The organism is Occultella gossypii (assembly GCF_019947135.1).
Classification (GTDB): domain Bacteria; phylum Actinomycetota; class Actinomycetes; order Actinomycetales; family Beutenbergiaceae; genus Occultella; species Occultella gossypii.
Window position 1 is genome coordinate 169,513 of the sequence record NZ_JAGSHT010000021.1, and the last position, 46,969, is coordinate 216,481.

50 protein-coding genes, 1 tRNA gene and 1 riboswitch (1 of these 52 cut by a window edge) are annotated in these 46,969 nt (G+C 71.3%); of the genes, 32 read left to right on the forward strand and 19 right to left on the reverse strand.

The window, feature by feature from the left end; all coding sequences use genetic code 11:
• Positions 1-262: the 5' portion of a DoxX family protein gene (locus KCQ71_RS21780; protein ID WP_223410191.1), read on the reverse strand. Its footprint begins 119 nt before the window's first position; only the first 262 of its 381 coding nucleotides appear in the window; it begins with the start codon at positions 260-262; its stop codon lies beyond the left edge, outside the window.
• A gap of 81 nt (positions 263-343) precedes the next feature.
• Between KCQ71_RS21780 and KCQ71_RS21785 the strand changes: the two genes are divergently transcribed.
• The 4 genes from KCQ71_RS21785 to pgi all read left to right on the forward strand — a co-directional run bounded on the left by KCQ71_RS21785 (position 344) and on the right by pgi (position 4,244).
• On the forward strand, positions 344-1,222 hold the full coding sequence (locus KCQ71_RS21785; protein WP_223410194.1) for a sigma-70 family RNA polymerase sigma factor: 879 nt from the start codon (positions 344-346) through the stop codon (positions 1,220-1,222).
• A gap of 260 nt (positions 1,223-1,482) precedes the next feature.
• Entirely contained in the window at positions 1,483-1,818 is a 336-nt protein-coding gene (locus KCQ71_RS21790; protein ID WP_223410197.1) for an ArsR/SmtB family transcription factor, read from the forward strand.
• On the forward strand, positions 1,818-2,549 hold the full coding sequence (locus KCQ71_RS21795) for a cation efflux transmembrane domain-containing protein (RefSeq protein ID WP_223410199.1): 732 nt from the start codon (positions 1,818-1,820) through the stop codon (positions 2,547-2,549). Before KCQ71_RS21790 ends, KCQ71_RS21795 begins: the two co-directional genes overlap by 1 nt.
• Positions 2,550-2,561: 12 nt before the next feature.
• On the forward strand, positions 2,562-4,244 hold the full coding sequence (gene pgi, locus KCQ71_RS21800; protein ID WP_223410201.1) for a glucose-6-phosphate isomerase: 1,683 nt from the start codon (positions 2,562-2,564) through the stop codon (positions 4,242-4,244).
• A gap of 21 nt (positions 4,245-4,265) precedes the next feature.
• Here pgi and KCQ71_RS21805 read toward each other — a convergent pair whose 3' ends face one another.
• Positions 4,266-5,885: a S49 family peptidase gene (locus KCQ71_RS21805; protein ID WP_223410203.1), complete on the reverse strand. Its 1,620-nt coding sequence runs from the start codon at positions 5,883-5,885 to the stop codon at positions 4,266-4,268.
• A 222-nt stretch (positions 5,886-6,107) separates the two neighbouring features.
• Between KCQ71_RS21805 and KCQ71_RS21810 the strand changes: the two genes are divergently transcribed.
• Positions 6,108-7,256 (forward strand): YihY/virulence factor BrkB family protein, encoded by a 1,149-nt coding sequence (locus KCQ71_RS21810; protein WP_223410205.1) that lies wholly within the window; start codon positions 6,108-6,110, stop codon positions 7,254-7,256.
• A gap of 129 nt (positions 7,257-7,385) precedes the next feature.
• On the opposite strand, the gene KCQ71_RS21815 is transcribed toward KCQ71_RS21810, so the two are convergent.
• Positions 7,386-7,456, reverse strand: a tRNA-Gly gene (locus KCQ71_RS21815).
• 82 nt (positions 7,457-7,538) lie between these two features.
• Here KCQ71_RS21815 and dcd point away from each other — a divergent pair.
• The 8 genes from dcd (at position 7,539) to mnhG (ending at position 15,710) form a co-directional block, all read left to right on the forward strand.
• Complete coding sequence (gene dcd / locus KCQ71_RS21820; protein WP_223410207.1) at positions 7,539-8,120, forward strand: dCTP deaminase; 582 nt, start codon at positions 7,539-7,541, stop codon at positions 8,118-8,120.
• A 4-nt stretch (positions 8,121-8,124) separates the two neighbouring features.
• Positions 8,125-9,108 (forward strand): hypothetical protein, encoded by a 984-nt coding sequence (locus KCQ71_RS21825; protein ID WP_223410209.1) that lies wholly within the window; start codon positions 8,125-8,127, stop codon positions 9,106-9,108.
• 238 nt (positions 9,109-9,346) lie between these two features.
• Positions 9,347-12,325, forward strand: coding sequence for a Na+/H+ antiporter subunit A (locus tag KCQ71_RS21830; protein ID WP_223410211.1), 2,979 nt, complete (start codon positions 9,347-9,349; stop codon positions 12,323-12,325).
• A 5-nt stretch (positions 12,326-12,330) separates the two neighbouring features.
• The gene (locus KCQ71_RS21835; RefSeq protein WP_223410214.1) at positions 12,331-12,843 is read left to right on the forward strand and encodes a Na(+)/H(+) antiporter subunit C; all 513 of its coding nucleotides are present in this window, start codon (positions 12,331-12,333) and stop codon (positions 12,841-12,843) included.
• A complete protein-coding gene (locus tag KCQ71_RS21840) occupies positions 12,840-14,378 on the forward strand; it encodes a Na+/H+ antiporter subunit D (protein WP_223410216.1) in 1,539 nt (512 codons plus the stop codon). Before KCQ71_RS21835 ends, KCQ71_RS21840 begins: the two co-directional genes overlap by 4 nt.
• Positions 14,375-15,010, forward strand: a complete 636-nt coding sequence (locus tag KCQ71_RS21845) for a Na+/H+ antiporter subunit E (protein ID WP_223410219.1) — start codon at positions 14,375-14,377, stop codon at positions 15,008-15,010. The genes KCQ71_RS21840 and KCQ71_RS21845 overlap by 4 nt, the downstream gene beginning before the upstream one ends.
• The gene (locus KCQ71_RS21850) at positions 15,007-15,348 is read left to right on the forward strand and encodes an MrpF/PhaF family protein (RefSeq protein WP_223410222.1); all 342 of its coding nucleotides are present in this window, start codon (positions 15,007-15,009) and stop codon (positions 15,346-15,348) included. The genes KCQ71_RS21845 and KCQ71_RS21850 overlap by 4 nt, the downstream gene beginning before the upstream one ends.
• Complete coding sequence (gene mnhG, locus KCQ71_RS21855; RefSeq protein ID WP_372454082.1) at positions 15,345-15,710, forward strand: monovalent cation/H(+) antiporter subunit G; 366 nt, start codon at positions 15,345-15,347, stop codon at positions 15,708-15,710. Before KCQ71_RS21850 ends, mnhG begins: the two co-directional genes overlap by 4 nt.
• A 45-nt stretch (positions 15,711-15,755) precedes the next feature.
• Here the strand turns inward: mnhG and KCQ71_RS21860 are convergent, their stop codons facing one another.
• A complete protein-coding gene (locus KCQ71_RS21860; RefSeq protein ID WP_223410225.1) occupies positions 15,756-16,010 on the reverse strand; it encodes a DUF4235 domain-containing protein in 255 nt (84 codons plus the stop codon).
• A gap of 117 nt (positions 16,011-16,127) precedes the next feature.
• A riboswitch (TPP riboswitch) is annotated at positions 16,128-16,231 on the forward strand.
• Between the two features lie 56 nt (positions 16,232-16,287).
• Between KCQ71_RS21860 and KCQ71_RS21865 the strand changes: the two genes are divergently transcribed.
• The 4 genes from KCQ71_RS21865 (at position 16,288) to KCQ71_RS21880 (ending at position 21,481) form a co-directional block, all read left to right on the forward strand.
• Positions 16,288-17,406 carry a thiamine ABC transporter substrate-binding protein gene (locus KCQ71_RS21865; RefSeq protein ID WP_223410227.1) on the forward strand — a complete coding sequence of 373 codons (1,119 nt, stop codon included), beginning with the start codon at positions 16,288-16,290 and terminating at the stop codon, positions 17,404-17,406.
• An 11-nt stretch (positions 17,407-17,417) separates the two neighbouring features.
• Entirely contained in the window at positions 17,418-19,169 is a 1,752-nt protein-coding gene (locus tag KCQ71_RS21870) for an ABC transporter permease (protein ID WP_223410229.1), read from the forward strand.
• Positions 19,169-20,308: an ABC transporter ATP-binding protein gene (locus KCQ71_RS21875; RefSeq protein WP_223410231.1), complete on the forward strand. Its 1,140-nt coding sequence runs from the start codon at positions 19,169-19,171 to the stop codon at positions 20,306-20,308. Before KCQ71_RS21870 ends, KCQ71_RS21875 begins: the two co-directional genes overlap by 1 nt.
• A 291-nt stretch (positions 20,309-20,599) precedes the next feature.
• Positions 20,600-21,481, forward strand: coding sequence for a VOC family protein (locus tag KCQ71_RS21880; RefSeq protein ID WP_223410233.1), 882 nt, complete (start codon positions 20,600-20,602; stop codon positions 21,479-21,481).
• A gap of 154 nt (positions 21,482-21,635) precedes the next feature.
• Here the strand turns inward: KCQ71_RS21880 and KCQ71_RS21885 are convergent, their stop codons facing one another.
• Positions 21,636-22,754, reverse strand: a complete 1,119-nt coding sequence (locus tag KCQ71_RS21885) for a GNAT family N-acetyltransferase (RefSeq protein WP_223410235.1) — start codon at positions 22,752-22,754, stop codon at positions 21,636-21,638.
• A gap of 184 nt (positions 22,755-22,938) precedes the next feature.
• Here KCQ71_RS21885 and KCQ71_RS21890 point away from each other — a divergent pair, with 184 nt between their 5' ends.
• Positions 22,939-23,637: a type III secretion system chaperone family protein gene (locus KCQ71_RS21890; protein ID WP_223410248.1), complete on the forward strand. Its 699-nt coding sequence runs from the start codon at positions 22,939-22,941 to the stop codon at positions 23,635-23,637.
• A 48-nt stretch (positions 23,638-23,685) separates the two neighbouring features.
• Positions 23,686-24,396, forward strand: a complete 711-nt coding sequence (locus KCQ71_RS21895) for a type III secretion system chaperone family protein (RefSeq protein ID WP_223410251.1) — start codon at positions 23,686-23,688, stop codon at positions 24,394-24,396.
• Here the strand turns inward: KCQ71_RS21895 and KCQ71_RS21900 are convergent, their stop codons facing one another.
• Positions 24,397-25,038, reverse strand: a complete 642-nt coding sequence (locus KCQ71_RS21900; RefSeq protein ID WP_223410254.1) for a response regulator — start codon at positions 25,036-25,038, stop codon at positions 24,397-24,399. It lies immediately after the preceding gene.
• A complete protein-coding gene (locus KCQ71_RS21905; RefSeq protein ID WP_223410256.1) occupies positions 25,035-26,336 on the reverse strand; it encodes a sensor histidine kinase in 1,302 nt (433 codons plus the stop codon). The genes KCQ71_RS21900 and KCQ71_RS21905 overlap by 4 nt, the downstream gene beginning before the upstream one ends.
• A 266-nt stretch (positions 26,337-26,602) precedes the next feature.
• On the opposite strand from KCQ71_RS21905, the gene KCQ71_RS21910 reads away from it, so the two are divergent.
• Positions 26,603-27,613 carry an ABC transporter permease gene (locus KCQ71_RS21910; RefSeq protein WP_223410259.1) on the forward strand — a complete coding sequence of 337 codons (1,011 nt, stop codon included), beginning with the start codon at positions 26,603-26,605 and terminating at the stop codon, positions 27,611-27,613.
• Between the two features lie 76 nt (positions 27,614-27,689).
• Complete coding sequence (locus tag KCQ71_RS21915) at positions 27,690-28,370, forward strand: ABC transporter ATP-binding protein (RefSeq protein ID WP_223410275.1); 681 nt, start codon at positions 27,690-27,692, stop codon at positions 28,368-28,370.
• 134 nt (positions 28,371-28,504) lie between these two features.
• Here the strand turns inward: KCQ71_RS21915 and KCQ71_RS21920 are convergent, their stop codons facing one another.
• Positions 28,505-28,921 carry a VOC family protein gene (locus KCQ71_RS21920; RefSeq protein ID WP_223410283.1) on the reverse strand — a complete coding sequence of 139 codons (417 nt, stop codon included), beginning with the start codon at positions 28,919-28,921 and terminating at the stop codon, positions 28,505-28,507.
• A gap of 177 nt (positions 28,922-29,098) precedes the next feature.
• Here KCQ71_RS21920 and KCQ71_RS21925 point away from each other — a divergent pair, with 177 nt between their 5' ends.
• Positions 29,099-29,707: a hypothetical protein gene (locus KCQ71_RS21925; RefSeq protein WP_223410286.1), complete on the forward strand. Its 609-nt coding sequence runs from the start codon at positions 29,099-29,101 to the stop codon at positions 29,705-29,707.
• Positions 29,700-30,371, forward strand: a complete 672-nt coding sequence (locus tag KCQ71_RS21930) for a PspA/IM30 family protein (protein WP_223410289.1) — start codon at positions 29,700-29,702, stop codon at positions 30,369-30,371. Before KCQ71_RS21925 ends, KCQ71_RS21930 begins: the two co-directional genes overlap by 8 nt.
• A 15-nt stretch (positions 30,372-30,386) precedes the next feature.
• Here KCQ71_RS21930 and KCQ71_RS21935 read toward each other — a convergent pair whose 3' ends face one another.
• Both KCQ71_RS21935 and KCQ71_RS21940 read right to left on the reverse strand, forming a co-directional pair.
• Positions 30,387-31,355, reverse strand: coding sequence for an epimerase (locus KCQ71_RS21935; protein WP_223410291.1), 969 nt, complete (start codon positions 31,353-31,355; stop codon positions 30,387-30,389).
• A 42-nt stretch (positions 31,356-31,397) separates the two neighbouring features.
• Complete coding sequence (locus tag KCQ71_RS21940; protein ID WP_223410295.1) at positions 31,398-32,297, reverse strand: DUF4349 domain-containing protein; 900 nt, start codon at positions 32,295-32,297, stop codon at positions 31,398-31,400.
• 151 nt (positions 32,298-32,448) lie between these two features.
• Here KCQ71_RS21940 and KCQ71_RS21945 point away from each other — a divergent pair, with 151 nt between their 5' ends.
• Complete coding sequence (locus KCQ71_RS21945; RefSeq protein ID WP_223410297.1) at positions 32,449-33,204, forward strand: class I SAM-dependent methyltransferase; 756 nt, start codon at positions 32,449-32,451, stop codon at positions 33,202-33,204.
• 57 nt (positions 33,205-33,261) lie between these two features.
• Positions 33,262-33,876, forward strand: coding sequence for a GNAT family N-acetyltransferase (locus tag KCQ71_RS21950; RefSeq protein ID WP_223410299.1), 615 nt, complete (start codon positions 33,262-33,264; stop codon positions 33,874-33,876).
• 2 nt (positions 33,877-33,878) lie between these two features.
• Here the strand turns inward: KCQ71_RS21950 and KCQ71_RS21955 are convergent, their stop codons facing one another.
• Entirely contained in the window at positions 33,879-34,673 is a 795-nt protein-coding gene (locus KCQ71_RS21955) for an SDR family oxidoreductase (protein ID WP_223410302.1), read from the reverse strand.
• A gap of 95 nt (positions 34,674-34,768) precedes the next feature.
• On the opposite strand from KCQ71_RS21955, the gene KCQ71_RS21960 reads away from it, so the two are divergent.
• Complete coding sequence (locus KCQ71_RS21960; RefSeq protein WP_223410305.1) at positions 34,769-35,659, forward strand: sigma-70 family RNA polymerase sigma factor; 891 nt, start codon at positions 34,769-34,771, stop codon at positions 35,657-35,659.
• Positions 35,660-35,674: 15 nt separating this feature from the next.
• On the opposite strand, the gene KCQ71_RS21965 is transcribed toward KCQ71_RS21960, so the two are convergent.
• The 6 genes from KCQ71_RS21965 to KCQ71_RS21990 form a co-directional block, all read right to left on the reverse strand.
• Complete coding sequence (locus KCQ71_RS21965; RefSeq protein ID WP_223410313.1) at positions 35,675-36,535, reverse strand: phosphotransferase family protein; 861 nt, start codon at positions 36,533-36,535, stop codon at positions 35,675-35,677.
• A 120-nt stretch (positions 36,536-36,655) separates the two neighbouring features.
• Entirely contained in the window at positions 36,656-37,894 is a 1,239-nt protein-coding gene (locus tag KCQ71_RS21970; protein ID WP_223410317.1) for an RNA polymerase sigma factor, read from the reverse strand.
• Positions 37,891-38,268 (reverse strand): YciI family protein, encoded by a 378-nt coding sequence (locus KCQ71_RS21975; protein ID WP_223410320.1) that lies wholly within the window; start codon positions 38,266-38,268, stop codon positions 37,891-37,893. The genes KCQ71_RS21970 and KCQ71_RS21975 overlap by 4 nt, the downstream gene beginning before the upstream one ends.
• Positions 38,269-38,348: 80 nt before the next feature.
• Positions 38,349-38,729: a RidA family protein gene (locus KCQ71_RS21980; protein ID WP_223410322.1), complete on the reverse strand. Its 381-nt coding sequence runs from the start codon at positions 38,727-38,729 to the stop codon at positions 38,349-38,351.
• Between the two features lie 130 nt (positions 38,730-38,859).
• Positions 38,860-39,159, reverse strand: coding sequence for a DUF1540 domain-containing protein (locus tag KCQ71_RS21985; protein ID WP_154796147.1), 300 nt, complete (start codon positions 39,157-39,159; stop codon positions 38,860-38,862).
• Between the two features lie 170 nt (positions 39,160-39,329).
• On the reverse strand, positions 39,330-40,040 hold the full coding sequence (locus KCQ71_RS21990; RefSeq protein ID WP_223410325.1) for a TetR/AcrR family transcriptional regulator: 711 nt from the start codon (positions 40,038-40,040) through the stop codon (positions 39,330-39,332).
• Positions 40,041-40,132: 92 nt separating this feature from the next.
• Between KCQ71_RS21990 and KCQ71_RS21995 the strand changes: the two genes are divergently transcribed.
• The 4 genes from KCQ71_RS21995 (at position 40,133) to mgtE (ending at position 44,250) form a co-directional block, all read left to right on the forward strand.
• Positions 40,133-41,131, forward strand: coding sequence for an ABC transporter ATP-binding protein (locus KCQ71_RS21995; RefSeq protein ID WP_223410328.1), 999 nt, complete (start codon positions 40,133-40,135; stop codon positions 41,129-41,131).
• Complete coding sequence (locus KCQ71_RS22000; protein WP_223410331.1) at positions 41,124-41,918, forward strand: ABC transporter permease; 795 nt, start codon at positions 41,124-41,126, stop codon at positions 41,916-41,918. The genes KCQ71_RS21995 and KCQ71_RS22000 overlap by 8 nt, the downstream gene beginning before the upstream one ends.
• A gap of 64 nt (positions 41,919-41,982) precedes the next feature.
• Positions 41,983-42,519, forward strand: coding sequence for an AAA family ATPase (locus KCQ71_RS22005; RefSeq protein WP_223410347.1), 537 nt, complete (start codon positions 41,983-41,985; stop codon positions 42,517-42,519).
• A gap of 372 nt (positions 42,520-42,891) precedes the next feature.
• Positions 42,892-44,250 carry a magnesium transporter gene (gene mgtE, locus KCQ71_RS22010; protein ID WP_223410358.1) on the forward strand — a complete coding sequence of 453 codons (1,359 nt, stop codon included), beginning with the start codon at positions 42,892-42,894 and terminating at the stop codon, positions 44,248-44,250.
• Between the two features lie 59 nt (positions 44,251-44,309).
• Here the strand turns inward: mgtE and KCQ71_RS22015 are convergent, their stop codons facing one another.
• On the reverse strand, positions 44,310-44,834 hold the full coding sequence (locus tag KCQ71_RS22015; protein ID WP_223410360.1) for a CGNR zinc finger domain-containing protein: 525 nt from the start codon (positions 44,832-44,834) through the stop codon (positions 44,310-44,312).
• Positions 44,835-44,848: 14 nt separating this feature from the next.
• Here KCQ71_RS22015 and KCQ71_RS22020 point away from each other — a divergent pair, with 14 nt between their 5' ends.
• On the forward strand, positions 44,849-45,085 hold the full coding sequence (locus KCQ71_RS22020) for a hypothetical protein (RefSeq protein ID WP_223410362.1): 237 nt from the start codon (positions 44,849-44,851) through the stop codon (positions 45,083-45,085).
• Positions 45,086-45,140: 55 nt separating this feature from the next.
• Positions 45,141-45,911: a hypothetical protein gene (locus KCQ71_RS22025; RefSeq protein WP_223410364.1), complete on the forward strand. Its 771-nt coding sequence runs from the start codon at positions 45,141-45,143 to the stop codon at positions 45,909-45,911.
• Here the strand turns inward: KCQ71_RS22025 and KCQ71_RS27780 are convergent.
• Positions 45,874-46,668 (reverse strand): GNAT family N-acetyltransferase, encoded by a 795-nt coding sequence (locus tag KCQ71_RS27780; RefSeq protein ID WP_223410367.1) that lies wholly within the window; start codon positions 46,666-46,668, stop codon positions 45,874-45,876. The two genes, KCQ71_RS22025 and KCQ71_RS27780, sit on opposite strands and share 38 nt — an antisense overlap.
• Positions 46,669-46,969 lie beyond the last annotated feature (301 nt).

A 46,969-nucleotide genomic window follows, 5' to 3' on the forward strand; every position in this document is an offset into this window, starting at 1 on the left:
CGACCATGATCAGACCCAAGCCAACGGCCGCCACCGGCACCAGCGCGGGCGCGATGTCGAGCACTGCGGGCAGGATCAGGCCGATGCCGCAGAGCATCTCGACGGCTCCGAGAGCCTTGATGAAGCCGGCACTGAAGTCGTTGACCCATCCCGCGGCCGGAGCCTTGGCCAGCTTCTCCTTGGGGGTGAGTAGCTTCCCGGCGCCGGAGAAGAAGAAGACTGCTGACAACAGACCCGTGATGATCCACAGAGCGAGGTTCATGTATTTTCTCCCGATCGGTTACGTCGGCCCGCTCGGGCCCGTCATCACCCATGACGGGACTTGCGGGAGGAAGGTAACAACATGAGCCGATCAGGTTCGGGAGAGGCACTGGCGGACGCTTTCGATGCACAGCGCGGCCGCCTCGTCGCGGTGGCGTATCGGATGCTCGGCTCGCGCGCGGACGCCGAGGACGCCGTCCAAGAGGCATGGCTGCGGTTGGCGCACCAAGACCCCGCATCGATCGACAACCTCGCCGGCTGGCTGACCACGGTGGTGGGCCGGGTGTCCATCGACGTGCTGCGCTCGCGCCGAGTCAGGCCCGAGCAGCCCACGGACCCGCTGCCGGAACTCGTCGTGACGGAAGACGGCGACTCGCCAACCGAGGAGAACGTGCTGCTCGCCGAATCGGTTGGGCTGGCACTGCTCGTGGTCCTCGACACCCTCCGCCCGGCCGAACGGTTGGCATTCGTGCTGCATGACATGTTCGCCGTGCCGTTCGAGGAGATCGGGCAGATCCTCGGGAGGTCCGCGGATGCGACCAAGATGCTCGCCAGCCGTGCCCGGCGGAAGGTGCAGGGGACGCCGCAACCTGCCGACGAACGGCAGCAGCAGCGCGCGGTGGTCGATGCGTTCCTCGCGGCCGCGCGGGACGGCGATTTCGAAGGGCTGCTGCGCGTACTCGATCCGGACGTGACGTGGCGCAGCCAGAATGCGCACGGCGTCGCCGTCAAACTCGGTGCGACCGAGGTGGCCATTGCGGCCGAGCGCGGCGCCAGGGCCGAGGCAACGGCGTGGCCCGTCCTGGTCAACGGTGAGCCCGGGATCGTGGCATGGACCGCGAGCGGCAAGCCGATGGGCGTGATGGCATGCACCGTGGTCGATGGTCGGATCGTCGAGATCCTGTCGCTACGGGATCCGAAGCGCCTCGCGGAGATGGACCTCCCGGGACGTCCCCAGTAGCCCGTGTTGCTCAAGGCTCTGGAGTCAGCGGAGCGTCGCGCTCCACTCGGCTGGGCTCGCCCTGGTGGCAACCCACCACCGCGATCGTGTAGTGGGGGCTGGTTCAACTCTTCGCTGACGGCCCACGGCCAGGAGGTGGCCAAGTGCATCGCATTGAAGCTTCGCCGGTATGTGCCACCAGCCGAAGCGGTGCGCATCTACACCTCAGATCTGCTGCGCACGGCTTCTATCAATTCAGGCATTGCTGTACTGTCCCGCTCATGACCACGGGCACTGCAACGCTGACCCACACCGCCGCGCTCGCGCGCCTGGGCCACGCACTCTCCGACCCGACCCGCGCCGGCATCCTGCTCGCGCTCCGGGAGGCGCCCGCCTATCCCTCGGACCTGGCGGACGCGCTGGAGGTGTCCCGGCAGGTGATGTCGAACCACCTCGCCTGCCTGCGCGGCTGTGGCCTGGTCGAGGCGATGCCGGAGGGGCGGCGCACCTGGTACCGCCTCGCTGACTCGCACCTCGCCCCCGCGCTCGACCACCTGCTCGGGGTGGTGCTGTTCGTCGAGCCCGACTGCTGTGACGGAGAGGGGTGCGCCTGCTGATGAGCGTCCCGACCCTCACCGAGCAGCGGCGTGAGCTCCTACACCGACGGATCCGGCTCATCGTGGCGATCACGATCGGCTACAACCTCATCGAGGCCGTCATCGCGATCGCGGCCGGCGCCGCGGCGTCGTCGACGGCGCTGATCGGCTTCGGGCTGGATTCCACGATCGAGGTGCTCTCCGCCGCCGTCGTCGCCTGGCAGTTCACCCGGCGGGATCCGCAGCGCTGGGAGAAGCCGGCGTTGCGGGTCATCGCGATCGCCTTCTTCGCGCTCGCGGCGTATGTCGGCGTGGCCTCGGTCCTCGCCCTGGCCGGTGGCGGCGAGGTCCGGCACTCCACGGTCGGCATCGTCCTCGCCGCCGTGAGCGTCGTCGTGATGCCGTTCCTGTCCTACGCCGAGCGCCGCGCCGGTCGCGAGGTCGGCTCGGCCACCGCCGTCGCGGACTCCAAGCAGACCCTGATCTGCACGTACCTCTCGGCCGCGGTGCTACTCGGCCTCGTGGCGAACAGCCTGTTCGGCTGGTGGTGGGCCGACGCGATCGCCGGACTCGTCATCGCCGCGTTCGCGCTCCGGGAGGGCGTCGAGGCGTGGCAGGGCGACACGTGCGCCACGAGCGTCGGCATGATCCTCGATGCCCACCAGCCAGACCCCGCTGCACCGCCGGGCCCGGCGCAATACGGTTACCCCAGAGGCGGGGGTGACCCCCGCCGTCGTCCACCGAGCCCGTAGTGAGGAAGACCTGTGAGCACCGCACCGATCGACGCCACCACCACCAGCGCCTGGGCGGAGCTGACCGGCCACGCCGCCGCCCAGACGCCGGATCTGCGCGCCTGGTTCGACGCTGATCCCGGCCGGGCCGAGCGGTTCACGTTCGATGCCGCGGACCTGCACGTCGACCTGTCCAAGAACCTGATCACCGACGAGACCCTGGCCCTGCTGTTGCGCCTGGCCGACGAGGTCGGTCTCTCCGGCCGGATCGAGGCGATGTTCACCGGCGAGCACATCAACGTCACCGAGGACCGAGCCGTGCTGCACACTGCGCTGCGCCGCCCGGCCGGCGCGAGCCCCGCGCTCGTGGTCGACGGGCAGGACGTGGACGCGGATGTGCACGCCGAGCTGGCGCGGGTCTACGCGTTCGCCGAGCAGGTCCGCTCCGGCGCGTGGACCGGGGTGACCGGCAAGCGGGTCGCCACCGTGGTCAACATCGGCATCGGAGGCTCCGACCTCGGCCCGGTGATGGCGTACGAGGCGCTCGCCCCGTACGTCCAGGACGGTCTCGAGGTCCGGTTCATCTCCAACATCGACCCGAGCGACGTCGCCGAGACCACCGCCGGGCTGGACCCGGAGACCACCTTGTTCATCGTCGCGTCGAAGACGTTCGGCACCCTGGAGACGCTCACCAACGCCCGGCTCGCCCGGGAGTGGCTCTGGACGAACCTGGAGTCCGCGGGTGCTGTCGATGGCTCCGAGGCCTCCCGCACCGACGCCGTTGCCAAGCACTTCGTGGCCGTCTCCACGGCGCTGGACAAGGTCGCCGCGTTCGGCATCGACCCGGCGAACGCGTTCGGGTTCTGGGACTGGGTCGGCGGCCGGTACTCGGTGGACTCCGCGATCGGCACCTCGCTCGCGATCGCGATCGGGCCGGAGGCGTTCGCAGAATTCCTGGACGGCTTCCACGCCATCGACCAGCACCTGCGCTCGACCCCGTTCGCGCAGAACGTGCCGGTCCTGATGGGGCTGCTGAACGTCTGGTACGTCAATTTCCTCGACGCGCACACGCACGCGGTGCTGCCCTACGCGCAGTACCTGCACCGGTTCCCCGCGTACCTGCAGCAGCTCACCATGGAGTCCAACGGCAAGGGCGTGCGCTGGGACGGCAGCCCCGTCACCACCCAGACCGGCGAGGTGTTCTGGGGCGAGCCCGGCACGAACGGCCAGCACGCGTTCTACCAGCTCATCCACCAGGGCACCAGGACCATCCCGGCCGACTTCATCGCCGTCGCCAACCCCGCGCGGCCGTTGCGCGACGGTGACACCGACGTGCACGGCCTGTTCCTCGCGAACTTCTTCGCCCAGACGAAGGCCCTCGCGTTCGGCAAGACCGCGGACGAGGTCCGCGCCGAGGGCACCGCCGAGGCGATCGTCCCCGCACGCGTGTTCACCGGGAACCGGCCGACCACCTCGATCCTCGCCCCGGCGCTCACGCCGTCGGTGCTCGGGCAGCTGATCGCGCTCTACGAGCACATCACGTTCGTGCAGGGCGTGGTCTGGGGCATCGACAGCTTCGACCAGTGGGGCGTGGAGCTCGGCAAGCAGCTCGCTACCCAGATCGCCCCTGCGGTCACCGGGGATGCCGACGCGCTCGCCGCGCAGGACACGTCCACCCAGGCGCTGATCCGGCACTACCTGGCGCAGCGGGACTGAGCGGGAGCGGGTCGACCGAACTCAGCGGATCCGGACCGGGTCCATCCAGGCCAGCACGTGCTCGGTGCCGAACGGCCACAGTGCCTCCAGCGCGGCGGCCGGGTCGGTGCCGAGTGCCGGTAGTCCGGGCAGCGTGGGTCTGGTGTGCACCGGCCGGGCCGGTGCGTCCGTCGGTAGCCCGGCCAGGCGCCGGGCGTAGGCGAGTCCGTCGTGCAGGTCGCCGAGGGCGTCCGCGAGACCGAGCCCGACGGCGTCGCGTCCGCTCCAGATCCGGCCTCGCCCGAGCTCGTCGACCCGTTCCGTACTGAGTCCCCGGCCGGTCGCCACCCGGTCCACGAACCTTCCGTAGACCTCGTCCATCACCTTGCGGAACCGCTCGCGCTGGGCGTCGGTGAACGGCCGCGCGGCGCTCAGGGCAAGCGCGTCCTCGCGGCCCACCGGTTCGGGATGGAAGCCGTGCCGGTCCGCGAACTCGGTCAGCACCGGCTTGCCGATGACCACTCCGATGCTGCCGGTCAGGGTGAACGGGCTGGCCAGCACGTGGTTGGCGCCGGCGAGCACGTAGTAGCCGCCGGACCCGGCCACCGAGCCCATCACCGCCACCACGGGCTTCCGGCACGCGACCACCGCCCGGTGGATCAGGTCCGAGGCGAGCGCCGACCCGCCGCCGGAGTCCACGTACAGCACGATCGCCTTCGTGTGCTCCTCGCGCTCGGCCCGCCGCAGTGCCGCCACCACCGTGTCCGACCCGGCCCGTGGGCCGCCCAGCACCGGCACGGGCGGGCCGCCCGCACTCGGCCCGGAGACGATGGCGCCGACCACGGGGACGACAGCGACGCCGTCGGGCTGGCCGCGCAGCGGCGTTCGGCGCCCGCCGCCGGCGCGTTGGGGTCGCAGCAGGTCGAGGGTGCGAGCCAGCGACGTGTCGGCCACGGTGACGATCTCGTCGTCGTACGCGATCCGGGTGATCAGACCGGCCTCGAGGAGTTCCGTGGCCGAGGTCAGCCCGGCGTCGAGCCAGGCGCCGGCCACCTCCTGCGAGACGCCGCGCGCGCTCGCCAGTGCCTTCACCCAGGAGGCCTCGACCGACTCGAGGTAGGCACCGAGCTGCTCGCGCTGAGCATCGTCCATGTGGTCCTGGCTGAACGGGGTGAGCGCGGACTTGTACTCGCCGATCCGCAGGTTCTCGAACCCGATGCCGTGGCTGCGCAGGAATGCGCCCAGGTAGACCTGCTCGCCGGCGAACCCGGGCACGGACACGTCCGCGGATTCCGGCGCGACGACGTCCGGGACCGGCGCGGTGGCCAACAGTCCGGTCATCGTGACCTGCTCGAGGTAGGCGGTCACGTGCTTGCGCTCGGCCAGGCGCGCGAGCATCCCGGCGATCGCATCGGCCGTGGCCAGGTCGGCGGTGAACCCGCGCACCCGCACCACGACGGCGCTCACCCAGTCGGCGTCGCCGATCCGGTCCAGCCGGCCGGACAATGCCTCGAGGGTCGTGGTGCGCTGCAACAGGCCGCCGAGGCCGGGTCGGCGCTGCGCGGGGTACGGGCCGGAGAGGTCGAGGATCACCCGGTCCGGTTCGGCCGCCGAGCCGGGACGGCGTCCGAGCAGCGGGGCCAGGGTGGGGAGTGCGCGCATGGTTCGAGGCTAACCCGCCACCTGGCCCGCGGCGGCTCGGGCGTTCGTTCGTCAGGCGCCGTCCTCGTCGTGCGCCGCGGCGAAGTCGAGGACCGCGCCCGCGCGGTACGGACTCGTATTCGCCCACGGACGCCCCGATAGGATGCGGCTCGCCAGGCCTTTTCAGGGCGCCGCGAGTCCGGGGCCCGCGACCGAACGCCGGAACGAGGTGAGGGGCAGCGCATGTCCGGCACCTTGAGAGACCGCGCCGCCGTGCCGGCTCGCCGCGTGGTCGCCGCCGCCGAGCGCGTGCAGGGCCTGTTCCCGGCGCGCGTCTGGCGCCACTTCACCCGCAAGGGCGGGTTCGTGCTCGCCGCGGGGGTGAGCTACCAGGCGCTGTTCGCGATCTTCGCCACCCTCTACATCGCATTCGCGTGGGTCGGGCTGTGGCTCGGTGGGAGCACCCCGGCGATCGAGGCCCTCATCGCCCTCGTGGACACCTATCTGCCCGGGCTGATCGGTGAGAACGGGGTCCTCACCGAGGACCAGGTGTTCGCAATCGCCCGCGATGCGTCCGCGTTGCTGAGCATCACCGGCCTGATCGCCGTGATCGTGTTCGTGTGGACGGCGATCGGCTGGATCTCCTACTCGAGGCTCGCCGTGCGGGCGATCTTCGGTCTGCCGCCGGATACGCGTCAGTACGTGCGGCTCAAGGCACGCGACTTCGTGGTGGCCGTGTTCTTCAGCCTGATGCTGCTCATCGGCGGGGTGCTGAGCGGTGCCGGGTCCTGGTTCCTCGGCGAGGTCTTCGATGCCCTGGGGTGGAGCACGACGTCGAACGCTTTCAACGCGCTGATCAGGCTGGCCACGGTGCTCGTGGCATTCGTCGTCGATGCGCTCACCCTCACCGCGATCTTCAAGTTCCTCGGTGGTGCGAGCGTGCCCTGGCGCCGGATCCTGCCCGGCGCCGCCCTCGGTGGGGCGGCGATCGTGGTGCTGCAGCTCGGGGCCGGCTACCTCCTGTCCAGCTCACCCGCGAACCCGCTGCTGGCGACGTTCGCCGTCTTCATCGGGCTGCTGCTGTGGTGCCGCCTCGCCGGGGTGGTCATGCTCGTCTCGGCGGCCTGGGTCGCGGTGTCCGTCGCCGATGCCGGCCTCTCGCTCGCGCCGGAGTCGGATGCGCCCGCCGAGGAGGACCCGGACACCCGGCTCGCGCAACTGCTCGCCGTCTGCGAGGAGATCCGCGACGCGGCGGCCGCGCACCGGGACGCGCCGTTCTACCGGCGCCGGGCGGCACGGCGGCGTGAGGAGGCAGCGATCGAGGAACTCGACGAGTTGTTGCGCGGGGATCTTGCCGCGGACGTGTCCGGATCGGCCGGCGTCGTGACGTGATGGAGCGGGTGACGAGAGCCGTCGTCGCGACCGACTCGTTCCTCGCCGGGCGCTCCTCCTCCCGATACTCGGCACCACGCTCGCATGAGAATGGCCGCCTCGACTTCGTCGGGCGGCCATCTCATTGCGAGCGGGTGACGAGAATCGAACTCGCGCTATCAGCTTGGGAAGCTGAAGTTCTACCACTGAACTACACCCGCATGCGTGCGGCTGACCCGAACGCGCGGCCCAGCATACCCGGTGCTGGGGCTGGGCTTCACCCGGGCGCGCTAACGTGGGCGCGTGCTGCTCTCCGATCGTGACATCCGCGCCGAACTGACCACCGGGCGGATCGGCCTGGATCCGTACGACGAGTCGATGATCCAACCCTCCAGCGTCGACGTCCGCCTGGACCGCTACTTCCGGCTCTTCGACAACCACAAGTATCCGGTCATCGACCCCGCCCAGGACCAGCCCGAGCTCACCCGGATGGTCGAGGCCGCCCCCGGGGACCCGTTCGTGCTGCACCCCGGGGAGTTCGTGCTCGGCTCCACGTACGAGCTGATCAGCCTGCCCGACGACGTCGCGGCCCGCCTGGAGGGCAAGTCCAGCCTCGGCCGGCTCGGACTGCTCACGCACTCCACCGCCGGGTTCATCGACCCCGGGTTCTCCGGCCACGTCACCCTCGAGCTCTCGAACGTGGCGACCCTGCCGATCACGCTCTGGCCCGGCATGAAGATCGGGCAGATGTGCTACTTCCGGCTGTCCAGCCCGGCGGAGCACCCGTACGGGTCCGGTGCCCAGGGCTCGCGCTACCAGGGCCAACGGGGCCCGACGGCGTCCCGTTCGCACCTGAACTTCCACCGCACCGACGTGGGGCAGTAGCGCAGTGCCCGACGGCGGAGCTCGAGTTCTCGACGCCGGCCTCGCCCGGTCGAAGCACCTGTTGCTGCTCGGTGCGGACGTCACCGACGACGAGGTCGAGGCCCTCGTGCTGAGCCGGTTCCCCGAGGCCGGCCGCGTGAACGCGACCGTGCTCGCGCTCACCCCGCAGTCAGCCCTCGAGGGCCCCTGGGCCGTGCCGGAGCCGGCCGCCCTCGGCGCCGGTCCCGAGGTCACCCAGGCGTACGCGATCGCGGTCCCCGCCGAGCGGGGCGACCCGGTGCCCGAGGACCTGCGCGGCCTCGGCGGGATCCTGGATGCGTTCGCCGACGGGCCGCCCGTGGGGCACGAACTCGCGATCATCGAGTTCGCGCAGGCGGCCGCGCGGCGACTCGGCGGAGCGGTGCGGGTTGCCGGAACCGGCGCCCTGATCACCCCCGAACCGGGCGTGGACCTGGCCGTGCACTCCGAGGTGTGGCTGCACCCCGAGGCGCTGGTGCACGTGCTCACGCCTGCGTTGCCGGGGGTGGCCCTCCATCTGGGCCCGGTCGCAGACCCGGGAGCGCAGCCGCCCACGGCGCCGGCGCCCCGACCCGCCGGCACCGAGGACCTGGACGAGGGCGAGCGGGCCTGGATCCAAGCCGAGGCGGACGCGTTCGACGCGCACGCGCTCGCGGCGGAGCCCGCCACCGAGGCCTACGGCGCCGTCTGCGCGCTGCCCGACGGCGGCACGGTCGCCGTCGAGGTGGAGGCCGAGGTGTCCGTGCCGCTCGTGCTGGAGGGCCTGGACTGGGCTCGCTCCGGCGTGATCCGCTACGACCTGCGGTGGTTCCCGGCGGATCCGGAGGCCTACCATTCCGCACCGCTCGACGCCCCCACCCTGGTGGCCCGCGAGCGCGCCACGGCGCTCGTGGAGGGTGCCGCGCGTGCCCTGCTGGACGCCATCGGCGGCGAGACGACCGACGACGACGGGTTCCTCGTCGACCCGTGAGCAGAGCGGGTCCGGCCGTTCCCCAGATCGTGGACGCGGCACGGAACGGGTCCGTCGCCTTGGTAGTATCCGAACGGTTCCCACCCACCCATCACGCCGCTCGAATCAGAGGCGGTGTGCGTGGCCGTACCTTCTTTGTCCTACCTAAACGCACACATCAGTTCACCTGAGGCGACCCGTCGCCGCGACCCCGTGCTCGACCTGACAATCTGACCACGCCCACTGATCAGGAGCGGACGTGCTGCAGCTACTCGCTTTGCACCTTCTCGCCGCCGTGGCTGCGCCTGCCATCATGCGGCGGTTCGGTCGCAAGGGGTTCCTGCCGCTGGCGTTGGTGCCCGGGTCGGCGGCGGTGTGGGCGGTGGCCAACACGGGAGCCGTGCTGGACGGGCGGGGTCCGACGCTGGACGTCTCATGGATCCCGGCGCTGGACATGTCGCTGGCCTTCCGGCTGGACGTCCTCTCCTGGCTGATGGTGATCCTCGTCGGCGGCGTCGGCGCGATCGTGCTCGGCTACTGCGCCTGGTACTTCGCGTCCGGGGCGAAGTTCCTGGGCCGGTTCGCCGGGGTGTTCGTCGCGTTCGCCGGGGCCATGCTCGGGCTCGTCACCACGGACAACACGCTCGTCCTGTACGTGTTCTGGGAGCTCACCACGGTGTTCTCCTACCTGCTGATCGGTCACTACTTCGACCGCAAGGGTGCTCGCCGGGCGGCGATGCAGGCGATCATCGTGACGACCCTCGGCGGCCTCGCGATGCTGTTCGGCTTCCTCATCCTCGGTGCGGCCGAGGGCGGCTCCTACGTGATCTCCGAGCTGATCGCGAATCCGCCGCTCGATGGCAGCGCGCTGGTGACCGCCGGGATCGTGATGGTCCTGGTCGGTGCGATCAGCAAGTCGGCGCTCGTACCGTTCCACTTCTGGCTCCCCGGTGCGATGGCCGCACCCACCCCGGTGAGCGCCTACCTGCACGCCGCGGCGATGGTGAAGGCCGGTGTGTACCTGGTGGCCCGGTTCGCCCCCGGATTCGCCGAGGTCGGCTTGTGGCAGTGGATGATCCTGCTCACCGGTGGCGCGACGATGATCCTCGGCGGCTACCGTGCGCTGCGGCAGCACGACCTGAAGCTGCTGCTCGCGTTCGGCACCGTCAGCCAGCTCGGCTTCCTGATCCTCCTGGTCGGGCAGGCCGACCGGGCCATCGCGCTCGCCGGGCTCGCCCTCATCGGGGCGCACGCCATGTTCAAGGCGACCCTGTTCCTGACCGTCGGCGTCATCGATGCCGCCGCCGGCACCCGTGACCTGCGCCAGCTCTCCGGGCTCGCCAAACACCTGCCCTGGGCCACCGTGCCCGGCGTGCTCGCCACGTTCTCGATGGTGGGCCTGCCACCGTTCGCCGGGTACGTCGGCAAGGAGGCCGCCCTCGAGGCCCTCGTCCACAGCGACGATCCGATGACCTTCGCGCTGCTCGTGATCGTCGTGATCGGGTCGATCCTCACGTTCGCCTACGGGATGCGTTTCCTCTGGGGCGCGTTCGCCCGGAAGAAGGGCGTCGAGGACACCCCGGTGGACAAGGAGGCGGCTGGCCTCTACATCGCGCCCAATGTGCTCGCCTTCGCCGGCCTCGTCGCAGGCCTGTTCCCGGTGGCCGGCGAGACGTTGCTGGCGCCGTACGCGGACACCTACCCGGTGGGCGAACCCGGGCACCTGACCCTGTGGGGCGGATTCGGGACCCCGCTGTTGCTGACCGGGGTGATCATCGTCGGCGGGGTGCTGCTGATGCTGGCCCGGCGCGGGGTCGAGCGGGTCCAGGAAGTGGTCTCGGTCGGACCGGACGCGGACCGGACCTACCGGGGCACGATGCGCCGGCTGGACAGCGTGTCCGTTGCGGTGACCTCGATCACCCAGCGTGGTTCGCTGCCCGTGTACCTGGCGCTGATCCTGCTCACCACCGTGGTGATGATCTGGACGTCCGTCTATGCAGGGGGCCTGCGCATCGGCGCGGTGAAGCCCTGGGACTACCCGGTCCAGGCGGGCGTCGCCATCGTGGTCGCGGTCGCGGCCTTCCTCACCGCCCGGGCCCGCCGCCGGCTGAAGGCCGTGGTGCTGCTCGGCATCACCGGCTACGGCGTGGTCCTGCTGTTCGCGCTGCACGGCGCACCCGACCTGGCCCTGACACAGGCCCTCGTGGAGACCATCACCCTGGTGGTGTTCATCCTGGTGCTGCGGCGCCTGCCGGCCTACTACTCGAACCGGCCACTGAAGGCGAGCCGGTGGTGGCGCGCCATCCTGGCGATCGCGGTCGGGCTGACCGTCACGTTCGTGGCGCTGGTGATCCCGAATGCGCGGGTCACCGACAGCATCGCCGAACTGTTCCCCGAGGAGGCCTACAACTACGGCTACGGCAGGAACATCGTCAACGTCACCCTCGTCGACATCCGCGCCTGGGACACCATGGGTGAGATCTCGGTGCTGCTGGTGGCGGCGACCGGCGTCGCGTCCCTGGTCTTCCTGCGGGCCCGCGCCGGCCGCGTCGAGCGGATCCGTGACCATGACATGGACCGCGGCTCGGTGTGGGCCAGCGACGCCCCGGGTGACGACGCGCTGGTGCGGCAGGGGCGGACCATCCCGGTGCGCAGCACCCGCAACCGGCGCTGGATCAGCGCCGGCGTCGCCCTCGCGCCGCACCGCCGGTCGGTGATCTTCGAGGTCGCCACCCGGCTGATCTTCCACACCATGCTCGTGTTCGCGATCTACCTGCTGTTCGCCGGGCACAACTCCCCCGGCGGCGGGTTCGTGGCCGGCCTGGTGGCCGGCATCGCGCTCACGGTGCGCTACCTGGCCGGCGGCCGGTACGAGCTCGGTGAGGCTGCACCGGTGCTGCCCGGTCTGCTCCTGGGCAGCGGCCTGTTCCTGTCCGCCGGCGCCGGGGCGGTGCCACTCGCCTTCGGCGGCGTCGTGCTGCAGTCCGTGGTCATCGACATCCCCCTCGGCTACCTCGGTGACGTGCACCTGGTCACCACGCTGTTCTTCGACATCGGCGTGTTCCTCGTGGTCGTCGGCCTGATGCTGGACATCCTGCGCTCGCTCGGCGCCGAGGTGGACCGCCAGGGCGAGGCGGAGGGCAGGGCGGTGCCGGACGTCGCCCACGACTCCCCACGATCCACCGCCGACGATGCCCAGCCACTCGAGGACGCCCTCACCGGGGGAGGTGCACCGTGATCGACATGACGCCCAACGTCACGCTCGCGATCGTGGTCGGCGTACTGGTCGGCACCGGGGTGTACCTGCTCCTGGAACGCAGCCTGTCCCGCGTGATCATCGGGGTGACCCTGATCAGCAACGGCGTCAACGTGCTGATGCTGATCGCCGGGGGAGCGGCCGGCGGGCCACCGCTCATCGGCAGCGGCCCCCCTGAGGACATGGCCGACCCGTTGCCGCAGGCGATGGTCCTCACCGCGATCGTGATCAACCTCGGTCTGACCTCGTTCGTGCTCGCGATGGCCTATCGCAGCTGGCAGCTGCACGGCCATGACGAGGTGCAGGACGACCTCGAGGACCGCCGGATCGCGCGCCGCGCCGAGCGTGGCGCGGTGGACAAGCGGGACGACGACGTCGGCACCAACCTGGCCATCGAGGCCGCCGAGGCGCGCGACGAGACCGAGGAGGTCCCCCTGGTCACCGGCCACGGGCCCCAGCTCGGCGCCGAGGACGACGACGTGACGGGACGACGATCATGAACTGGCTCGTTCCGTTGCCCGTGGTGATCCCGCTGATCGCGGCGGGCCTGGCCCTGGCCATGTCCCGCCGGCCACGGGTGCAGGGTGCGATCTCCGTCGCCGCCCTGAGCCTGGTCCTCGCCGTGGCCGTCGGCCTCATCTTCGTCACTCACACCCAGGGTCCGCAGGTGGTCAACGTCGGCGGCTGGTCCGCCCCGGTCGGAATCGCCCTCGTCGGCGACCGGCTGTCCGCCCTGATGCTGCTCGTCTCGGCCATCGTGCTGCTCTGCGTGCTCCTGTACTCGCTCGCCCAGGGCATCGCCGACGGCAACGAGGGCGCCCCGGTCGCCATCTATCACCCGACGTATCTCGTCCTCGCCGCCGGGGTCGCCAACGCGTTCCTGTCCGGGGACCTGTTCAACCTCTACGTCGGCTTCGAGATCCTCCTCGCGGCCTCGTTCGTGCTGCTCACCCTCGGCGGCACCGGCGAACGGATCCGGGCCGGGTCGATCTACGTGATCGTCTCGCTGCTGTCCTCGATCCTGTTCCTGATCGCAATCGCGATGATCTACGCGGCCACCGGAACGCTGAACCTCGCCCAGTTGTCCGAGCGGCTGCTCGACATCGACCCCGGGGTCCGCCTGGTCCTGCAGGTGATGCTGCTGATGGGCTTCGCGATCAAGGCCGCGGTGTTCCCGCTCTCGGCCTGGCTGCCTGACTCCTACCCGACGGCGCCGGCCCCGGTCACGGCGGTGTTCGCCGGGTTGCTGACCAAGGTCGGCGTGTACGCGATCATCCGGATGCAGACCCTGCTGTTCACCGATGGCGCCCTGGACACAGTGCTCATGTGGGCGGCCCTGCTGACCATGCTGGTGGGCATCATCGGCGCGGTGGCCCAGGACGACATCAAGCGGTTGTTGTCCTTCACCCTGGTCAGTCACATCGGCTACATGATCTTCGGGATCTCACTGGCGAACCAGACCGGGCTGTCCTCCGCCATCTTCTACGTCGCCCACCACATCACCGTGCAGACAGCGCTGTTCCTGGTCGCGGGCCTCATCGAGCGCCGCGGTGGCACCACCTCGCTGGAGAAACTCGGCAGCCTGGGCAAACTCGCCCCGGCGCTCGCGATCCTGTTCTTCGTGCCCGCCATGAACCTCGCCGGGATCCCGCCGATGTCCGGCTTCCTCGGCAAGGTCGGCCTGCTCCAGGCGGGCCTGGAACTCGGGTCGTCGCTGGCCCTCGCGACCGTTGCCGCCGGCCTGCTCACGTCTCTGCTGACCCTGTACGCGGTGGTCAAGGCCTGGAACAAGGCGTTCTGGCAGGATGCCCCCGAGAAGTTGCCCAACGAGAGCACGCCGCGCTCGATGTTCGGGCCCACCGCCGTCCTGGCCACCCTCGGTGTGCTGTTCGCCGTGATCGGAGGCCCGTTGTACAACTACACCGATGCCGCCGCCCGGGACCTGCAGGCGCAGACCCCCTACATCGATGCGGTCCTGGTCCATGGTGACCGCGGCGAGGGCGACTCCGACGCGGCCGGGGGTGACGACGGATGAGGGCGGGCGGACCGCGCACGTGGCTCGAGAAGTTCCCGATGGTGTTGTGGCTGACGGCATTGTGGGTGCTGTTCTGGGGCGAGCTGAGCCTGGCGAACGTGCTCGTGGGTGTGCTCATCGGGCTGTTCGTCATGACGGTCATGCCGATGCCCCGGATCGGCTTCGAGGGCCGGGTTTCCGTCATCGGCACCGCGATCCTGCTGGGGAAGTTCGCCGTGGACGTCGCGATGGCGTCCGTGCAGGTGGCAGGGCAGGCCCTGCGGTTCGGGCGAGACCCGCACGGCGCCGTGATCCGGGTGCCACTGCGCGGGCACTCCGACCTGTTCCTGACCCTGACCGCGGTGCTGTGTTCGCTCGTACCCGGTTCCATCATCGTGGAGGCCCACCGGCTCTCTGGCACCCTGTACGTGCACATCCTGGACGTGCCCACCGTGGGCGGGGTCGAGAAGGCGAAGGCCGACGTGCTCGCCCAGGAGCGGCGCGTGCTCTACGCGCTCGCGACGGACGCCGACATCGCCGAGGCGGGCCTGCCGCCCCGGCCGTGGAAGCGGAGCCGCGGCAACAGACCGAACGCAGCCTCCGCCGTCGACAATGGCCGTCCCACCGACGGCGAAGGGACGGTGACCCGATGAGTGTGGGTGTGCTGATCACGTGTGGGGTGTTGCTCACGGCCGCGGCGATACTTGCCATGAGCCGGGTCGAGCGCGGGCCGAGCATGCTCGACCGGATCGTGGCGATCGACGTGATGGTGGCTGCGATCATCGGATGCCTGGCGATCCTGTCCGCGTGGTCCGGCCGGGTGGACCTGGTGCCCGTCCTCATGGTGCTCGCGCTCGTCGGGTTCGTCGGGTCGGTGACGCTGGCCCGGTTCGCCGCCGCGGAGCCCGACGAGGAGCGCCGCATCCTCACTCCTGAGGAGATCGCCGAGGCCGACGCCAAGGTGCGGGCCGAGCTGGAGGAGGAGTCGTGAACGTCTCGGACATCGCCATGGTCGCCTCCTCGGTGCTCCTTGTCCTGGGCAGCCTGCTCACCCTGATCGCCGCGATCGGGGTGACCCGGTTCCCGGACCTGCTGGCCCGGATGCACGCCGCGACCAAGCCCCAGGTGCTCGGCCTGGTGCTCATGATGGCCGGCCTCGCACTCGCGCTCGGCACCTCACAGGTGACCTGGAAGCTCACCCTCGTGGTGCTGTTCCAACTGATCACCGCGCCCGTGTCGGCGCACATGGTGGGCCGGGCCGGCTACCGCACCGGCAAGGTGCGCTCGGATCTGCTGGTGGTCGACGAACTCACCGATGACCTGCGGGCCGCGCGCGAGGAGGCGGACCGCTGAACGCGGACGGGCCAGCTGGCCGCAGCTGACCCTGACCCGTTCGGCTCAGGCCTTCTCGATGTCCCCGCGTGACATCCACTTGCCGGCGGTCCGGGTGGCGAACGTCCGCGCGAACGCGACCACGGCGCCGCTCACCGCCGCGAACACCACCAGCTCGCCGAGGCTGATCTCGCCGTCGTCCGGGTCGCCCGTGGGCGGCTCGTGCCCGGTGACGCCCTTCCACACCAGGGAGATCAGCTTGTTGGCCGCGAACCCCGCAGCGATGGCGGCGATGGTGGTCACGATCTTCTGTGCGTTCATGCGAGCACTCCTGGTGATTGCGGATCGGCTCCGGCCACCCTATCCGGCGCGGACCGGCCCCCGCCCGGCGAGTGGGCACCCGGGCACCGGTGCCTCGGCCGCGGTGTACCGTTGGCCCCATAACGACAGGGGAGCGCCACCAGCGCTGAGAGTGCGGCCCGCCGCAGACCCTCGAACCTGCTCCGGCTAGCACCGGCGAAGGGAGTCGAGTTCCTCTCCCATGTGGTGTTCACGCACCGCCTGGACCCCTTCTCAATTCCAGTTGAGGAGGACGCACATGTTCCACCATGCACGTAGAACCCAGGGCCCGGCGCCCGTGCCGGCCGGGCGCCGTCGCGCCGCGACGGGGCTGGCCGCCCTCGCCGCGGTCGCGCTCGTCGGCTGCTCCCTCGCCGGTGGCGACGAGGGCGACGGCGGCGCCGACCCGAGCGCGAGCGGCGGCGGTGTCGTACGGGTCGTCACGCACGACTCGTTCAACCTCTCCGAGGACCTGATCACGGCGTTCGAGGCCGACACCGGGTACACCCTCGAGTTCAGCGCCCCCGGCGACGGCGGCGCCCTCGTGAACCAGCTGATCCTCACCAAGGACTCCCCGCTCGGGGACGTCGCGTTCGGCGTCGACAACTCGTTCGCCAGCCGGGCCATCGACGCCGACGTGTTCGAGCCGTACGCACCCGCGGACCTGCCCGCCAGCGCCGAGCAGTACCTCGCCGACGACGCCGGCTCGCTCACCCCGATCGACGTCGGCGACGTCTGCCTGAACGTGGACCACACCTGGTTCACCGAGCACGGCATCGCCGAACCGGTCACGCTCGAGGACCTGCTCGCCCCCGAGTACGAGGGCCTGACCGTCGTGTCCAACCCGGCCACCTCCTCACCCGGGCTCGCGTTCCTGCTCGCCACCGTCGGCGCGTTCGGCGAGGACGGCTGGGTCGACTACTGGGCGGACCTGTCCGCGAACGGGCTCAAGGTCGTCCAGGGCTGGTCGGACGCGTACTCGGTGGACTTCTCCGGTTCCACCGGCGCCGGTGCCTACCCGATCGTGCTCTCCTACTCGACGTCGCCGGCGTTCGAGGTGGCCGAGGGCGAGGACACCGCCCCCACCGGCGCGCTGCTGGACACCTGCTTCCGGCAGGTCGAGTACGCCGGGGTGCTCGCCGGGGCCGAGAACCCCGAGGGGGCCAGGGCGTTCATCGACTTCCTGCTCACCGAGGCGGTGCAGGCCGACATCCCCGGCCAGATGTACGTCTACCCCGTCGACGACACCGTCGAGCTGCCCGAGTCCTGGACCACCTTCGCCCCGCTCGCCCCCGAGCCGTTCGAGGTCGCGCCCGAGGACATCGCCGCGAACCGGGACGCCTGGATCCAGACCTGGACCGACACGGTGATCGGCTGAGGATCGCATCGATGTCCGGCCACGTGAAGGACATGCGGAACACGGCGGGGCGCGCCCGGGGCAGGCCCGGGTCGGCCGGCAGGGTTCCACGGCGCAGCACCATCGCCTGGGTCGTCGCGGGCGCGATCCCGCTCGCGTTCCTCGCCGTGTTCTTCGCCTGGCCGGTCGCGGCACTGGTCGGCCGCGGCTTCACCACCGACGGCGCCCTCGACCTCTCCGGGTTCGCGGAGGTGTTCGCCCGCCCCCGGACCTGGCGGATCATCCGGCTCACCCTGGTCCAGGCCCTGCTCGGCACCACCCTCGCGGTGCTGCTCGGGCTGCCCGGCGCGTACCTGCTGTACCGGCGAACGTTCCGCGGCCGGGCGCTGGTGCGGGCGTTCGTCACGGTGCCGTTCGTGCTGCCGACCGTGGTGGTCGGCGTCGCGTTCCGGTCACTGCTCACCGAGGGCGGCCCACTCGGCTTCCTGCACCTGGACGGCACGTTCACCGCGATCGTCCTGGCGCTCGTGTTCTTCAACTACACGGTGGTGGTGCGCACGGTCGGTGGCCTGTGGGAGCGCCTCGACCCGCGCACCGAGCAGGCCGCCCGCGCCCTCGGCGCTCCACCGTGGCGGGCGTTCCTGACCGTGACCCTGCCCGCGCTGACCCCGGCCATCGCATCCGCCGCGTCCGTGGTGTTCCTGTTCTGCGCCACCGCGTTCGGGGTGGTCATGGTCCTCGGCGGCACCCGGTACGGCACCATCGAGACCGAGATCTGGATCCAGACCACCCAGTTCCTGGACCTGCGCACCGCAGCCGTGCTCTCGGTGGTCCAGCTCGTGGTGGTCGGGGTGTCCCTGGCCCTGTTCTCGCGGGCCCGCGCCCGCCGCGAACGCGCGCTTGACCTGCAGGGCCGGCCCGCCGACGAGCAGACCGCGCAGCGGCTGCGCCTGTGGAACCGGAGCCGTCCTGGAGGCGACCTCCTTCCCACCGTGGTGACCTCCGCCGTCGTCATCGTCCTGCTCGCACTCCCCTTGGGGAACCTGCTCGTCCGCTCCCTGCGCACCCCGGACGGGTGGAGTCTGGGCAACTACGCGGCGCTGGGCACCACCGGTGGGGACAACGCGCTGACCGTGACGGTCTGGGAGGCCGCCGCGAACTCGCTGCGGATCGCCGTGGACGCCACCGTGCTCGCCGTCGTGATGGGCACGCTCGTGGCGCTCGTGGTCTCGCGGCGCCCCCGCAACCCGCTCGGGCGGCGCGCGGTGTGGTGGCTCGACGCCGTGTTCATGCTGCCGCTCGGGGTCTCGGCCGTGACGGTCGGGTTCGGGTTCCTGATCACGTTGAACCACCCGCCGCTGGATCTGCGCAGCTCGGCGGTCCTGATCCCGATCGCGCAGGCCGTGGTGGCCATCCCGCTCGTGGTGCGCACCGTGCTGCCGGTACTGCGTGCCATCGACCCGCATCTGCGGGAGGCCGCCGGCGTGCTCGGTGCGGCGCCGTGGCGGGTGCTGCTCACCGTGGACGGACCGTTCCTGATCCGCTCCCTCGGGCTTGCCATCGGGTTCGCGTTCGCCGTCTCGCTCGGTGAGTTCGGGGCCACGTCCTTCCTGTCCCGCCCGGACCGGCCCACGTTGCCTGTGGTGATCTTCCGGCTGATCGGGCGGCCCGGCCCGGAGAACTACGGGATGGCGCTCGCCGCGTCCGTGGTGCTGGCGGTGCTCACGGCGACCATCATGGGCGTGGCCGAACGGCTGCGTCACGAAGGGGCAGGGGAGTTCTGATGAGCGGTCTGAGCGTCGCCGGGGCCGTGGTCACCTATGCCGGTACGACGGCGGTCGCCGGGGTGGATCTCGACGTGGCGGTCGGCGAGGTGGTCGCCCTGCTCGGGCCGTCCGGGTGCGGCAAGTCCTCACTGCTGCGTGCCGTCGCCGGCCTCGAGCCGCTCACCGCCGGGCGGGTCGCCTGGGACGGGGCCGATCTGCGTGACGTCCCGGTGCACCGGCGGGGGTTCGGGTTGATGTTCCAGGACGGGCAGCTGTTCACGCACCGGGACGTCGCCGGGAACGTCGCCTACGGGCTTGAGATGGCCCGGGTCCCTGCCGCCGAGCGTCGGGACCGGGTCGATGAGCTGTTGGAGCTGGTCGGCCTCGCGGGGTACCAGCGGCGCCCCGTGGTGACGCTGTCCGGTGGCGAGCAGCAGCGGGTCGCGTTGGCCCGCTCGCTCGCGCCCCGGCCGCGGCTGCTGCTCCTGGACGAGCCGCTCTCGGCGCTGGACCGGTCGCTGCGCGAGCGCCTGGCCAGCGACCTGCACGACATCCTCCGCCGCGCCGGGACCACGTCCCTGTATGTCACCCACGACCACGACGAGGCGTTCACCGTCGCCGACCGGGTCGCGGTGATGCGCGCCGGCGAACTCGTGCAGGTGGGCCGTCCCGCCGAGCTGTGGGCCGCGCCCGCGGACGCCGACGTGGCCGCGTTCCTCGGGTACCGGGTGGTGGCCGCCCACGGGGGTGGGCGGCTCGGGCTCGGACCGCGGGCGCTCGAGGTGGTCGGGGTGGTGGCCGGTGACGGCGTGGGCGGCGAGTCGGCGGACGGCTGGGCCGACGCGCTGGGCGGCGGCGCGGGCGCGTCCGCGGAAGCGGCGGGGTCCGGCGGCCACGGCGTGGGTGGCGAGGCTTCGGAAGGTGCGGCGAGGTCGCCGCGCACACCTGCCCCTTCCGCGGAAGCGCCCGGTTCGGGAGGCGACGGCGACCTGACCGGGCGAGTCACCGCCGTCGGGTTCTCGCGCGGGCGCACCACCGTGATGGTGGACCTGCCCGACTGGGGCGAGCAGCGCGCCGTTGCCGCGGGCATCGCCGCGATCGGCACCGGCGACCTGGTGCGGCTGCGCCTGGACCCGGCTGGCGTCGTCGCGCTCTGAGCTCGGCCCCTCCCAGCGGGTTCCAGGTGAGCCGGCGGCGTCGGTCACGGGTCCGTTGATGTAGGTGGTGGCGTAGTCGTCGAGTTAGTCACCTCGCCGTCGAGGTAGCCGGTTGTCCGGAAGGTGTCCACGACTTACTCGACAGCTAGGTGACTAGGTGGGCGTCGCGCCGGTCCGTACGAAGCCGTGCTCCGGCTCACCGGCCGTGGCGTGGCTCACGGGAATACCGGTGGCGCTCCGGCGTTCCCTGGAGTACGATACTTGAAGAGTCAACTAAAAGGAGTCGGAGACATGACCACGATCGCCCACCACGATCAGCTCGCGCAGGACACCGCCATGGGCGTCGTCGACCTCATGGTCCGCGACCTGGACGCGATGATCGCCTACTACTCGACCGGCGTCGGCCTCGACGTGATCACCCACGAGGGCCCCAGCGCCATCCTCGGCCGCGGCACCACGCCGATCATGCACCTGCGCCAGGAGAAGGACCTGCCCGAGTTCAACCGCCGCGACGCGGGCCTGTTCCACACCGCGATCCTGTTCGACTCCCAGGCCGGTCTCGCCGGCTCCGTGAACAGCACCGCCCGGTTCGCCCCGCGCAGCTTCACGGGATCCTCCGACCACCTCGTCTCCGAGGCGTTCTACTTCGACGACCCCGAGGGCAACGGCGTCGAGCTGTACTGGGACCGCCCGCGTGAGGCGTGGACGCGCACCGCCGGTGGCGGCGTGCAGATGGCCACCCTGCCGCTCGACCCGAACTCCTACCTGCGCACGCACCTCACCGACCAGACCCTGGCCAAGCCGGAGCTCGCCGTCGCCAACATCGGCCACGTGCACCTGCAGGTGGGCGACATCGAGGTGGCGGAGCAGTTCTACGTCGGCGTGCTCGGTTTCGACGTGATGGCCCGGTTCGGCGCCCAGGCGCTGTTCGTGTCCGCGGGCGGCTACCACCACCACATCGGCATGAACACCTGGAACAGCGCGGGCGCCGGCCCGCGCGCCGCCTCGCTCGGCCTCGGCCAGGTGAGCATCGAGGTGCCGACCACCGATGACCTGGACGCGCTGGCCGCCCGCCTCGCCGCGCAGGGCATCGACCGCCGCCACGACGGCGCCGTGCTCCGGTTCGACGACCCGTGGAAGACCCTCGTCGAGGTGCGCCCGACCGCGGTCTGAGGCGCCCCGGCAGATCCCACGACGGGCGCGCGGCCGCCGACATCGCACCCGCCACGCCGGGATCGCACCTACGCAAGGTTCGAACTCGACGTAGCGGGTGCTACGTCAACGGGTGCCGGGGAGGCGTGTTTGAGCGGGCGCGTGCGGACGAGGGTCAGAGGGTGAGCTGCCAGGCGGCCCAGACGCTGGCCTGGCGGAAGCCGAGGGCCACGTTGATGTCGAGCATGTAGTTGTTCTCCTGGGCGTTCCAGGTGTGCACCCGGCGCGCGCCCGGGACCTCGCGGGCGATCACCTCGAGGTTCGCGGCCTTGACCAGCATGCCCAGGCGCCTGCCGCGGTGCTCGGCCAGCACCAGCGTGTTCTCCTGGTAGAGCACGTCCGGCTTGCCGGGGGCCGTGTCGATCTCGGTGTAGCCGGCGAGGGTGCCGCTGGGGATGTGCCGGGCGGCCGTGGCGTAGGTCATCTTGCCCATCGCCGCGCGCACCTGGTCGAGGTTGGCGACCCGCTCGGCATCCCACACCTCCTCCTGCAGATCGAGACCGGCGGACGGGGCGTCGGTGCTCATCCGGGTCTGCAGCACGCAGTACTGGTCGACCCACTCCTGCGGCACCGGGCCCTGCCAGGTGACCAGGTCGTAGTCGGGCCCGGCCTTCGCCTGCGATTCCTGCCGGTACCGCACCAGGGTCTCGGGATCGACCGGCAGCTGTACCTGGGAGTGGCGCTCCACCTGTTCCAGCGCGAAGCCGCGGGCCAGCGCGAACCGTGCGCCGGGGGTGCTGCGGTCGAAGCGGCCGGTCCCGGTCGGCGGGACCAGTGCGTCCGGGGACTCGGCGTCGGGCTCGGTCGCAATGCCGGCGTCGCCCATGACCTTGGTGCGACCCGCGCCGCGGGCGATCGCCACGGCGGCGTCCCAGAGCTGGGCGCCGAGGCCGTGCCGTCGCGCCCTGGCGAGGACCTCGACCTCGATGAAGGCCATGTGGGTGTTGTCCTTCAGTGGCAGGTACACCCACGCGGCGCCGAGGACGGAGTCGGGGTCGCCGTCGGGGGCATCGGCGTCGAGGCCGACGAGCAGGTGCTTCTCGGCGGTCTTCTGGTTGGCGCGCGAGGCGGTGACGGTCTCGGCCGTGTCGGCCAGGTCGGTGTTGCCCAGGATCTCGAGCACACTTGCGGCGCTGACGGCGACGGCGCCGCGAACCCGCCAGTCGGGGGTCTCGTCGGAACGGGCGGGCGTCGGTGCCTCGCTGATCCGGAACGTGGTGGCGATGGTGTCCATGACTCGAGGGTGAACCTGCGCCCGCCCGGTGCGCCAGACATTTACGCGCTCCGCCGGTGGCCCGGCTGGGACGCGGCCGCTGGGGAGTTGTGCCCCCGTCCGGGCGCCGGCCGGCAGCACTTTCGTTGTTACGCTGCTGGACGTTTGTCAGCACCGGCCGACGACGCCACCAGGAGGTAACCGGATGTCAGGCGACGCGGGCTTGTTCCAGGGCGGCTTCTGGATCATCTTCGTCGTGATCTTCGTGGTCGTGGCCATCTTCGGCTGGCGCGCGAACAAGAAGCGCCAGGAGGCGCTGCGGGCCTGGGCGGCCGGGCGCGGCTGGACCTACACCGCGACCCTTCCGGCCCTCGTGCACCGATGGCAGAGCCCGCCGTTCCGGCAGGGCAGTTCGCGGCGCGCGAGTGAGGTGCTCACCGGGGTTTTCCAGGGCGAGCAGGCCCTCAGCTTCAACTACACCTACACGACCGGCAGCGGGAAGAGCAGGAGCACCCATCCCTTCCACGTGGTGTCGCTGCACCTGCCGGCGGAGCTGCCCTGGGTGCAGTTGACCCCGGAGGGGGCCGGCGCGGCGATCGCGAAGTTCTTCGGCGGACAGGACATCGAGTTCGAGTCCGCGGCCTTCAACGACGCGTGGCGGGTGAAGGCGGCCTCCTCCCGGTTCGCGTACGACTTCATCCACCCGCGGATGATGGAGCGCCTGCTCCAGGGGGACGCCGTCGGACGGGCGATCACCGTCGAGGGCCAGGACATCTACCTGTGGGCGAACGGCCGGCAGCGGATCGAGTACGTCGACTCCTACCTGAACCTGCTGTACGGGATCGTGCAACTGGTGCCGCGGCACCTTTGGCTCAACGTGGGGCACGATCCGCTGGCCGAGTGAACCGGCCCGGAACTCAAGATCGTCACGACCGGAAGCAGGGGAGACAGTATGGATCTGGGGGCGATCTTCGCCGGCGGGGTCATCTCGCTGCTGTTCTTCGCGGTGCCCGTCGGGGGCATCGTCCTCGTGGTCGTGCTGGTGCGTCGCGCGAACCGGCGCCGGCACGCCGCGAACCACCAGTGGGCCGCCGCACGGGGCTGGCAGTACACGCCGCGGGTGGACGGCCTGGAGCGACGGTGGCAGAGCCCGCCGTTCGGGCGAGGGGGATCCCGACGAGCCACGGAGGTCTTCACCGGCAACTTCCACGGCCGGCAGGCACTGAGTTTCACCTACACCTACGTCACCAGCAGCGGTGATAGCAGCACCACGCACACCCACCATGTGGTCGCGCTGCAGCTCCCGGTCCCGCTGCCCTGGATGCAGCTGAGTCCGGACGGGGCGGGCACCTCGATCGCGAAGTTCTTCGGTGGTCAGGACATCGAGTTCGAATCTGTCGCCTTCAACGAGACTTGGCGGGTCCAGGGCCCGCCGGGCCGGTTCCCGTTCGACCTCATTCATCCCCGGATGATGGAGCGCCTGCTGCAGCCGGACGCCGTCGGCCGCAACATCACGATCGAGGGTCGCGACGTCTTCCTCTGGACCCACGGCTCGCAGAAGTTCCAGAACATCGACCCCTACCTCAATCTGCTCTACGGGTTCATCGAGCAGATTCCGCGACACCTGTGGCTGAACGTCGGGTACGACCCGCTGGCGCAGTGATCACCGCCTGATCAGCCCCAGGCTGCGCGCCGCGGCGGTCGCCGCGGTCCGTGAGTCCACACCGAGCTTGGTGAAGATGTGCACCAGGTGGGACTTCACGGTCGCCTCGGAGATGAACAACTCCCGGGCGATCTGCTGGTTGGAGCGTCCGGCGGCCACCAGGGTGAGGACCTCGGTCTCCCGGCGGGACAGCGACCGGTCCGGTGCCCGCATCCGGTCCATCAGCCGGAGTGCGACGGCAGGTGCGAGCGCCGACTGCCCGGCCGCCGCCGTCCGCACGGCCGCGAGCAGTTCCTCCGGCGGGGCGTCCTTGAGCAGGTAGCCCGACGCCCCCGCCTCGACGGCCGCAAGGATGTCCGCGTCGGTGTCATACGTCGTCAGGATGAGGACCCGGGGTGCCCGGGGCAGCGCCGCGATCCGCGCGGTGGCGTCCACTCCGGCCATCTCCCGGCCGAACTGCAGGTCCATCAGCACCACGTCCAGCCCGGGCGGTTCGGTCGAGGTCAGGTCGACGGCGGCGCGCACCGCCTCGTCCGCCGTGCCGGCCTGCGCCACCACCCGCAGGTCCGGCTCGGTCTCCAGGACCGCTTTGAGGCCGGCGCGCACCACGGGGTGGTCGTCCGCGAGCAGGATCGAGATCACGGGCGCTGCCGTTCGCTCGAGTGGTCGGGGCCAGGCCCGACGGCGGTGGCCGGCTCGGTCCGGTCGATCGCGATCGGGAACGTGACGGCCAGAGCCGTGCCGTGCCCCGCCGTGGACTCGACGGTCAGGGCGCCGCCGAGCTCGACGGCGCGCGAGCGCATCGATGCCAGGCCGAACCCGCCGTCGGGTCCGGGCGCCGGGCGGTCCGCACCGGGCGAGGTGAGGGCCGCGGCGTCGAAACCGACGCCGTCGTCCACCACGTCGAGCGCGACCTGCTGGTCCATCACGGTCAGCGTCACGGCAGCGCGGGTCGCCCCGGCGTGCCGGGTGGTGTTGGCCAGGGCGGACTGGGCGATCCGCAACAGCGCCACCTCGACCGGTGTCGGCAGCGCGACCGGGCCGCCCTCCAGGTGGAACGTGACCGGGAGGCCGGTGCGCTCGGTCGTGGTGGCACACAACCGGCGCAGCGCCCCGATCAGCGAACCGCCCTGCAGCTCGGCCGGGGCGAGCGCCGCGACCAGACGCCGGGCCTCGCCGAGGTTCTCCTGGGCGGTGCTCCGGGCCTGCTCCACGTGTGCGGCCACGTCCGCCAGTTCGGGGTGATCGGCGAGCCGGCGCCCCGACGCGAGCAGCAGCAGCTGGATGCTGGACAAGCCCTGAGCCAGGGTGTCGTGGATCTCCCGCGCCAGGCGCTCGCGCTCGGCGAGGACGCCCTGCTCCCGCTCGGCAGCGGCGAGCTCGGCACGTGTCTGCAGGAGTTCGGCGATCAAGGCCCGGCGCCGCTCGGACTCGGTGCTCAGCTGCTGGAACCCCCACACGGTGGCCACCGCGACCGCAGCGCCGAGGAACGGGCCGATCGCCATCGCCGGCGTGAACGCCGGCTGGTGCCAGGCGAACCCGGCCACGGCAGCGATGGCCGTCAGTGCGACCATGATCAGTCCGGTCCGCCAGGACAGCAGGTGCAACAGCAGGAAGAACCACGCGAACGCCAGCCAGATCGCGTCCGGGGTGAGCCACAACAGCACCAGCCAGGCCGCCAGCAGCCCACCGAGCCAGAGCCCGGCGGCCCGGGTGCCGGGCTGCACGCCCACCATCAGTGGGCCGGCCGCGTACACCAGGCCCACCACGATGGCGACGACCATCACCGCGACCGGTGCTGCGCCGTCGGAGTTGAACGCCCGCACGGCCGCGAGGATCAGCAGCACCGCGACGAGGACGTGCAGGCAAAGCCGGAGCAGCCACGGCACGGGGGTCGCCGCGCCGCTGGCGGAACCGGGGGTGCGGTGAGCGGTCGTCATGGCCATCCCAGCGTACGGAGCCGGGGTGCGTCCGGCATCCATCGAACGTTGGATCGCGCGCTCCGACCTTCGCCGTCCGCGGAGCCATCGGGCGAGCGATGTGGCGCACCGGGCCCGCGAGAGACGCTGATCGAGGTCGCCGACGAGGCGGCCCGGCCGAACCGGATCACCCGGTCGCCGCTCGCCACCATCCAGTCGTACCTTGGAGATTCCCCGTGTTCGTAGCACTCAGAGACTTGAAGTTCGCGAAGGGACGATTCGCCCTGATGGGCACCGTCGTCACCCTCATCACGCTGCTCGTCGTGCTGTTGTCCGGGCTCACCGCCGGCCTCGGCCGCGAGAACATCTCGGCCATCACGGACCTGGACGCCGATCACCTGGTGTTCGCCGCACCGGCCGCGGACCAGGACATCTCGTTCTCCGACTCCGTGATCCCGGCGCAGACCCAGGCGGACTGGGCGGACGTGGCCGGCGTGGCGGCGGTCGAGCCCCTCGCGCTCGGGATGACCCGCGCCGAGTCCGGAGCGCGCACCACGGGCGTGGCGTTCTTCGCCGTCGACGAGGCCTCCGCGCTGCCGCCCGTCGCCGTGCGCAGCGGCGAGGTGGTGCTCGCCGAGCAGGCCGCCGAGGATCTCGGCGTGGCGGCCGGTGGCACCGTCACCGTGGGTGGCGTCGAGCTCGAGGTCGCGGCGGTCGCCGGGTCGGACTCGTACTCGCACGCGCCCGTCGCCTGGATCTCGGACGCCGACCGGCCGATGACCGGGACCGCGCCGGACGCCGCGACCGTGCTCGCGATCCGGGTCGGCACCGCGGACCTCGCCGCCGCCGACGCCGCCCTCGGCACCGAGACCGTCACCGTGGCCGACTCCCTGAACGCGATCGGCTCCTACTCCTCGGAGAACGGGTCCCTGCAGCTCATGCGTGGCCTGCTGCTCGCCATCTCGGCACTCGTGATCGGTGCCTTCTTCACGGTCTGGACCGTCCAGCGCAGCCCCGAGATCGCGATCCTCAAGGCGGTCGGCGCCTCGACCGGGTACCTGGTGCGGGACGCCGTCGGGCAGGCGTTCGTCCTGCTGCTGTTCGGGACCGGGCTCGGTGCGGCGCTCGCCGCGGGCCTCGGGGCGGTCGCCGCCACCGTGGTGCCGTTCGTGCTCGGCCCGGCCACGGTGCTGCTGCCCGCGGCGCTGCTCGTGGTGCTCGGCCTGGTCGGGGCGGCCGCCTCACTGCGCCGGATCGCGACCGTGGACCCGCTCACCGCACTCGGCGCCGCCCGCTGAGCGCCGCCACCCCCGGCGTGATCGCCACCCTCATGAACCTTCGTACATCGTCACCATCGGAACCGGAGCACCTGCCATGACCATGCACCTCAACGACGTCACCCTCACCTACCCCGACGGCGACGGTCGCCTCACCGCACTCGACCACGTCACCCTGCACGCCGAGCCGGGCGAGCTCACCGCCGTCGTCGGCCCGTCCGGGTCCGGCAAGTCCAGCCTGCTTGCGGTCGCCGCCACGCTGATCACCCCCGACTCCGGGCAGGTGCTGCTCGATGGCACCGACCTGGTCGGCCTGAACCGGAAGCAGCGCACCCGGGTGCGCCGGGACCGGATCGGGATCGTGTTCCAGTCGGCGAACCTGCTCGCCTCCCTCACCGCGCTCGAACAGCTCACGGTGATGGCGCACCTGGCCGGCGAGGCGCCCACGGCGGCGGGCGAGCGGGCGCTGGAACTCCTGGACGCCGTCGGGCTCGGCGCCCAGGCCGGCCGCCGCCCGCACCAGCTCTCCGGCGGCCAGCGCCAGCGCGTCACGATCGCGCGCGGGCTGATGAACGAACCATCCGTGCTGCTCGTCGACGAGCCCACCAGCGCGCTGGACTCCGAGCGGGGTGCGGCGATCCTGGACCTGCTCCGCCGGCTCACCACCGAGCGCGGCCTGGCCACCGTGATGGTGACCCACGACCGGGACCATCTCGCCCACGCCGACCGGGTGGTCGAGATCGTCGACGGCCGCGCCCACGCGCTCGCCCCGGCCTGACGCTTCAGCCGCGCTCGCGCCCGCGCCGATGCTGGCGCCGAGTCAGTCGAGCGGACCTCGAATCAGCCGTCGGTACCCGACTGACTCGAGGACCACTCGACGGATTCGCTGCGGGAATCGCGCCGAGCGGGGGGTCACTTGGTCCGGTCGCGCTCGGCGAGCACGTCCAGGTAGTGCTGGTTGAACATGAGCCCGAGGACGTTGCCGAACGGGTCGACGACTGAGGCCGTCACGAAGCCGTCGCCGCGGGTCGTGATGGGATCGTGTGCCGCGGCGCCGAGCTCGATGGCCCGGGCCACGGCGGCGTCGAGGTCATCCACGGCCCAGTACGCGGTGGCGCCGGCGGGCTCGCCGTGCGGGTGTGCGGAGTAGGCGGCGGACATGATCCCGAGCTCGTGGCTGTAGTCGCCGATCCGGAACTCGACGTAGGCCGGGTCGCCGGTCTCGGGCCGGGCGAAGTAGGGCTCCGTGCCGAGCAGTTCCGCGTACCAGCGGGCCGCCGCGGCGACGTCGTCGGCGAGGTAGGTGATCGTCGTGAGTCCGCGCAACATGTCCTGCTCCTTCATCGGTTGGGGTTGTGAGCACAACGCTACGAGTCGAACAGGTCAGATCCTGGCCGCTTCTCGGAACCAGCCGGACGTGGTGGGAACGAATCGGCTTCGGGTCGCCCGCCGCGGCGTCGTAGAGTGGAAACCCCACGCCAGCGGCCGAGATCGAGGTGAGAGCAGATGCCCGCCGAGACGATCACCGCTGCCACCGAGTTCGTGGTGACGACCCTCGCGGTCCTCGCGGGCACCGCCGCCGTCGGCGCCGCGGCCGTGGGGACCGCGTTCTGGCTGGTGGTCCGCCGGGTGCGCCGGTCGAAGGCGCTGCGTCGCGGGGTGGACCGCGGCCTGCTGGGCGCTCGCAGCGTGGTGTCCGACGGCGCAGGTCGCCACGGCGCGCGCCTCCAGTTGACGATCGCGCGGGAGCGGGAGGCGACCACCCGGGCGCTCACGGCCGCCGGGGCGCAGGGTCGCCCGGTCGGGGAACTGCCCGCGATCGCCGAGCACCTGGAGACGGTCGCGGCCGGCCTGGACGAGCGGCTCAGACTCGTCGAGCGCGAGCCGGACCCGGCGCTGCGGGCCCGGCTCACCGAACGGATCGCGGGCGAGGTCGGCGAGTACCAGCGCCTTGCCACCGGGGTGCGGGAGTCCGCGATGGGCAACCACAGCGCGGCAGCCGAGCTGGGTGCCGCCGCCGAGCGCCTGCAGATCGAGGGCGAGGCCCTGCGGACCTGGGACCGACGCGGCGATCGTGACGCCATACCCGATCCGGGGACCGGCGGCCGTGGCTGAGAGCAGGATCCGCACCCGACTCGTGCGCCTGGTGCGGGTGCGCCGCGCGGGTACCCCCAAGGGGGACCCCGCCGAACGGCTCGCCGCTCACCTGTCCGAGCAGCAGGCGCTGCTGGCCACCGCCCGGCGCTCGCTCGTGGACCTGAGCGTGAGCCGGCGGCGGACCGAACTGCAGGCGGGTCGGGCCGAGGACGAGGCCCGGGCCGCGACCGAGCGGGCCCGCCGGGCCGTGGCGGACGGACAGGACGAGATCGGCCGACGGCACCTGACCGACGCCATCGACGCCGAGCGCCGCCGGGACGCGCTGCGCACCCGGTTCGCGGCTCTGGACGGCCAGGTCACCCACCTCGAGCAGCGCCTGGACCTGCTCGAGTCGCAACTGCACCACGCCACCGCACAGCTGCACGACCTGCGCGCCGACCGGGACGCGGCCACCGCTGCCCTGAACATCCAGTCCGCGCTCGGCGCCGCCGGGCCTCAGGCGGACCAGACCGCGCAGGCCCGCGACCAGATGCGCCGGATCCAGGCCGAGGCGGCCGCCCGGGACGAGATCGCCTGGGACGATCCGGACTCCCCGCAGGTGCGGGCCGCGTTCGCGGACCTGGAGCGCACGATCGCAGCGAACCAGCGGCTGATCACGGGGCTGGACCAGCCACCGCGCTGACGGCGACCACCGGGCTCACGTGAGTTCGCGCAGCGCCGCCTCGAGGTCGGTGTGCCGGAACTCGAACCCGGCGGCCAGGAGCTTCTCGGGGGCGACCCACCGGCTCTTGAGCACGAGCTCGGACTCCTGGCGCAGCACGAGCATCCCGATCTCGAGCAGCCACCGCGGCGCCGGCAGCCCCACGCGCGCGCCCACCGCCCGGCGCAGACCCGCCATCAGGGTGGTGTTGTCGCTCGCCTCCGGCACGGCCAGGTTCACCGGACCCTCGAGGTCCTCATGCGTGTCGATGAACTCGACGGCCGCGAGCACGTCCTCGATGTGGATCCAGCTGAACCGCTGCCGCCCGCCGGTGCGGTGGTCGACCCCCTTCGACATGGTGGGGTGCGGCCCGATCCCGCGGTAGCGGCGATGGGGCAGCCACCAGCCGTCGTACTCCGGGCCGCCGAGGCCGAACCGTGCGGCGGTGCGCAGCATCGGCAGCGCACCGTCATCGCCGAGCACGATCGCCATCCGCAACGCCACGCGGCGGGTCCGGGGCAGGTCGCCGTGGCTGAACACCCGCTCCCAGTTGCGGGCCACATCCACCGAGAACCCACCGCCGAGCTCGCCGGCAGCCTCGGTCTGCGGCCGGTCCATCGCATGCCGGTAGATCGTCCCGGTGCTCGCGTTCAGCCACAGCCGGGGCGGTTCCACGGCGCGGTCCACGGCCCGGTGCAGGGCCATCGTGGTCGCGATCCGGGACCGGTAGATCTCATTGCGGTTCCGGTCGTGGTAGCGGCAGCCGACGCTCTTGCCGGCGAGGTTCACGAGCAGATCCGCGCCGTCGACGAGGGCGTCGATCTCGGCCTGATCGCTCCAGCGGGCGTCCGGACCGGACCGCCCGATCCGCTTCACGTCATAGCCGCGGCGGCGCAGGTCGGCGATCAGGGCGGTGCCGATGAAGCCGGAACCGCCGGCGACGACGGCGCGGGGGCGTGCGCTCATGTCGTGACCCAACCACGCCGGTCCGGCCGTGTCACATCGGCGTCAAGTCAGATCGGGGGCGGCCTCGCCGTCGGAGGGCGCCGAGGTCCCAGGGGTGGGCGCAGACGCCCGCCGGCGCCGCCGCCGGGTCACCCAGACGATGGCGGCCACCGGCACGCCGACGACGAGCAGCCACGGCGCGAGCACGCCGAGGAACACCAGCAGTCCGCTCGCGAACGTGACCAGCGCCCGCCAGCCTGTCTCGAGGCCGCCGAGGAAGCCACCGGTCTCGATGGTCGGCTCGTAGTGCGCCTCCAGGTTGACGTCCAGCGTGGACATCGAGACCTGATCGGCCAGATAGGCGCGCTCGGCCTGCAGCGACTCGAGCTCCGCCTGCCGCTCGCTCAGCGCCGACTCGGCCGCGATCAGGTCACCGCTGTCCGCGGCGTCCGCCATGATCTGCAGCAACCGGTCGGTGGAGGCCTGCAGCGCCAGGATCCTGGCGTCCAGATCCACCGCCACCTGGGTGACGTCCTGGGCGCTCTGGCTCAGGTCATGGACCTCGCCGAGTTCGTCCAGCTCGTCGATCAGCGCGTTGACTTCGTCGGCCGGCACCCGGATGGTCAGGTGCGCGCTGCCGAGGGAGTCCGGCCCGTCGGAACCGGCGGCCCGCTCCGAACGCTGATCCACCCGGCCGCCGGCGGTCTCCGCGAGCAGGGCCACCCGGTCCGCGGCCTCGGCCGGGTCCTCGACCACCACGGTCGCGCTCCCGGTGGTGATGATCTGCCGTTGCGTGTCGCCGCTGATGTCTCGGTCGGCTGCCTCCGGCTCGGCCACGCTGCCACCGTCGCCCGACACGTAGCCGGCATCGCCACCCGATACATCGGATCCCGATCCGCCCGAGCACCCGGCCACGAGTACTGTGCCGAGAAGGAATACGAGGCCCCACCGCAGTCGCGTCATGACCGGGACCGTACGTGCCCAACGGGCTGTGCGGAACGGCTGTTGCCAAGTTGAGGCCCAACCGTGCCTCGAGCGTGACCGGCACCCGCCGACGGTGACGTCCTTCGAAAACCGTTGGACGCCGTCGGGCCTTGCGACGAGCATCACGGACATGACCCGTATCGAGGACCTGACCCAGTCCGAGCTCTGGGACGCCACCGCGGCCGCCGGCTACGACACCCCCGGCGAGGGCATGTTCGCCCCGGAGGTGCTCGGCCCCACCGTCGAGCGGCTCGCGGCACTGGCCGACGGCGGACGTGCCCTGGAGTTCGCGATCGGCACCGGCCGGGTCGCGATCCCGCTGGCCCAGCACGTACGGGTCACCGGAATCGAGTTCTCGGAGCCGATGGTCGCGCAGTTGCGCACCAAGGTCGGCGAGGCCGAGATCCCGGTCGTCGTGGGGGACATGGCGACGGCGGAGGCCGGCCTGGGCGAATACGGTCTGGTCTACCTCGTGTTCAACACGATCGCGAACCTGCTCACGCAGGACGAGCAGGTCGCCTGTTTCGCCAATGCGGCCCGCCACCTCCGGCCGGGCGGTGCGTTCGTCATCGAACTGTGGGTGCCCGAACTGCGCAAGCTCCCGCCCGGTGCCCCGGGCACGCTGTGGCGGGCCGATCATGGCTACGTGGGTCTGGACACCTACGACGTGCTGAACCAGCGGGTGGTCTCCCACCACTTCCGGTTCGGGGACGGCCGCGAGGCCACGCTGGGCCGTACCCCGCACCGCTACATCTGGCCCGCCGAGCTGGACCTGATGGCCCGGCTCGCCGGGTTCGCGCTGGAGAGCCGGCACGAGGACTTCGCCGGTGCGGAGTTCACGGCCGAATCCCGGTCCCACGTGTCGGTGTACCGGCTGCCCGCGTAGGCTCGCCGCAAGCGGCCCGGGCGTGCGGGCCGAGTCCCGACGAGGGGGAGCGGTGCGATGGCACGGACCGTCGAGGCGGTCACGGACCTGCGGATCGTCCCCGCGAACGAGGCAACCTGGGCTGACCTGGCGGCGATCTTCGGCACCCGCGGCGAGGGCTCGCGATGCATGTGCCAGCGGTACAAGCTCTCCCGCGGCGAGGCGTTCGCCAACTTCCCGGTCGCCGAGCGCGCCGCCCGGCTGCGGGAGCAGACCGAGTGCGAGAACCCCGGCTCGGACACCACCAGCGGCCTCGTCGGCTACGACGGCGGCGAGCCCGTCGGCTGGTGCGCGGTCGAACCACGCCCGCACTACGACGGGCTCGTCCGGGTCGGCCGGGTCCCGTGGACCGGGCGGGCGGAGGACCGCACCGACGCCGGGATCTGGGCCGTGACCTGCGTCTTCACCCGGGCGGGCCACCGCCGGAGGGGGATCAGCCACGCCCTGGTGCGGGCCGCCGTCGACCATGCGCGTGAGCGCGGCGCCCGCGCCCTCGAGGGATACCCGACCAGGACCGCGGGCACGATCGAGCAGGACCTGCACGTCGGGACCATCGCCGCGTTCGCCGCGGCGGGCTTCACCGCGATCGGCGAGCCGAGCCCGCGGCGGGTCGTCATGCGGATCGACTTCTGACGTCAGGCCGCGACGATCGGTAGCTGCGTCACGGCGTCGGCCCCGACCCGCTCCGCGAGGAAGTCGGCCCAACTGCGCTCGCCGTGCATGACGGGCTCGACCGCGAGGTTGGCGCCGTCGCGGTAGGCGCGGCCGACCTTGCCCGGCAGCCCGAAGGGGAGGACCGGGCGGCGCGAGCCCTGTGCGCGAAGGTAGGTCCGGACTGCATCTGGTGCCTCGTAGACGGCCGGGCCGACGAGGTCGGGCACCAGGCCGGCCGGGGCTGCGAGGGCGAGATCCACCAGCCGGTGGGCGACCTCGTCGGCGTCGACGGACTGGAGCCGCATCCGGGGCGCCGGCACGACCGGCATCTTCGCCAGCGACCGTGCCAGCGTCAGCACGAAGTCATGGAACTGGGCCGCGCGCAGCACCGTCCACGGGACCTCGGCAGCAGCGACGGCGCGCTCCAGCCCGGCCTTCTCGCGGAAGTACCGCAGCGGCATCGCGTCGGCACCGACGACCGAGATCGCCACCAGGTGGCCCACCCCGGCGCGCCGTGCGTGCTCGGCGACCACCTGCGCCGCGGCGGCGTCGCCCTTGGGTCCACCGGCCAGGTGGAGCACCGTGTGGACGCCGTCGAAGGCCGCCTCGAGGCCGTCGCCGGTGGCGACGTCACCGACCGCGTAGGCGACTCCCGGCTCGTCGTGGTGGGGGTGACGGCTGAGCACGCGGGTGTCGATGCCCTCGGCGCGCAGGCGGGCCAGGACGAGGCGGCCGAGGGTGCCGGTGCCGCCGGTGATCAGGATCGGGGAGGTCATGATGGCTCCTGTGGGTCGTGGTGGTTTCGGACCCCGTCACACCGGGCCGGCGTGGCGGGTCACCTCTGTGACACCCACGGACGAAGGGATGTGACATGGACGGCGGCGACGACCCCACCGTGTTGTTCGAACGGGAGCGACCACGAATGCGCGCGGTCGCCTACCGGATGCTCGGCTCGCTCGCGGACGCCGACGACGCGCTGCAGGACGCCTGGCTGCGAGTCGATCGGGCGGGCCTGGCCGGGGTCGAGAACCCGGCGGGCTGGCTGACCACGGTGGTGGTGCGCACCTGCCTGAACCGGCTCCGGGCGCGGACGAACCGTCGCGAGGACGGGCTCGATGACGCCGTCCATGTGCCGGATCCGCTGCTCGGGCCGGCGGCCGGAGCCGACCCGGAGCAGGAGGCGGTGCTGGCCGATTCGGTGGGCCTCGCGCTGATGGTCGTGCTGGACACGCTGCCGCCGGCCGAGCGGCTGGCGTTCGTGCTGCACGACATGTTCGCCGTGCCGTTCGACGAGATCGCCCCGATGCTCGAACGCTCACCCGCCGCGACGCGGCAGCTCGCGAGCCGGGGACGTCGGCGCGTGGCCGCCTCGGCCACCGAGCCCGACCCGGACGTGCGCGCCCAGCGTGCGGTCGTGGACGCCTTCTTCGCCGCGTCCCGTGACGGCGACCTCGACGCTCTGGTCGCGGTGCTGCACCCCGACGTCGTGCTCCGGTCCGACGGCGGCCGGTCCCGTCCGCAGATGTCGATGACGTTGCACGGGCCGGCCGCCGTATCGCGGCAGGCGTTCACTGCGTCGCGGCTCTCGCCGTTCGTACACCCGATGCTCGTCAATGGCGCCGCCGGGGTGGTGGTCGCGCCGCACGGGACGCCGCAGTTCGTGATGGCGTTCACGGTTCGGGACGGGCTGGTCGTCGCCATCGACGTGCTCGCCGACCCGCGCCGGCTCGCCGAGCTCGAGCTGCCGCCGCTCGGCGGGTGAGCCCGGCCGCTCGGCTCAGCCCCAGCGGGCGAGGTGCTGCTCGGCGCGTGCCACGACCCGGGCGAGCTCATCCGCGGGACGGTCGTGCAGCAGCGTGAAGGCGATCTGCTGCAGGCCGACGCTGCGCCGGAACACCTCCGCGCGGGCCACGGTGGCGGCATCGGCCAGTTCGTGGACCAGCGCCCAGCCATGCCACGACGCGAGGCTGGCCAGGTCCTCGGCAGGGTCGTCCAGCGCGGTCAGGTCCCAGTCGAGGACCGCGCTGACCCGGCCGTGCTGCCAGAGCACGTTCGAGCCGGCCAGGTCGCCGTGGTTGACGACCACCGCCGGGGGCTCGAGACCTGCGAGAGCGTCGATGCGCCGTCGGGCCTCGTCCTGCAGGTTCGGGCTCAGCAACTCCACGACGCGTTCGCGCAGCACTGTCTCCCAGTCGGCGCCGCCCATGAACGATCGCGTCTGCGCCAGGTGCGGGCGGAGCGGCCCGGGGTCGAGGGAGTGCACGGCCTCCAGCAGGGCTCGGAGCGGCTCGGGGTCGCCCTCGTGCGGCGGGTGCGGCTCGCCCTCGACCCGCAGCGTCGGGATGGCCTGGAAGCCCTCGATGGTCACGGGTAGGCCGGTGGACTCCGGCACCGCGAACGGCAGAGCCGGCAGGGCGTCCACGAGGGCCTGGGCCCGGCGCAGTTCGCCGGCCACGGACGGCTGGCGCGCGACGCGCAGAGCGGTGCGGCCGGCGAGCACCACGAGGGTGCTCGAGCCGACCTCGATCCAGGTCGCGTCCGGCGGGTGCGGGGCCTCGCCGGCGGCGCGGAGTCCTTCCTCGAGCAGCGTGTCGAGGATCTCCTGCGGCGGCCGGACGTAGCGGGTCTCGGTCGTCATCGGACCACGGTACCGAGCGGGCCCGCCCTGGCTCCGGTGCCCACCGTGCCGGCCGGGTCGGTCTCGATCGCCGAATCGCCGAAGTTTGCCGGAGTTGCCCGAACTGCCGTCTGGGTGTCGTCAGCGCGGATTGCGGAACTTGGCGGCCCGATCGCTGAGATGGCGCCGGGTCGCCGGGTCGACGGTGAGCGCGGCCGCCCGGTCGAACGCCGCCGCGGCCTCCTCGCCGCGCCCGGCTGCGCCGAGCAGGTGCGCGCGGGTGGCCCAGGCGGGCTGGAAGGCGTCGGCGCCCTCGGGCAGCGCGGCGAGGCCGGCGTCGGGGCCGTCCAGTCGGCCGACGGTTGCCGCGAGTGCCACCTGCGCGCCCAGGGTCGGCGCGAGCATGACGAGCGCCGAGTAGAGCGTGCGCAGCGCCTCCCGGTCCGTCACTCCGGTCCGGCGCCGGTCGCAGTGCACGGCCTGGATGGCCGCCTCGAGCTGGAACCGGCCGAGCCGGTCGGCGGCCGCCGCCCGGCGCAAGTACGCCTCACCGTCGGCGATCAGGTCCGCGTCCCAGGTTGCCGGGTCCTGCTCCGCGAGCGGGACGAAGTCCGCCTGCCGAGCCGGCGACCGGGCCAGCGACAGCGAGATCAGCGCGGCCAGGCCGAGCACCTCGGGTTCGTCCGGGAGCAGCGCCGCGAGTGTGACGGCGAGGTACTGGGCCTCGCCGGCCAGGGAGTCCGGTGACCGCAGCGGTGCCTGGTCCGGCCCACCGGTGAGCGTGGCCGCGTAACTGCCGTACACGGCCTCGAGGACGCCTGGCAGCCGCTGCGCCAGGTCAGCGCGTCCCGGAACGACGAACGGGATCCGGGCGTCGGCGATCCGGCGCTTGGCCCGGACCAGCCGCTTGGCCATCGCCGCCGCGCCCACCCCGTACGCCCGCGCGATCCGGGCGGCGTCGAGGCCGAGCACCACCTGCAGCATGAGCGGGGTGCGGGCCGCCGCGTCGATCGTCGGGTGCGCGCACACGAACAGGAGTTCCAAGCGGCGCTCGCCGATGGCGTCGGGATCGAGGGCGTCCAGCGGCAACGTCAGCGGTGCGGTGTCACCCGGGTCGACCGGGAGCGGTGCCCTGGTGCGGTGCGCGGCCGACTTCCACACGTCGCGCTGCCGATTGCGGGCGACAGCAAGGAGCCAGCCGTCCGGGTTGGCCGGCACGCCGTGCTCGGGCCAGGTCTGCAGGGCCCGTTCGAGCGCGTCGGACATGGCGTCCTCGGCGAGCATGAGGTCCCCGGTGGGGGCCGCGAGGATCGCGACCAGCCGACCGTAGGAGGTGCGGGCGGCGCGCTCGGCGGCCGCCCGCGCCTCGGCCGCGCTCACGCGTTCGGTTCCCACCCGCCGTCGCGCACGTAGGTCGCGCCCGGGCGGACCTCGACGGCGCCCCAGGCGACGCCCGGGGCCTGCCGGGCCCACTCGAGCGCGGCGTCGAGATCTGGCACGTCGATGACGAACGTGCCACCGAGCTGGTCCTTCGTGTCGGCGTAAGGGCCGTCCTGGATCCGGAGCTCACCGTCAACGGTGGTCAGCGTCGTGGTGCTGGTGGACGGCTGCAGCACTTCACCGGAGAGTAGGACCCCGGCCTGGTGCAGCGCCTGGGCGTAGGCGGAGAACGCCCGCCGGCCCTCGGCCATGACCTCCTCACCGAGCGTCTCGTCGGTCTCTTCCGTGTAGTGCATCAGGATCGTGTACCGCATTGGTCTCTCGTTTCCTCGTGGGGTGTGACACACCCATGACGATCGAGCATCGGTCCGATGGACAGGTGCAGGCCGAACGCTCACCCGACCGCAATGGCCTCGATCTCGACGAGCAGATCCGGCGCGGCCAGGCCCTGCACGATGAGCAGAGTCGTCGCGGGGGGATCGGGCGGGAGGGTCGGACCGGCGGCCGCCATGAACGGTTCCACGTTCGCGGGATCGGTCAGGTAGATCGTGATCTTGGTGATCGACTCGGGGCCGAGACCCGCCTCGGCGAGTACGGCGCCCAGATTGGCGACCGCCTGGGCTGCCTGAGCGGCGATGCCCCCGGCGGTCCGCCCGTGCGCGTCGACGCCGACCTGGCCGGAGACGAACACCAGTCTCTGTGGCCCGGTGACCTCGATACCCTGCGCGTAGAACGGCGACGCCGGCACGCTCGCCGGGTTGAGTGCTCTCAGCATCGGTCCTCTCCTCGTCCGGCCGCGTGCCTGGGGCAGCGGCTCGGTGCAAGGCTGTCACGCCGGTGTGACAAGTGGGAAGGACGCCGGAGGGCGCGCTGAAGCGCTCAGCCGGGAGGGCCTACCGCTTGCCTCAGGTGCGCGGCTCGAAGGTGAGGCAATCGGCGAGGTCGGTGCCGGCACCGATCCGGACGGCGGGGGCGCTGCACTCGAGGTCGACGTTGTGTACGCAGTCCACGCGTTGGCAGGCGCCGACTGCGGCGAGCACCGTGGACAGCCCACCCTTCGTGGTGAGCGGGATGAAGGTGGCGCACTGCGCGTCGACTCCGGTGCCACCGATCGTCACGGCCGCGGCGTGGCAGCCGTCGTGGTTGTAGGAACAGCCCGCCACCGTGCACTCGGTGACGGAGGGGAGATCGGCGAGCGAGGTCATGACGTTCTCCTTTGGGGCGGGGCTCGAACCAGGAATAACCTCAAGGTAAACCCGGAATGTCGTGGTGTATAGCAAGGCAGTACTGCCTAAGTTCCATTCCTGCATTAACCTCACGGGCGGAATGCGAAAGTCCTACGGTATTAACGTGACGTCGCTAATCCGTAATTCATTCAACGTTCGCGGGGTGCGTCGGGACCGGTGTACCCCGCCCTGATCGCGCCGGCGAACCGTTGCCGCAGCGCGTCGTCGTGCAGCGCCGGTTCGCCAACGCCCGCGGTCGAGTCCTCGACCGGCCCGGGTGTGAGGATTCGGCGCATTCCGATGCGCAGCGCGCGCTGGTCGATCGCGTGGCTGCCGCCGAGGGACAGCAGTGCCGCACCCTCGTCCAGGGCGGCCAGGAGTGCTCCCAGCTCGTTGGGCTGCAACGGATCGCGCTCGGATCGGGACTGCGCCGCGACGGTTGTGTAGCCCTCGACGAGGATCGTCATGCGCTTGCCCATCTCCTCGCTGAGCCGTGCGTCCCGGGCCGCGGTCGCGATGAACTCCAGGGTGGCCAGCGCGAATCCCTCGATCAGTTCCGAGACCTCCTCGCCGTGTGACTCGTCGGCGCCGCCTTCGAATACCTGATGGTGCTCACCGACGGTCCAGCCTCCCTCGGCGAACGCCACCTCGATATTGGCGTCGATGACCGCGAGGAACAGGTCCGCCTTGCCGTCGAAGTTGGAATAGACGGCGCCCTTGGAGAAGCCCGCATCGCGGGCGATCGCCTCGAGGTTCGCGCCGTGATAGCCCTGCTCGGCGAAGGCGCCTCGGGCGGCGACCACGAGCGCGTCCCGGGTCTGCTGCTGCTGCTCGCGGCGGGAGCGGGGAGCGGTGGCCATCGGTCCATGCTAGGCGCGATCCGACCGTTGACGTACTGCCGGTACGCAGATACCGTCAGTATCCCAATACCAACGGTATCCAAGGAGTCGCCATGAACGACGATGTCCTGCGTGTCGACGGCCTCACCCGGCGCTTCGGTGCCGTCGTGGCCAACGACGACGTATCCCTGCGTGTGCGGCCCGGCGCCGTGGTCGGGTTGCTCGGCCACAACGGCGCGGGGAAGACGACGCTCGTGTCCCAGGTGGTCGGCCTCCTGAGGCCCGACGTCGGCAGTATCCGGGTCGGGGGCGTCGATGCGGTGGCCGAGCCCGCGACCGCCCGCCGGTACGTGGCCCTGCAGCCCCAGGGCCAGGCGCCGATCGACGGGCTGACGCCCCGGTCGGCCATCGAGATGTCCGGGCGGATCCGTGGCCTGTCCCCGAGCGCGGCGCGTGTGGCCGCCGAGAGCCTCGCCGAAGAGCTCGACATCGGCGAATGGCTCGACCGCCGCGCGCTGCCGGAGAGCCGAGGGCTGTCCGGCGGGATCCGACGGCTCACCGCCTTCGCGATGGCCGTCGCAGCGCCCACGCCGCTGGTCATCCTCGACGAGCCCACGAACGACATCGACGCCGCACGCCGCCGGCTGTTGTGGCAGGCGGTGCGTCGCCGCGGCGACGCCGGTGCCGGCGTGCTGCTGGTGACCCACAACGTCGCGGAGGCGGAACGGATCGTCGACGACCTCGTCGTCCTGCACCGGGGCAAGGTCGTCGCCGCGGGCTCGCCCGCACGGTTGCGCGGCACGACCGGAAGCGACCTGCGCCTCGAGCTGCAGTTCGCACCGGACGCCGTCGACCTAGAGGCCGCCGACGGCGGACCGTTGCCGTTCCCGATCCGCCGCACGGTTCGCTCCGGTCGCCGGGTGCTGCACACCGTTGCGACGGACGCCGCCGCCGCGGCCGTCACGTGGGCGGCGACGCTGCGCGAACGGGAGCTGATCGACGGGTATGCCCTCGGCCCGGCGACGCTCGAGGACGCCTACCTGGCCCTGACCTCGAGCGACGTCGATGAGGCTGAGCCGGCACCGACCGGAACCGAGGCCGCCCATGTCTGAGCACGCCATCGCCGATCGGGCCACCCCGAAGCGGCTCGCGCCGGTGCAGGTGAGCCTCGCGACCACCTACGCCACGCTGTTGCGCTGGACCCTTGCTCAGATCGGCGCGATGCTGCCGCTGATCATCGTCGTCCAGGCGATGCTGGCCGCCGGGATCATCGTCGGCTTCGGATTCCTCATCCCGAACATCGATGGGGCGACCGCGCTGTTCCTGTCGACCGGTGCCCCGACCGTGCTGCTGCTCACGATCGGGCTGGTGATGGTGCCCCAGGGAGTCTCCCGATCCCGCACCGATGGGACGTTCACCTACATGCGAGGGCTGCCCGTCGCCCGGCCGCTGCTCCTCGCGGCCGACCTGACCGTGTGGCTGCTCATCGGCCTGCCCAGTGTCGCAGTCGGCGTGCTCGTCGCGACGCTGCGCTATGACATCGCCCTCTCGTTCGACTGGCCCGTGCTCGTCGCGGCCACGCTCCTGGTCACGCTCATGGCGACGGCGCTGGGTTACGCGATCGCGGTGAGTCTGCCGCCGATGCTGGCGCAACTGGTCACCCAGGTGCTCGTATTCTTCGTGCTGCTGTTCTCGCCGATCACGTTCGGCGTCGGCCAGCTGCCGGAGTGGTTCCAGGCCGTGCACGACATCCTGCCGGTCCGGCCCGCGGCCGATCTGCTCCGCGCCGGCCTCGCCTCCGACGTGTTCAGTGCGAGCCTGCGCGACCTCGCGGTGCTCCTGGCCTGGACCGTGGCCGGCGTCGCGATCTCGGTACGGGCGCTCGTGCGCAGGCGGTGACCGGGCCTCGGCTTCAGAACGAATTGCCTGGGCTGCTGACGGGTCGGACCGGCAGGATGACCCGGTGACCGAAGACGCGGCGAAGGTACTTGTCCTCATCAGCGGGCCGATCGCGGCCGGGAAATCCACGCTCGCGCGCGCGGTCACGGAGCGTCTGCGCGAGCGGGGCCGGTCCGTGGCGCTCGTGGACCTGGACACCGTGGCCGAGATGGCGCTGCCCACCCTGCCGGACTGGGAGTGGGCGCACGAGATCCACGCGCGGCTGGTCGGCCACTGGGTCCGGGTCCCGCTGGACGTCGTGGTCGACGAGGGCACGTCGTCCCGGGCGGAGGTGGCGCAGGTACTTGGAGGGGTGCCCGAGCAGACGGTGGTGGTCAGGGTGGTCCTCGTCGCGGACGTGCAGCGTTCCTGGGAGCGCGCCCAGGGCGATCCCACGCGCGGGGTGAGCAAGGACCGGGACTTCCTCGAACGGGTCTACCGGCACTTCGAGGGCGAACTGCCCGGCCTCGAGCGCGACCTCCTCCTCGACGTCGAGTCGACCTCGCTCGAGGAGAGCGTCGCGTCGATCCTCGCGGAGGTCGAGCGACGACTGACCGCCTGACGGCCCGGCCGCAGCCCTGACGGCTAGGCAACGGTTCTCTGCTAGCGTCGGCCGTGCTGGTCGGGGACAGGTCGCGTGCTCCCGGCCCACCGAACAAGACACACCCACGGACGGCGACGAGCGAGGTGAGATCCGATGAGTAGTGACAGTTGCAGTCACCATCCGGAGATCGGAACCGCTCCGCGTCCGACCGCACGCCATTTCTGAGGCGCGGGCGCCAGCCCGTGCGGTCCGATCCCGGTAGTAACCCTGATCGAGGATGCCCCCTCGCGCGAACTGGATCGATGCGGATCCGACCGCACGTGTGCGCGGGGTCAGCCGTGCATGTCTGCGTGAACGGCGTCGGCATGTCCCAGCGAGATGAGGCAAGCCATGACCATTCAGTACGGCGAGGATCTGAACGAACTGATCGACACGATCACGCGGGCAGTCGGCGCCAACGATCTGACCACCTTGGCGACCGCCATAGCCGGGCCGCCGACGAGTGAACTCGTGGTGGTCTGTGAACGCCTGACCGAGCACCAACGCGCCGTGATGTACCGGCTGCTGCCGAAGCAGCAGGCTCTGGAGTTGTTCGAAGCGCTATCCCCGGCCCTGCAGAGCGATCTGGTGCGCGGTCTGCAGGACGCCGAGGTCGCGAACGTCTTCTCGGAGCTCGACCCCGACGACCGGGTGTGGCTGCTGGACGAACTGCCCGCGGCCGTCGCGCCCCGGCTGCTGCGCGGGTTGTCCGAGCGCGAGCGACAGATGACATCCGAACTGCTCGGATACCCGGTGCATTCCATCGGCCGTCGGATGAGCCCCGAGTACGTCTCGACGCACCTCGGCCTCACCGCGGCGCAGACGCTGATGCGGGTCAGCGCCCGCCTCGATGATGCCGAGACCGTCTACACCCTGCCGGTCCTGGATGACGGACGCCGGGTCGTCGGGGTCGTCGGACTTCGCGACCTGCTCGGCGCGGACGACGAACAGTTGGTCGACGCCCTCATGCGAACGCCGCAGACGATCGCCGCGACTGCGAAGGCCGAGGCCGCTGCTCGGCGCTGCGCCGAGAACGGACTGCTGGCACTACCGGTGGTGGACAGTGAGTCTCGGCTGGTCGGCATCCTCACCATCGACGACGCCATTCGCATCCTCGAACAGGAGGAGAGCGAGGACTCCGCGAGGCAGGGCGGGGTGGAGCCCTTGCGTCGCCCCTACCTGTCCACCCCGATCCTGAAGCTTGTCCGGTCGCGTGTGATCTGGCTGCTGGTCCTGGCGATCGGTGCGACCCTGACCGTGCAGGTGCTCTCCGTATTCGAGTCCACGCTCGAACAGGCGACCGTGCTCGCCCTCTTCGTTCCCCTGCTCATCGGCACGGGGGGCAACACCGGGAACCAGGCGGCCACCACGGTGACCCGCGCGCTCGCTCTGGACGACGTCCGCCCGAGTGACCTCGTGCGCGTCCTGACTCGTGAACTGCGCGTCGGCTCGGCACTCGGTGTGTTGCTCGGCGCGATCGGGTTCACGATCGCCGGCCTGGTCTACGACCCGAGGATCGGCCTCACCATCGGTCTCACGCTGGTCGCCGTATGCACTGTCGCCGCGACCATCGGCGGGATCATGCCGCTCGTCGCGCGCGCCATCCGCGTGGACCCGGCCGTGTTCTCGAACCCCTTCATCACCACGTTCGTCGACGCGACGGGTCTCATCATCTACTTCCTCATCGCACGGGCAATCCTGCAGATCTGACTACCGGAGCGCGAGGTCTGGGCAGAGGTGCTCCGATCGCTCGGATTGGAGACTTCCGCTCAGGACGGAAGGGTGCGCTCGCGGTGCCGTCGCACGGCCGCGCGGTTGGCGCAGCGCACGGAGCAGTAGCGCTGCCGCCCGTTGCGGGTGACGTCGACCACGACGGCCGTGCAGGGCTCGGACGCGCAGCGCCCGAGCCTGTGCATCCCGCGGGTGACGAGGTGGAGCGAGGTTCCCACGCTGATCACGGCGCGCAGGACCGAGGGCAGCGACTGGGGGTCGTCCCGGTAGTGCAGATGCCACCCCTCGTCGTCATGGTCTGTGAGCCGTGGATAGGCCGCGGCCGCGGCCATCTCCGCGTTCAGCAGCACCGCACGCTGATCCGGATCGGCGGCATCGACGACGCGCAGCCAGTCGTCGATGACGCCACGCACGCCGTCGTGGTCATCCGGCGCCTCGGGAAACGTCATCGTCATACCGAACTCCCGGGTCCTCGCCTCGATCCCCTTGCGGTCGGCGGGCCAGTCGTTGGCGAGGGAGGCCGCGAGTAGGACCGCATACTCGCCGTAAGGGTTGAGATGCATAAGACCATTACAGCATGGTGGACCTCATGACGACCAGCCAGACCCGATCTCAGTCGCCTGTCCGGGCCGAGAGTGCCGAGCACGAACACACCTGGTCGACGGAATCGCGCCATCCGACCTCGTCCGGAGATGTGCTCTACGTGAGATGCGGGATCTGCGGCATCCGCCGGGTGGATCTCCAGTCGCGCCTCGATACGCCGCCGGCGCCGCTGAGCAGGATGGTCGGCGTCGCGTCGGACGTGGCACGATGACGCCCCGCCGCCCAGCGGGCGGCTCTCGGTGGCGTTCGTCCGGCAGAGTGTCGTCGTGAATTGGTCACGCGAACAGGTGAGGCGGGCATCGCAGCATTGGGCGTGGGTGCCACCGGGATCGGACCTCGTCGAGATCCCTGGGCGGCTGACCGCCATCGTGACGCCGACTCGTTCCGTATCGGTGACATGGTCCACCGGCACCGATCACGAGAGCACGTGGCACCTTGTCGAAGAACTTGCAGCTGAACACGATGCATCCTCTATCGCGTGGACCGTCACGGACGATCAGCCCGCGCTCGAGGAGTTCCTCATCGCGCGTCGCGCCCAGTTTCACGATGCCACCGAGATCCAGGCGCAGAAACTCCCTGCGCCCTCGATGGCCGCAGGTGCGTCACTACGATGCATCCTCGTCGATTCCGAGCGGACAGTCCGCGACGCCACCGACATTGCCGCCCGAGTCTGGGGTGGCGCCTCGCCGACGGACGAGGAGCTGCGTGAGCAGGTACAGGAGGCAGCGAAGCCGCTTGATGAGCGCGCCGGGTTCCAGGTCGTCGCGTATTTCGACGATGTGCCGGCGGCCACCGGAGGTGTGACGCGCGTGGGCGAGGTAGCGAGGTTGTGGGGAGCCTGCACAGTCCCAGAACTCCGAAGTCGAGGCGCCTACCGAGCGACCACGACCGCGCGCATGGCGATCGCTTCGGACCTCGGTTGCAGCCTCGCCCTGGTGAACGCGCTGGTGGACACGTCCGCGCCGATACTCACTCGGCTCGGGTTCACCAGTTTCGGGCTCAAGCGCACCTATCGGCTGGCGCTGGATGGCGGATGACCCGGGTCATGTGCGTTCCGCGATCCAGTGGGGTGAAACCTGCTCGCAGATACGTCTCCCACGGAGCCGGGTAGTGCGGCAGCGGTGCGCTGTTGATGAAGAGCGTGTGACCGCCGCGGACGCCGACCAGGCGGCAGGCCTCGATGGCCAGAGCCGTGGCAAGTCCGCGACGGCGGTGTTCCGGGACGATTCCCAGCGGCTCGATCTCCGCCCAGCGGGTCTCGGGATCGAACCAGACCGTGCAGCACCCGGCCAGGGAGCGATCCGGCGCTTCGATGACGAGGTCGAGCTCCCGGTCGTACAACCACATCCTTTTCATGACTGAGAACGCCCGCTCGGTGAAGCGGCTCTTATCGTCCGAGTTGATCTGGTTGAGGATCTCCTCCGGATAGGGCATTCGCGCCGGCTTCCAGGCTCTCCGATGCACCTGTACCCGGGCCTCGTCCTCATCGGGATCCATCGCCCGGATTCGGTATCCGTCCGGCAGGTCGACGGCTATGTCACGTGCGGGATGGACCAACCCCGCGATGGCTCCGGCGTTCGCGTCGTCCAGGAAGCCGCGCGTCGTGAGCGCATCACGGACCAGTGGGCGATCGTGGTACACCGGAACGCTCAGTCTGGAGTCGCCGGCATTCTCTACCAACCAGTCCGCCAGCGTCGCGGCGCTGCCGGCGTCGTCGGGTCCGCACTCGATCCGGCCCTCACCTTCGGCCAGTCCGGCCCAGCCCACGACCCGCCCGCGAACGTTGCGAGCCACGCAGATGGTGGACGGCAACTGGTCGGTGGCTGATTCCCAGCCGAAGCCGCCGGGGTGCGTCCCTGCGGGGAACCACGCGGAGAGCGCTCGCTGGACCTGCGCTGTCTGGTCGCTCGTGTAGGGCTCGAGCAGTGTCATTCGGGCAACTCCCTGATTGCAGCGACGGATCGGAGGCTAGTGCCGCGTGTCGTTAGTTCTTGAACGCTTTGGTTCTTGAAATGATGGGGGCATGGCGAATCGTCCTGCCCCGGCCTTGGAGTTGCGTGATGGTGACCGGGAGAAGTTGGAGTCCTGGCTGCGG

Excerpts from the sequence above, each read along its gene's own strand:
- KCQ71_RS21785 (WP_223410194.1), top strand. The coding sequence starts at position 344 with ATGAGCCGATCAGGTTCGGGAGAGGCACTGGCGGACGCTTTCGATGCA.
- KCQ71_RS21790 (WP_223410197.1), top strand. The coding sequence starts at position 1,483 with ATGACCACGGGCACTGCAACGCTGACCCACACCGCCGCGCTCGCGCGC.
- KCQ71_RS21795 (WP_223410199.1), top strand. The coding sequence starts at position 1,818 with ATGAGCGTCCCGACCCTCACCGAGCAGCGGCGTGAGCTCCTACACCGA.
- KCQ71_RS21805 (WP_223410203.1), bottom strand. The coding sequence starts at position 5,885 with ATGCGCGCACTCCCCACCCTGGCCCCGCTGCTCGGACGCCGTCCCGGC.
- KCQ71_RS21810 (WP_223410205.1), top strand. The coding sequence starts at position 6,108 with ATGTCCGGCACCTTGAGAGACCGCGCCGCCGTGCCGGCTCGCCGCGTG.
- KCQ71_RS21835 (WP_223410214.1), top strand. The coding sequence starts at position 12,331 with ATGACGCCCAACGTCACGCTCGCGATCGTGGTCGGCGTACTGGTCGGC.
- KCQ71_RS21840 (WP_223410216.1), top strand. The coding sequence starts at position 12,840 with ATGAACTGGCTCGTTCCGTTGCCCGTGGTGATCCCGCTGATCGCGGCG.
- KCQ71_RS21845 (WP_223410219.1), top strand. The coding sequence starts at position 14,375 with ATGAGGGCGGGCGGACCGCGCACGTGGCTCGAGAAGTTCCCGATGGTG.
- KCQ71_RS21850 (WP_223410222.1), top strand. The coding sequence starts at position 15,007 with ATGAGTGTGGGTGTGCTGATCACGTGTGGGGTGTTGCTCACGGCCGCG.
- KCQ71_RS21860 (WP_223410225.1), bottom strand. The coding sequence starts at position 16,010 with ATGAACGCACAGAAGATCGTGACCACCATCGCCGCCATCGCTGCGGGG.
- KCQ71_RS21865 (WP_223410227.1), top strand. The coding sequence starts at position 16,288 with ATGTTCCACCATGCACGTAGAACCCAGGGCCCGGCGCCCGTGCCGGCC.
- KCQ71_RS21870 (WP_223410229.1), top strand. The coding sequence starts at position 17,418 with ATGTCCGGCCACGTGAAGGACATGCGGAACACGGCGGGGCGCGCCCGG.
- KCQ71_RS21875 (WP_223410231.1), top strand. The coding sequence starts at position 19,169 with ATGAGCGGTCTGAGCGTCGCCGGGGCCGTGGTCACCTATGCCGGTACG.
- KCQ71_RS21880 (WP_223410233.1), top strand. The coding sequence starts at position 20,600 with ATGACCACGATCGCCCACCACGATCAGCTCGCGCAGGACACCGCCATG.
- KCQ71_RS21885 (WP_223410235.1), bottom strand. The coding sequence starts at position 22,754 with ATGGACACCATCGCCACCACGTTCCGGATCAGCGAGGCACCGACGCCC.
- KCQ71_RS21890 (WP_223410248.1), top strand. The coding sequence starts at position 22,939 with ATGTCAGGCGACGCGGGCTTGTTCCAGGGCGGCTTCTGGATCATCTTC.
- KCQ71_RS21895 (WP_223410251.1), top strand. The coding sequence starts at position 23,686 with ATGGATCTGGGGGCGATCTTCGCCGGCGGGGTCATCTCGCTGCTGTTC.
- KCQ71_RS21905 (WP_223410256.1), bottom strand. The coding sequence starts at position 26,336 with ATGACGACCGCTCACCGCACCCCCGGTTCCGCCAGCGGCGCGGCGACC.
- KCQ71_RS21910 (WP_223410259.1), top strand. The coding sequence starts at position 26,603 with ATGGGCACCGTCGTCACCCTCATCACGCTGCTCGTCGTGCTGTTGTCC.
- KCQ71_RS21915 (WP_223410275.1), top strand. The coding sequence starts at position 27,690 with ATGACCATGCACCTCAACGACGTCACCCTCACCTACCCCGACGGCGAC.
- KCQ71_RS21920 (WP_223410283.1), bottom strand. The coding sequence starts at position 28,921 with ATGTTGCGCGGACTCACGACGATCACCTACCTCGCCGACGACGTCGCC.
- KCQ71_RS21925 (WP_223410286.1), top strand. The coding sequence starts at position 29,099 with ATGCCCGCCGAGACGATCACCGCTGCCACCGAGTTCGTGGTGACGACC.
- KCQ71_RS21935 (WP_223410291.1), bottom strand. The coding sequence starts at position 31,355 with ATGAGCGCACGCCCCCGCGCCGTCGTCGCCGGCGGTTCCGGCTTCATC.
- KCQ71_RS21940 (WP_223410295.1), bottom strand. The coding sequence starts at position 32,297 with ATGACGCGACTGCGGTGGGGCCTCGTATTCCTTCTCGGCACAGTACTC.
- KCQ71_RS21945 (WP_223410297.1), top strand. The coding sequence starts at position 32,449 with ATGACCCGTATCGAGGACCTGACCCAGTCCGAGCTCTGGGACGCCACC.
- KCQ71_RS21950 (WP_223410299.1), top strand. The coding sequence starts at position 33,262 with ATGGCACGGACCGTCGAGGCGGTCACGGACCTGCGGATCGTCCCCGCG.
- KCQ71_RS21955 (WP_223410302.1), bottom strand. The coding sequence starts at position 34,673 with ATGACCTCCCCGATCCTGATCACCGGCGGCACCGGCACCCTCGGCCGC.
- KCQ71_RS21960 (WP_223410305.1), top strand. The coding sequence starts at position 34,769 with ATGGACGGCGGCGACGACCCCACCGTGTTGTTCGAACGGGAGCGACCA.
- KCQ71_RS21965 (WP_223410313.1), bottom strand. The coding sequence starts at position 36,535 with ATGACGACCGAGACCCGCTACGTCCGGCCGCCGCAGGAGATCCTCGAC.
- KCQ71_RS21975 (WP_223410320.1), bottom strand. The coding sequence starts at position 38,268 with ATGCGGTACACGATCCTGATGCACTACACGGAAGAGACCGACGAGACG.
- KCQ71_RS21980 (WP_223410322.1), bottom strand. The coding sequence starts at position 38,729 with ATGCTGAGAGCACTCAACCCGGCGAGCGTGCCGGCGTCGCCGTTCTAC.
- KCQ71_RS21985 (WP_154796147.1), bottom strand. The coding sequence starts at position 39,159 with ATGACCTCGCTCGCCGATCTCCCCTCCGTCACCGAGTGCACGGTGGCG.
- KCQ71_RS21990 (WP_223410325.1), bottom strand. The coding sequence starts at position 40,040 with ATGGCCACCGCTCCCCGCTCCCGCCGCGAGCAGCAGCAGCAGACCCGG.
- KCQ71_RS21995 (WP_223410328.1), top strand. The coding sequence starts at position 40,133 with ATGAACGACGATGTCCTGCGTGTCGACGGCCTCACCCGGCGCTTCGGT.
- KCQ71_RS22000 (WP_223410331.1), top strand. The coding sequence starts at position 41,124 with ATGTCTGAGCACGCCATCGCCGATCGGGCCACCCCGAAGCGGCTCGCG.
- mgtE (WP_223410358.1), top strand. The coding sequence starts at position 42,892 with ATGACCATTCAGTACGGCGAGGATCTGAACGAACTGATCGACACGATC.
- KCQ71_RS22015 (WP_223410360.1), bottom strand. The coding sequence starts at position 44,834 with ATGCATCTCAACCCTTACGGCGAGTATGCGGTCCTACTCGCGGCCTCC.
- KCQ71_RS22020 (WP_223410362.1), top strand. The coding sequence starts at position 44,849 with ATGGTGGACCTCATGACGACCAGCCAGACCCGATCTCAGTCGCCTGTC.